We start from the raw sequence: 57,671 nt of genomic DNA on the forward strand, positions 1-57,671 counted from the left end.
TAGAAAAAGGGCTTTCGCCCTTATATCGTGTAATCGGCCAATCCAAAGCTTATCTGGATGCATTCATCCACTCTCTTCATAAGCTCATCGGATAGATGTCCAATCCTCTCCTTTAATCTTTTCTTATCTATTGTTCTTATCTGTTCTAAAAGAATAACAGAATCTTTAGTAAGGCCATATTCTTCCGCGCTGATTTCAATGTGAGTAGGCAGTTTTGCCTTGTTAATCTGCGAAGTAATAGCAGCAACAATGATAGTAGGACTATATTTGTTGCCTATATCATTCTGAATAACAAGTACAGGTCTGACTCCTCCCTGCTCAGAACCAACAACGGGGCTTAAATCTGCATAAAAAATGTCGCCTCTTTTTACAATCACATTATTCACACTCCGCAAGCCTTGATTCATACCTGCATATAGTCTCATAATCAGCAGTAAGCCCAACCTCTGCTAGTGTAATATTTATCTCAGTCATCTCCAGATAACCTTTTTTCATGCTTTCTATAAAATTCATCCTTTTCATTTCGCTCAAATAAAATTTCATTGCTTTTCTCACGAACTCGCTTCTATTACATTGTTCAGTACAAATTATGTTGTCAACTTCCTTTAAAAGGCTATCAGGCAAACTGACGACTATTCTTTTACATTCAGCCACACTAGCACCTCCAGGTTTATCTATCGTCTTATCCAATATGTATGAAAATAATAATAAAAATATTCGTCCTCAAGACAACAGTGTTCTGAATTTATGCTAACCATATGTAGACTATTATATACCAACTTTTACATTTAAGCTATATATAATATTTACCAACATGCTGTCTTTTAAGGTTTTAATCTCCATAGGGGGAAATTTGATTTACTATGTTTACTATTTTCCCATCTTTTACATATACTCTCGGAATCCTCTTGCCAATCATGCAAACAATTTCATAATTAATAGTCCCAAGCTTTTCCGCTATTTCATCTATAGAAATAAAGGAATTTTTTTGTTTGCCAAATAATACGACTTCATCCCCTACTTTTACATCCTCAATACCTGTAACGTCTATCATGCATTGATCCATGCATATCCTGCCTATTACCGGCACCCTGATGCCATTCACCAAGGCTTGAGCCTTTCCTGTCAGCATTCGGGTATAACCGTCCGCATAGCCCAATGGCAATGATGCAATTTTGGTTTTTTGGGAAGCTATAAATTTTCTTCCGTAGCTGACGCTCTCTCCGGCATCGATCTCCTTTACATGGGTAATCTTAGCCTTTAGAGACATAACCTGTTTCAGGTTTATTCCGTCCAATTCCACATCCTTTGATGGCGCCAAGCCGTAAAGTATTATGCCAGCCCTGACCATATCCAGGTGCATTTGGGGAAGGTCTATTATAGCCGCACTGTTTCCGCAGTGCTTCAGCCTAATAAATATTCCTTCCTTCTCCAGTTTATCAGCAACTCGAATAAATTTGTCAAACTGTCCTTCAGTATAGCTTTTATCCTTTTCATCCGCAATAGCAAAGTGAGTGAACATGCCTTCTATTATCAAATTAGGAAGATTATATATATCTTTTATTTGGGTTACTGCAGTCTCGTCAGCCTTAAACCCTATTCTCCCCATGCCTGTGTCAAGCTTTATGTGAACCTTTGCTGTCTTGTTTTGCCTCTTTGCCTCCATTGAAAGGCTCCTGGCCAATTCATAAGAATACACCGCTTGCTCAATATCATTGCCAACAATAGCCTTAGCCCTCTCAGGCTGAGTATAGCCTAAAATCAAAATTGGTTCCTTTATGCCGGATTTTCTTAATTCCAGAGCTTCATCCAATCCTGATACGGCAAATCTGTCCGCCCCGTTTTCCAACAAAGTTTGAGCAATATATTTTGCTCCGTGCCCGTATCCGTCAGCTTTGATGACAGCTGTTACTTGGGCACTATCCTTCGCCAGCCTTCTGATCTCCCTCATGTTATCGGCTAAGTTGTCTAAATTTATTTCCGCCCAGGCAGGCCTTATAAGATCAATATTGTACATCCATAAACCCTCCTTTGCATTTTCAATAATATTATAGCACTTGTATGTATATCTTTATCAAAATATTAAGAAAATTTTTGTTCTTCTATGTCGAATAGTGAATCGTCTGTTTCAGTACCGTATAAAAAGGTTTTATACTCTACTTCTAATGTCTTTGAATCATCTTCAGCAAATACGTTTAAGAGCAATGGCTGAGCATTCTTCGGATTTACATACAGCAAGGCTTTTTTAAAATAGGGATTATTGCCTGCAACGCTGCATTGAAAAACATAATAATCTCTGCCATCTTTCTCTTCCACAGTCCATTTTGCATCCGGTGCATTTCTATAATTTTCAAGAAAAGCAGATAGAAAAGAGTTGTGTTCCTTAGTCCCTGCAAAGGTATCGGATTTGAAAGGCTTATCAATACCGACATGAAAAATGCCGCATTGCCCGTTATTGTAGATCATTATTTGCTTCATCACCAGATTGTCATCATAAAACTCTATTCGGAATTTATCCGGTTTTTTATAATACTGCTTAAGATTGTAGTAAAATACGCTTCTGTTATTTTTAACAGCCATCCTTGCTTCGCTGCTGTAGCCGGGTGCATCTTCCATTTTTTTTAATACTTTTTCAGCGCTGGGTGCGGAAAACATGCATCCTCCAAGCAGCAAAGACACTATAACAATTATGGATAAAACCTTCTGCCGCATTAGAGACCTCCTCTACTTTCCCCCTATATCCATAATTGTATGCGGTATATATTTGATTATGTCAGAGGCAACCATTCCCCACTGTCCGTATTTCTCCGCTGCCCTGTCACCGGCGGCACCATGTATATATGCACCGCATGAAGCCGCTTCCATGGGGCTCATTCCCTGGGCCAAAAAGCTTGCTATTATGCCTCCGAGCACATCTCCGGAGCCTGCTGTGCCCATGCCCGGATTGCCGGTGGGGTTGATCCTGGTCTCTCCCCAGGGAGATGCAATGATCGTGCGATATCCCTTCAGCACCACGATCACCCTGTACTTCTTCGCAAAGCTCTCCGCTGCCTCCAGTCTGTTTCCTTGAACCTCGCCTGTGCTGATACCCATAAGCCTTGCCATTTCTGCCGGATGAGGGGTTATTATGGTCGATTCCGGCCTTTGCAGCAAAATAGCCGGTTCTTCAGATATCACATTTAATGCATCCGCATCAAAGATAGCAGGTTTATTGCAACTTATCGCCGCATCAAAAACGGCCTCTTTAACCTGAGAAGATGTTCTCAGCCCGGGTCCCATGAGAAAAACTGAGGCGTTGCGGAGTGCCAACATGATTTCTCCGCTGCTTTTTGAAGCCAGGCATCCCTCTCCATCATCCGTCAGCCCCCGGGTTATCACCACAGGTATCACACCCCGAACCGCATCAAATGAGCACAAAGGTACTGCCAGTTCTACAATTCCTGCTCCGCTCCGCAAGGCTGCCTTGGCGGCTAAAAGCCCTGCCCCTTCCATTCCTTTAGAACCTGCCGCTATCAATATTCTCCCGTAGGTCCCCTTATATCCATGAGCCTTTCTGGGCTTGATGCAGCCGCTGACATAATCTCTGTCCGTCAAGTATCTGCTGATCCCTACTCTATCATAAGCCTGCTCAGGAATTGATAATCCGCATACCGCAAGCTCTCCGCAATAATAAGGGCCATCATTTATAACAAGCCCTATTTTAGGCAGCCCTAAAGCAACCGTTTTATTTGCTTTGATGCAACTGCCTTCTGCAAAGCCGGTATCACAATTCAGGCCGGTAGGGCTATCTATGGAAAGCACATATTTACGCTGCTTGTTTATTTTATCTACTATTGTCTCATAATTGCCCTTAAGCCTTCCTTTAAAACCGGTTCCCAGCATGGCATCGATAATCATATGGCTTCTGCCGAACATGATATCCAGGGCTTCTATATTTGAATCCTCCATGCTGAGAATAGGAATGCCAAGCTTCTTTATTATATTTAAGTTTGCCAAAGCATCCCCGGTTATTTTTTTCTCGTCACCGCATATAAACACCACTGCTCTCCATCCCTTGGATGCGAGATGCCTGGCTGCCGCAAAGCCGTCGCCGCCGTTATTTCCGGTTCCGCAGATCAAAGAAGCCTCCCCCTCTTTAGGCAGGCGTCCTCCCTCAATCTCTTTTTCTATTTCTTTTACAATCCCTAAAGCAGCATTCTCCATTAAAACAATGCCGGATATGCTGAATTCTTTAATTGATACTTCGTCCGCGCATCTCATTTGCTCCGACAAGCATGCTCTCAATATCCATCCACCTCTTTTCAATAGAAATCTCAGCCACAGCTGTTGCGGTAGCATAATTCCTGCTGTGAGATATAGTTATGTGAATATCGCCTATATAGTTGCCATCAGCATAGTCTTTCACTTTTCCGTTCAATCTTACAAAGGGCTTTCCTTTGACATCCCGGATTATCTCGATCTCCTTCCATTTGAAATTGCGAAGGCCGGTCCCTATGGATTTCAACACCGCTTCTTTAGCCGAGAAGCCTCCTGCAACATGTTGTGGGCTTAAAGCCTTGCCTTCCAAATATGCCAGCTCATCAGCAGTAAAAAGCCTGTCAACGAACCCCGGATATCTCTCCATGGCTTTCTTTATCCTATCTATTTCAATTATATCTGTTCCTATTCCATATATGATCATTTTAATTCCTCCGATGCCTTAAGTCGTTAGAAATAATATTCTACATATAGTTAAAATTATCCTCCTAAAAAAACATTACAGGGAGTCTATACTAAAGCAGAATTATACTTTTCTATGAATCATAAAATTTTTGATAATATAGAGAACAGCGGCTTTGATTTTCTCAAAACCGCTGTCCCACAGGTAATACAACTTTTATGGCATAGCTACTACCCACCGAGCAACATTTTTTTCTATTTTATTGTAATTTATTTACCGGAATATACATTTCAGTAAGATACTCGTTTTGAGACTGTTTTTCATCGTTCAAATAATGGTAATAGATGCCTCCGTTTGCCACAAAACTATTTTCAGATATCCATTTCATCAGTTCATCTAACGTAGCATCCTGCTTTTCGTAGGGACCACGATCTATGGTTGTTGCAATGATGCGGGAAGGAAGTATGTGCGCTGTTACATCCCCTCTCGGTTCAACAGGAAGAGCAATCTCATATCCTACTTCCACATCAAGCGTTTCAAGCTCAATGTTATGAAAACATACAATGGGGCCGCTACTGGGCAGAGTTTTCTTTTCTTCAATAAGCGCAAGAATATCTCTACCCGCATTTGCCATGAAATCAGGATACTCTCTAAAGAAATTAATTGTCTTGCGAATAGACAAAACGTTCATTTCTGGTAGTTGCTTCAAGGTGATTTTGGATATTCTGGACATACTGACTCTCCATTTCTATATTTATTTTAGGCTTCATCCGCAGTGCAAGCAGTTTCATAATATCTAAAACCGTATTGAAATTTTGCACATCCAGCATAAGCCATTTTTCGCCCTGACCGACTCTGGTTTCCCTAAATACTTTCTGGGCATATTCTGACAAAAAGGGAATTAAAAACTCGGCTTCGGGCATTTCTTTTCTTCCGATGACTACAAGGACAATAAAGTACCCTTCCATAGGATAAAGCGTACAGAGAGATTTGCCGTTTTTACTATATTTTACGTTCCATCCGGGTTGCATAGAGCAATTGCTGTAATTGTATTTTGGTTCAGTCATGTAAATCTGATGAAGATGATTATTTAGGGTTTCCCACAAACTGCTTCGGACAAAATTAATAATTTGTTGTTGGTTTGGCTTATTATCCGCACCGTATTTACAACTCCATTCCATCATATTCCTCCTCGTATGATTCAATCGATATCGGGACAAGCCAAGTTTCCATATATGCTGATGTTTCTTTGATAGGATAATAAAGTTCAACAGCAAAATCTGTTGCTGCTAAATCATGCTTATGCATCCAGCGTTCCATAAAAGTCTGTGCTTTATATACCGTTGAAGTGACAAGCTCTTCAAATGATTCTGCCTCAAAACCGCAAACAATGTATTCCATTTCCGGCATAGTAAAAATGGTAAAATCTTCTGATACGGTTTCAATTTCTACGCTGGCTTCAGCTCCTGCAAGATACATACAATATCCCTTTTTGGCATTACCTGCATAGACAACACCACATTCTTTGCCATCTGGCAGCAAACCGTAAATAGACGACTTTTGAGAATGAAAATCTTCCCACATAGTTCCGGTTACGGAAATACCACTGTCTTGTCCGCCCATAATATCCGTAAGGGGAATCTCCTTAGCAATGCCGATAATAGGTTTTGGAACATCCAGCTTTTTACGTGTTACTTCTAACACAATCCCATCTGCAATTAAAGGAACATTTTCATCAATCATTACATAGTTCAGCAAAAGATTAGGCTTTACATACTGATTCAACATAGTTCTAACATGGCGCATTTGTTCAGGTGTTATCTCAAAAATACTTTTGAAAGCTCGTGTAAAGTTAGAATGGCCGGAGAAGCAAAATTCCTCGGCAATATCTATCACTGTTCGGTTTGTATCTCTAAGCAATTCACACGCTTTTGATAAACGCCGCATCTTTGTATACTCGCGTACCGGCAGTTTTACAAGTCGATGAAACAGCCTTTGAAAGTAAAAAGGCGATAATGCGGCTACCTGCGCAAGTTCTTCAATCGACAAGTCCTTTGTTAGGTTTTCTTCAATATAATCAATAGCCTGTTGAATAGACTCCCAAGCGTGCATATCAACACCTCCTATCTATAATTTACCACAATAAGTCAATCCTTGCTTATCACACGATGCTCTTTTTGACGCTAATATCATCTAAAATGCCCTTTCCTACATAGCGGATATGGTAAAAGAATAACATTGATATAAACAAAACGACCTCCCATTAAGGAGGTCTGTAAATTCGGCAGGCTCCATCCGTAGACTGGAGTTCCAGAAGCTATGTCACATGGACTATACAGCTTCTTTGAAATCCAGCATCAAATAAATTATTATATCCCGCTATATTATATGGTATAATTTAGTAGGCGTTACAAGCAGGAAATCTAGGAGGAATGGAATGAACAAGAAAATATGTTTTGTTTCTAATTTGTGTTTGCTATTGTGGTTTTTTTTAGATATGGTTGGAATGAGTATTAATAGCCATATTTTAGTTACCAGGTCTTATAGAGATGATGCCATATTTTTTGTTATATTTTTAGTGTTATTTATTTGGTTTATTTTTAAGGATAAAATCGAGAAATATTTACTTACGGCATGGTTGTTTATGTGGTTTTTAACCCAGTTTTTAGCACATTGGTATTTTACTATTTTGGGCCCTTCACAAGAAAAGATGAATTATTTTGCTGATACAATAAAATTGATATCATCTTCTCATATTTATATACCTGACCTATATCATATAATACTTCATACATTAATCTTTGTTTCCTTAATAAATATGATAATCTATTGTGTTACTTCAACAAAAACAAATATGACCAAAGCAAAATAGTAGAATTATTAGGAGAAAAATGATGGAAAAATCACTTTTTTCAATGCTTGAAGTATCAAGCACAATGCTTATCACACTATATGCAAGAGCGCTTGAAAGCATAAGCTGTAATCCGATCATTCACGATCCCAAGGCTGTGGAAATGATCGGAATTATAAAAAAAGAAGTCGCCGGTTCAGATAATCCAATTCACAGAAAAATTGTGAATGGGAAGTATAATCCTAAGCTAGCGGTTACTATGGCTCTCCGCAGCCGTCGATTTGACAGGTATGTTTATGATTTTTTAAAAAACAATCCCATGGGTACGGTGATTAACCTGGGATGCGGCTTGGATACGAGGTTTGACCGGGTCGACAATGGAAAAGTAATATGGTTTGATATTGATTTTCCGGAAGTGATTGAACTGAGACGCCGGTTTATGAAGGAAAATGCAAGGCGCCAATTTATAGAAGGCTCGATTCTGGATAATACTTGGACAAAAATTGTTAAAACAGGCGGGCCGTATCTTGTCCTTGCCGAAGGTGTTTTTATGTATCTTACAGAGCCCGATGTTAAAGATCTTCTGGCTATGATTTATCACGAGCTGGGCTCTGCTGACATCGCCTGCGAGGTCACTAACCGCTATTGGGTAGACAAAATGAAAAACCGTTATATGCAATGGAAATTGAGACATCAATTGGGGATTACCGGCGGAGCTGTATTTACATTCGGTATACCTGACAGCCTCTATTTTGAAGAGTGGAATCCGAATTATAAATTTCTTGATGAGTGGACGTATTTTGATGATAATGAAAAAAAGTTAGGGTGGTTTAACCTGTTTTCTTTTATTGAAGTGTTGAGAAAGGTTCAGTGGACTGTCCATTATAAGATCGGGGATTAAAACAGCCGGTGCAAAATCTGCACCGGCCATAAAATTTTATTTAACCACTATATTGATCAATCTTCCTTTTACAACTATAACCTTGACTATCTGTTTGCCTAAAACAGCCTCCTTGACCTCCTCATCAGCCATTGCTATCGCTTCAATCTCTTTTTGATCGCCGCTGGAAGGCACCATCACCCTGGATTTTACTTTGCCGTTGATCTGGACCGCTATCTCAATCTCATCCTTTATGAGAGCCTTTGGATCCCATTTAGGCCATGCCTGGTTGAAGATCGAGTATTCATAACCAAGCTGCTCCCAAACTTCCTCTGAAAAATGAGGTGCAAAGGGAGCTAATATTCTTAACAAGTCAGCCAAAGCCGCTTCAAAGAATTCAACATTTTTATTTTCTACCTCCTGGTCATACTTATATAAAGCGTTTAAAAACTCCATCATCCTTGCTATGGAGGTATTGAAATGGAATTCCTCCGTATCAGCTTCCACTTCCTTTATTGCTCTATGTCTTTCATAATTTAATTCCTTCTCAGCGGCTGCCATTTCGGTACTGCTATTAGTACCCCTCAGTTCGAGCACTCTCTCAGCTATTCTTTCGACTCTGCTCAAGAATCTTGCAATGGCCTTTATAGCTCCGTCGCTCCAAGGTCCTCCTTCTTCGTAAGCAAAGCCAAACATGAGGTATAATCTGAATACATCTGAACCATATTCATTTATATAACTATCCGGGGAAATAACATTACCCTTGGATTTACTCATTTTGTTACCATCAGGGCCGAGTATTACGCCCTGGTGCCTTAAAGATGTAAAGGGCTCGTCAAACTTCAAATATCCCAAATCCCTCAATGCCTTAGTAAAGAATCTGGCATACAAAAGATGCATTGCTGCGTGCTCTGCACCGCCCACATATTTATCCACAGGCAGCATCTTGTCTATCCATTCCTTGTTCCATGCCTCGTCAGCATTTTTATTATCCGGATACCTTAAATAGTACCAAGAGGAGCAAACAAAGGTATCCAATGTATCCGCATCTCTCTTAGCCGGCCCTCCGCATTTGGGGCAGGTGGTGTTTATAAACTCCTCACACTTTTTGAGCGGTGATTCTCCATCGGGAGTAAATTCCACATCATATGGAAGCAGCACAGGCAGATCCTTTTCCGGTACCGGCACTGTCCCGCAATGCTCACAGTAAACTACAGGAATAGGAGAGCCCCAATATCTTTGTCTGGATACCAGCCAATCTCTCAATCTGTAGTTTATCTTTATTTCACCTTTGTTCTCTCTGGCCAGTTTATCTACAATCTTCATTCTGGCATCTGCAGATGTCATTCCGTCAAACTCACCGCTGTTGACCAATACTCCATATTCTACATAAGGCAGTGGAGCATCGCTGCCGTCAGCGCTTTCAATAACTCTCTTGATATGAAGATCAAACTTTTGTGCAAACTCATAATCTCTTTCGTCATGTGCCGGCACCGCCATTACACATCCGGTGCCATAGGTAGCCAGTACATAATCGGCAATCCATATCGGCAATCTTTCGCCGGTTATGGGATGAATGCTGTAGGCTCCTGTGAACACACCCGTTTTCTCTCTTGTAGTGGATAATCTGTCTATCTCGCTCTGCTTCTTCGCCCATTCTCTATATTCTTCTACGGAATTGCAGCAATCTCCGGACACAATCTTATCCACTATTGGGCTTTCGGGAGCCAGCACCACATAGGTTACTCCGCATAATGTATCGGCTCTGGTGGTAAAGACTTTGAAAGCTATATCGGAATTTTCAACTTTAAACTCTATTTCAGCGCCCTCTGATTTGCCTATCCAATTCTTTTGTATCTTCTTTGTCTTATCCGGCCAATCAAGCTCCTCCAATTTTTGCAAAAGCTCTTCTGCATAGGCTGTTATTTTAAAGAACCACTGAGTAAGATTCTTCTTAGTAACTTCCGAATCACATCTCTCGCAATGGCTGTCTATTACCTGCTCATTGGCTAAAACTGTCTGGCAGCTGGGGCACCAGTTTACAGGCGCTTCTTTTCTATAGGCAAGGCCTGCATGGTAAAGCTGCAGGAATATCCATTGGGTCCATTTATAGTATTCGGGCAAACAGGTAACCACTTCATAATCCCAGTCAAACATCGCTCCCATTTCTTTGAGCTGCTTTTCCATTGTCTGAATGTTTTTCATAGTAGAATCATGAGGGTGTATCCCTGTTTTTATTGCATAGTTTTCTGCCGGCAAGCCAAAAGCATCAAAACCCATAGGTTGAAATATCTCATAGCCCTGGAGCCTCTTGAATCTTGCCCAGGAGTCTGTAGGTCCGAAATTATACCAATGTCCTACATGAAGGTTTGCACCGGATGGGTAGGAAAACATCTCAAGGCAATAAAGCTTCTTATCCACTCTATCAGGATTGAACTTATACAGCTTGGTTTCCTCCCATTTTTTTTGCCATTTCCTATCGACTTCTACGTTATACATGCTTATCACTCCATCCATATTGATAAAAAAATAAACCCCGTCTCCTGCAAAGAGACGGAGCAAACCGCGGTACCACTCTAATTGATCATCATTTAATAATCCACTTGAAGCCCTATAACGGCGGGCGCCGTCTTGCCCTACTATTTTCAGGCAGCAGCTCCTGGGCGAGTTTGAAGATTGAACGCCGCCATTTTCCACCGTTTCATGGCTCTCTATAAGCTTCGTATTCCTCTACTATTCCCATTCTTCACTTTTATAATATTGTATGTGATTTTATCGCAAAATTTCATCTTTGTCAATATTATATGGTGCATCAAGAAAAAAATGTGGTGCAAAACACCACATTTATAGCTCCGCCCAATTTGCAGGATATGTGACATAAATAAACCGTGCATGATCGGGGGCTGAGAATTCAATGGAACTGTTCCTGGGTATAAAAATAACATCGCCGGCATTACCCTTTATCCTTTTCCCATTAATGATGATCTCCAGAGTGCCTTCTATCACATAGTCTATTTCGTCATATTTAAGGGTCCAGGGGAAGGAGCTCTTTTTCATCTCCATGAAGCCGCATCCCAGACGGGGGCTTTCCTCCAGAGCTACTATATCCTTGAGAAAAACCTGATCGCCGGGCTTTCCTGTATCAAAGGCTTCGCATTTTACAGTCGAGCCCTTGATGCTGATTATGCCGCTTTTATCTATTTCCCTCATCATTTCTGCTTTAGAAGGCTGCATTTTTTCCATCACTATTTTTGCTATAGCATCTATTAAGGCTGTGTTATCAATATTAGGCAGCATGGCTTTTACCCTTTTTTATGCTTATGCCGCTCTTAGGTGCGATAAAGGATGCAAGAGCTATAGCAGTTACACCGGCTACGAGCTTGCCTACTATCATGGGGAATATCATTTCCCGGTTTACACCGGCGGTAAAGCCCAAATGATCTCCAAATACAAAGGCTGCGCTTACAGCAAAAGCAACATTCAGTACCTTGCCTCTTTCATCCATATCCTTCATCAGTCCGAACATGGGGATATTGTTAGCCAGGGTAGCCACCATGCCTGCCGCTGCCACATCATTCATCCCCAATACCTTGCCCATGCTCATGAGGGGCTTTTTAAAGACTTTGGTAATGAAATGCACCATTGGGAAGGCGCCTGCCAGCATTATAGCTATGGAGCCTACTATTTGTATGCCTTCGCTTATAGGTGCCATGCCCGGAATCACAACTATACCGGTAAGCGTCTCAATGATTATAGCAGCCGTGCCTATGGTTATGACCCATACCACGCCTTTGCCGAAAACATTAAAGCCTCTGATCATCTTATCCGGAATCTTCCATAGGCCCAATGCGATCAGCAAAGCGACAATGATTATCGGTACAAGATTCATCGTGATCATACCAATGCTGTAGCCTGCTACAAGGCCGCCGACGAAGCAGCCTATGGGAATGGTGATCATACCGGCCAAAATGCCTGTGGCCAGATATTTATGATCTTCTTTTTGTATTATCCCCAATGCTACAGGGATTGTAAATACTATAGTAGGCCCCATCATGGAGCCCAGAATCAAACCGGCAAACAGCCCTGCTTCTTCAGTCTGAGCAAGCTGCAATGCCAGCGGATATCCTCCCATATCACAGGCAAGGAGAGTTGTAGCAAACATAGCTGGGTCAGCACCCAATGCCGTATATACGGGGACGATGACAGGCTTCAGTATGGTTGCCAGGACGGGGGCCAGGGATACGACTCCTACCATGGCGATGGCTAAAGAACCCATAGCCATAAAGCCTTCATCAAACTTCTCCCCCAGGCCGAATTTGTTTCCTATTATCTTGTCAATAGCACCCAAAACCATGAAAACTACCATGATATAGACAATAATCTCATTGATGCTCATTTAATTTCCCCCTTTACAAATTTTTATAGCAAACTCATAAATAATTCTTCCGATGGGTTAGAAATTACTGCTTTATTGATAAGGGTTCCTTCTTCTATGGATTCTCTGGCCGCGGACTCAACCGCTTCCGTTACGGCGCTCACGTCTCCGGACAGCACCACAAAGGATTTGCCGCCAATGCTTATACCCAGCCTTATATCAAGCAGACTCACTTGTGCTGCCTTTACCGCGTTATCTGCAGCTTTTACCGAGGCTGCAATATTAAAAAATTCCATTACACCTATGGCATTCACTTTTTCTATGGGGCTTGCTCCGTTGAAGGCATTCAATACCTGAGCACTGACATTAGGTATTATGAAATTTTCTACTGCAAACTGGCCTGCTCTGTCCAGTCCTGCAGCTATAGATGCCTTTACGGCACCCACATCTCCGCTTATCATTATAATGAATTTTCCGGGGCATACAGGCTTTGAAAATACCAGCCCCACTTCGGCTGCTTTCATCATGACATCAGCAGTTTCAACAGCCCTGGCAATGCTGTTCAATTCAATCATTCCAATAGATTTCAACATGGCATCACCCCATTGCTGGTTTTCTGTATGATTATAAAATCATCAATTTTCATCACGGTCCCATCTATGCTTCCATGTATATTGGCACCAACATCCTCAAAATCCACAGAAGCTATAAGCTGTCCCGCATAAACTCTATCTCCCGCATTTACCAGCGGAGACGCAGCTTTCCCGATATGCTGCTTCAACGAAATAGAAACAGTATCGGTATCTACCCGCTTCAGCTCCAAAGGCCTTTTTACATCGTATTTGTTCATATCAATCCTGGAAAACATCCTCGCTGCCGGAATTTTTCTATGTTCTCTGAGGCTTAAATCCTTAATGCCGCTGCCGTTGTCTTGGAATCTGATTCCCTTTTCCCTGAGCTTTTTCTTCACATATACATTTACCAGCCGCGGGGATATTCCCATGGGGCAGGCATATAGCTCGCAGATACCGCATTCGCAGCATATCAGTGAGTCAATAAAGCTCTCGTCTATCTCTTCACTATATCCTATCTTTCTCATTATCTTATGGGGCCTCAAAGGATGTCCGATCAGGTATCTCGGGCACATATCAGTGCAATAGCTGCATTGAATGCAGGCCGATCTGGTTTGATTTATCATATGCCGGAGGCTGAGGGCGTTCTTGCGGATCAGATGATGGTCCGACGGTACGACTATTATTCCTCCATCGGTTTTGGTGATGCCCCTTTTGTCAATTTCTTCCGCCGCAATGATCTTTCCCATAACAGGGCCTCCGAGGATCACGTGAAAGCTGTCCAGCTTGCTGCCCCCTGCAGCGGATATGCATTCCCTCACGCTGATGCCTATAGGTACATCAAGGATTACAGGATCATTGACTTCTCCCAATACGGACACATACTTTCTTATGACAGGCTTATCCTCCATGGCATAATAGATGTTGAGCAGTGTGCCCACATTGCTCACTACCGCTCCAACCTGCATGGGTATTCCGCCAGGCGGTACCGTGCGGCCTGTAACCTCAAATACCAATATTTGTTCATCACCGGCGGGATATATGCTGTCCATAAAGAAGAATTCCATATTCATATTCAGCTTTTCTGCAGCTTTTTTGAGGTGGTATGTTTCATCCGAATATTTCTTTTTAAGAGCAAATACGATCCTGTCAGCCTGAACCAGCCCAGCGGCCTTCTCAATTCCCAGCATGAGCTCGTCAGCCTTTTCCCTCATTATATGCTTATCTGTCTGCAGCAGCGGTTCACATTCTGCTCCGTTGATGATGAAGTATTCCACCCTGGTGCTGAGTTTCTTGTGGGTGGGAAAACCGGCACCGCCTGCACCCACTACGCCTGCATTGTAGATTTTTCTTAATTCTTCCATCATATCACCTCACAGGCCTATTCCGGATATGCCTTCTCTACCTCTACCATATCGATGATACCAACTATAGCGGCATCAATAGGTATGCCATCCTTTCCAAGGACCTTCCTTGCCGAGCTTCCCTTTGTCACGAGAACAGTCTCCCCTATTCCTGCACCTACTATGTCTGCCGCTATAAATGTGGGAGCGTCTCCTTCCTTGCAATAATCCATGGGCTTCACTGCAAGGAACTTAAGGCCGTTTAAAGCGTCATCCTTCCTTGTTGCCCATACATTACCTATTACTTTTGCCATTATCATATCCTTATATCTCCTTTGCATAGGCATTATTCTTTAAATAAGGACATATTGTTTGTTTTCATAAAGTCTCTGGCAAGCGGGGTCACAATGCTTCCTTTGCTTATCTGTATTGTTTTATGCCCTTGCTGTGCCAGCCTTCTGAGATCCTGCTCAGTTATAAGCTTCTTATCCAATCTGCACTGATCCCTTGATTTGCAATCATCCCGGGAACTTTCTTCATTCTTTGAGTTATCATTTACGCCATTGTCATTGATATCCTTAATTATTTCTTGTGCCTTAAGCATTTTTATTCCATAACTTTTTAAGCAATCTTCATAGTGCTCCAGCTGTTTTTCCAAGCCCCTGTCAATGGTTGACTCATATTTTTTATATTCCATGCTGTCCTTTTCAACATAAATCTTTTTGCCTGTCAATCTCCCTTTAAGAATCAGCTTTGAGACATTAGTGCCCGGCACCAGCAGGGCAGAGCTCACCAGTTCAAATATCGACATCCCCCGGATGATTATAAAATCGTAATCATCTATGGGCATATCATCTGAATAGCCTTCACAGCATGTATGGCATATGGCTGCTCTACCCAGTTCTTCTCCGGCAAGCTCACCTTTCCCTATGAGCATTATTTTGGGGGAGCTTGATTCTATTCTTTTTATGACCTCCTTGACGACTCTATCAATTAAGATATTCGTATCCAAACTATCACTCCCTTTAATAACAACTAAGCGCAATACCGACAGGTGTAACCAGCAGCGGATTGTATGGCTTGACGGTTTTGATCCCTGTTTCTCTTTCGATGATGTCCTCTATGCCGGTCAAACAGGATGTGCCCCCGACAAGATATATATCCCTTACCTTGAAGCCTCTTATATGGCAATTGATGATGGAGGCCATTTTTTGAACCACGGGAAGCACCAGAGGGGTTATTTCCTTATGCCTTGCTTTGTCCCTTTTTATATCATCCGCTTCTTCAAATCTGATCTTATAATTCCCTGCAATTACCAAAGACAGGTGTGTTCCTCCCGTCGGCTCGTCGGCCGTATATACGACTCGGCCGCCCTCAATAATTGATAATCCTGTGGTTCCACCTCCAATATCAACGACAGCACCATCTTTGATGCATAGCACCTTATTGGCAGCCGTAGGTTCATCCACTACGGATACCACTTCTATTCCCGCCGCTTCTACCACATAGCGGTGGGTGTCGCTGTCCCTTTTTCCTGTTCCCGGAGGTACTGCTATAGCTGCCTTGGAAATATCAGCGCTTATTCTTTGCTCTATTTCCCTCTTCAAGCTTTTGACGATGCTGACTGCTCCCGAGTAATCCACAACAAGACCGTCACGGACGACCTTTGCCGATTCCATGGCGCATGCAACAGGTTTCCCCTTCCAATCCAGCACAGTTAGTGTTACATGTGAGGTCCCTAAATCCACCCCCACCTTTGGCTCTCCTTCTCTTTCAAAAGCACATTCTCCGGTCAGGGTCTGTTCAACCTCCATGATCAAAGAATCAGCCTTGCTCAAATCCTCCATCATAAACCTCCCGGTATTTATATAATTTCTCCCATTGCACCTTCGACAAAGCCGCAGGCATTGGCTTCATCGTGATCTATATGGATAGCCAGCCGGCTCTTTTCTGTAATCCTTATTATCACATCCTCAAATACCAATGGCCTAACGCTGTGCACCCTTACCCTCACGATTTGTTTATCCGAAAGCCCATATCTAATGCCGTCTTCCGGAGTCATATGAATATGCCTTTTGGCAACTATGGTGCTGCTTCCGGCTTCAATAACCTTTCTGCAGCAGCTGATAAACAATGTTTCGCTATCCTCCAGATCTCCGGAAAGCCTCAAGGGAGCATTTACTCCCAATGCGATACTATCGGTGCGCGAAATCTCTACTTGAGTGCTTCCCCTTACGGGTCCAAGTATGGCAACATTCCTCAGCACGCTTTTCGGCCCGATTATATCCAATCTTTCCTTGCAGAGATATTCACCCGGCTGGGACAATTCTCTGATCTTCTCAAGCTCATAACCTTTTCCGAAGAGGCTGTCTACGTGCTCTTGAGAGAGGTGCACATGTCTTGCAGAGGCTTCAATGGGGATGTATTTGGCTTCCTCAATCTTCCTCAACACTTTCTCAACTATAAGCTCCAGGGTATCCACCATATTACCTCTCTTCCTTGTAATATCCGGTAATCTGTCTCAGCATCATGATGTAAATGCAGCTGCTCAACCTGTTCAAGGCTCTTATTATGTCAACCCGGTCCACGCCTTCTTCGGTTTTAAAGGCTTTAACCGCTGCGATCTCGACTTCGCGCATAGCGCTTCTGATGCTGTTCAGCAATATAGCCGTCTCGCCCATCTCCCAGGAGGGGAGTATATGCTTTGTGTTAAAATATTTCTGCGGATTATGGGACATCTCTCTCAGCTTTTTCTCATCCAGATCCAATATCTCCACCTCCGGCAGGGCTTCATTCAATACCTCTGCTCTCATGATGCTGCGGCACAAAGTCAATGCCTCTTCCAGATCCTTTACTATACCCATATATTTCTGCTTTGAGGCGGATACTTGCACTTCCATGATCTTGCTTTGAAGGCTGTCCAGCTTCCCCCTCATAGCGATGCGAGGATGATCTTTAAGCACCAGTTTATTGCCGTGGAGCTGGGTCATGTATTCGGGTTTATCTGTGAAATAGCCTCCCCCAAACACCGCAGAATACTTGGGCGTGATGCATTCTTTCTGCTCCTTTTCCGTTTTGTCTTCCGCGGCTTTGGCTGACTCTCTGCCTCTTACGACTAATTCTATTTCCCTCTCCTTTAAATACTGTCTGGCTGAAGGCGTGATCTTTACATCAGGTTCCACAAAGTATTGGCTTACTTTTTTATTCCTCAGTTCGACTCTAAGTGAAGTCTCCGTCAATACACTCATATCTTCACATCCTTCTATGAATAAATGAGGCAGGGGGCACCAGTCCCCCTGATTTATACTGGTTTATTAGCCTTCTAATTTAGGCAGGATCATCTCCACTTCACTGTGAGGCCTCGGAATGACATGTACTGATATCAGTTCTCCTACTCTCTCAGCAGCTGCTGCACCGGCGTCAGTTGCGGCCTTGACTGCACCTACATCTCCTCTTACCATAACGGATACAAGGCCTCCTCCTACAAGGACCTTTCCTATAAGGGTTACATTTGCAGCCTTTACCATGGCATCTGCCGCTTCTATTGCTCCTACCAGACCTTTGGTTTCGATCATTCCCAATGCGTTTGTATTAGACATTCATATTCCTCCTCTTTAATCATGATTTTCTTTGCTTAATCTCTCCAATACCAGCTTTACAATGTTGTCTATGTTTAAGCCGTCCTCTTTGCCGCCGCGCAAGTCTTCGGCCTCCAGCACCCCATAAGTTACTCTCCTTATGTTTATGAGGTTCATAGGACCCACGTTATCCGATGTGGCACTTCCCCCGGCGGCGCCGCAGCCCAATGTGAGGGACGGCAGAAGATTTGTTGTCGCACCTATTGCACCTTGTGAAGAGGGTGTATTTATCAGCATTCTGGATACGGGCTTTTTTAGTGCAAACTCCCTGATCACATTCTCATCCCGTGAATGTATCACGAGGGAGTGCCCTAATCCGCCGTGCTTCAAAAGCTCTATACATCTTTCACAAGCTTTATGCCAGTCCTCCTCGGAGTAAAATGCCAATATGGGTGACAGCTTTTCTATTGAGAAAGGATAATCCCTTCCTACTCCTGCTTGTTCGCATACAAGGACTTTGGTGTCTTTGGGCACATCAATGCCGGCCATGGCAGCAATCCGCTCTGCAGGCTGCCCCACTATCCTGGGATTTAGTCCGCCGTTTGGCTTTATTATCAGTTGTGCAAGCTTTTCCAGGTCATCCCCGTATACAAAATGGGCTCCTTGCCTCACCAGCTCTTTTTTGACATCTTTCTTTATGCAATCCTCCGTAACTATTGCCTGCTCGGATGCACATATGGTGCCGTTATCAAAGGTTTTGCTGTCCAATATCCTTTTTATCGCCTTGGGAATATCGGCGCTTCTCTCGATAAAAGCAGGTACATTTCCGGGGCCTACACCCAAAGCCGGAGTTCCGGAGCTATATGCCGCCTTCACCATGGCATAGCCTCCCGTAGCCAATATGAGGGAAGAAAGTCTCATCAGTTCGGCAGTTCCTTCAGCAGTGGGGAAGCTCATGCAGCTTATCAAGCCCTCCGGCGCTCCCAGCTTTTCGGCCATATCCTTCATAATATTTACAGCTTCCATTATGCAGCCCTTTGCAGAGGGATGAGGGCTTAAGATTATCGCATTTCCCGATTTTACTGCAATCAAAGCTTTGAAGATCGCCGTTGAAGTGGGATTCGTAGAAGGCACAAGCCCGGCGATCACACCTACAGGAGTTCCTATCTCAATTATTTTTCTGTCCTTATCTTCATTTATTACACCGATGGTTTTCATATCCTTAATGCTTTCGTACAGCTTCCTGCTTGCAAATCGGTTCTTTATTACCTTATCTTCATATTTGCCGAAGCCCGTTTCCTTTACGGCCAGATCTGCAAGGTATTCTGCATTTGACCAGCTCACTTCAGCTATACATCTCACTATTTCATTGATTTCCGCTTGATCAAAGGATGCAAACTCCTGCTGGGCGATCCTTGCTTTTTGAACCAGAGTTCTCACTTCTTGAATTGACTTCAGGTCTCCATCAACTATCTCCATCTGCTCTTCCCTCCTTTCCCAAGCAATCCAGTATAGCATTTATCAGCTCTTGCTTTTTGCCGAAGTTTATCTGGTTCTTATCCAAAGAAATGTTTTCCAGCGACCTGGCAATCATCCTGAGCTTTGCCACGTTCATCTTAGATAATTTGTTTATGTCAGGATATGAATCATCGTTATTTGATTTCCTGCCATCATCTCTGTCATTTTTCAGCGTTTTCACAGCAGAGTTGTCTGCTTTATCATCTCTTGGCTTTGTATGAATGAGCTTTTGAACATCCGGTGACGGCCTGGGTATGACATGAGTAACTGCTTTCAGCCCAAGCATTTCTACGGCAGCTTTGGCGGCATCAATGGCAGCTTTTACTGCCCCCACATCTCCCATGACCTTTATGAGCATATATCCGCCCTTTACTCTTTCAGAGCCTATCAATCTTACATTGGCAGCTTTTAAACATGCATCTGCAGCCTCTATATGTGCTATATAGCCATAGGTTTCCACCATGCCCAGTGCGGTTTGATCATTAAGGCTTTCCATTTTGAATCACTTACTAATATTTGGTCGGGTTTTCCGCTACGAACTGAACTGCAGCTGCAAAAGCGTCACAGGCGGCCTTGCAGGCTGATTGGCTGCCTGTCAGCAGCCCGCCGCCGAAGTTTGTTTCTGATGGTGGTCCATAGAAGGCTGCCATTTTTACGTCTGCAGATTTCAGGGCTGCGTCAAGGGCATACATGGCTTCTAAAGGAGGAGCTATGAGATATGCTATTGCAGCTCCTTCCTCCACACCTGCTACCTTAGATAAGAATGACCCTGTTCTGGATATGCAGTGTGCATAATATGGTATGGTATTGTCATCATTGGCACTGTAAAAGCATGCGTCATTCTGGATGAATTCAACGGCCGCATTTAAGCCGCTCCTAACTTCCGCAGGATTTGGGCCTGCAATGATGCCTATGAATTCTCCCGCTAATTTTGTGCTGGCATTGGCTGAACCTGCATAAAAGGATTTTGCATAGACCACCTGAACATCCGCCTTTTTGGTAGCCTCATCCAAAGCTGTATAGGACACGTCATCTATATCAGTCGTAAGCATGCCCAAGCTGCGCTGATGGGGCTCCAGTTTGAATTCTGCAGCCATGTCCGGGTCCACATTGGATATGATCTTTACGCTCAGCACCGTCGCTTTAATAGGATCATTTTTCATCTATCATCCCTCCAACTTCATAGATTTGACCTTTCATATCTTAAGGTCCAAGCCGCTGGCTTTTTTATCAAGCATCAGCTTTATAAGATCCGCTATATGGGCTCCGGCCTCTACTGCCGGAGTTCCGCCCCTGTGAATATTGGAAACCACGTTTCTTCTGGCCTCAGGCATCCCTACCTTTGCTCTATATGCTATGTATGCGCTCATGCTTTCTGCCGTGACAAGCCCCGGCCTCTCGCCTATCAAAACACAGGTTACTTCTGCTCCCAGAACCTCTGAAACATGGTCCATGGCAGGCACTCTTCCATATTTTAAGAAAAACGGAGTTCCCACCGATATCCCATAGTTTTTCAGCCCCTGGATTATGACCGGCAAAATATCTGATGCATTGGCTTCTATCGCAGTAGAGCTTAAACCATCGGAAACATAGATTTGAACTTGCGGTGCTTTAGTGCACTTGCTCTTTAGAGCCTCCACGGCTTCATCATCAAGAATCCTTCCTAAATCAGGACGGGTCAGGTAATGATCCTTATCCTTGCATTTAGTCTTTACTGCGAACAAATTCATCTTGCTTATCAAGGCTTCCGATACATCCGTAAAAACCGCATCCTGAGCTGCAGCATGGTCTGCCCTGAATCTCAGCATGGTTTCTGTTTTGTATCTCGGTCCTGCTCTCCATACCCCAATCCTTGCAGGAGTGCTCTCCTTCATCTTCAACAGGCCCTGGAGATTTTCCGGCTCTGGCACCAGTACCTGTTTTCTAAGCTCTATTTTTGCTATATCATTTATATTCTCATCTGCGGCATCCTGAGAAGCATCTAAATTGCAGCAGCTTTCCGAGCTGTCATTTGATTCCTTTGCCGGAGCAGCGCTTCCGATTTCCGCTATTACCTGTTCGATTATTTTTCTCAATTCAATTTCAGATATCATTCACTTCACCCCTCTGGATTATTTTAAAAAGATCGATGCGTCGCCGGCACTTCCTGTCAGCTGACCATCCTTCCATATGCCCATGGATTCCATCCATGCCTCAAATTCTTTAGAGGGCCTTAATTTAAGCAGCTGCCTGAGCGAAGCAGCATCATGATACCCTGTGCACTGATAGTTGAGCATGACATCATCTCCATGAGGTATGCCCATGAAATAATTGCAGCCTGCAGAGGTAAGCAGTACAGCCAGGTTTTCTATATCATTTTGATCGGCCTTCATATGATTCGTATAGCAGGCATCAACCCCCATGGATATTCCCGTGAGTTTTCCCATGAAGTGATCTTCCAGACCGGCCCTTATCACTTCTTTGCTGTTATATAGATACTCAGGCCCGATAAATCCTACAACTGTGTTCAGCATAAAGGGATTGTATCTTTTTGCCAGTCCATAGCACCTCGCTTCCATAGTGACCTGATCCGCACCATGATGGGCATCAGAGGACAGCTCCGAACCCTGGCCCGTTTCAAAATACATGACATTGGGGCCTGCCGAGGTTCCGCATTTTGTAACCAGATCATGTGCTTCATCCAGCAATGCAACAGATATGCCGAAGGCTTCATTACCCTTTTGAGATCCTGCTATGCTCTGGAAAAAGAGATCGCTGGGAGCACCCTTTCTCACGGCTTCCATCTGCGTTGTCACATGAGCCAAAACGCAGCTCTGCGTGGGGATCTTCCACTTTTCTTTTATTTCGGCAAACAAATTGAGAACTGCCGTAACGTTGTCAACAGTATCCTCAACAGGGTTAAGGCCGATAACCGCATCTCCCACGCCATAGCTCAAGCCTTCATACACGGATAATTCTACTCCTTTAATATTGTCTGTAGGATGATTGGGCTGAAGCCTGAAGGATATAGTCCCGGTCAGGCCTATGGTGGTATTGCAGTGGGCAGTTACTCTGATCTTGCTTGCTCCATATATTAAATCAAGATTGCTCATCAGCTTTGCAACCGCTGCGACCATTTCACTGGTCAAGCCCCTGCTTATTCTCCTGATCTGCTCAGCAGTCGTCTCGTTTGAAAGGAGCCATTCCCTAAGCTCAGATACAGACCAATTTTTTATTTCACCATATATGCTCTCATTGACAGCATCCTGAATGACCCTTGTGACCTCGTCTTCTTCATAGGGAACTACAGGATTGTTTCTCAGATCGGACAAGGTAAGATGGCTCAGAACATCCTTTGCGGCTATTCTCTCTGCCATGCTTTCTGCACATACACCGGCCAATTTGTCACCGGATCTTTCCTCATTTGCTTTTCCCAAAACCTCTTTAACATCTTTAAACTGATATACATGTCCGAAAAGCTTTGTTTTTAGTCTCATCTAATCACCTCTTTACTAAAAATTAAAGATTAGGGTCTTAATGACTACAGGTACGACTCTCCCATCGCCCAAAGGTTTACCGATGTCAATGTAATCTCCGTTTTCAACGCTGATGCCGTCAATGCATACTACATGCTTTTCGCCGCGCAGCTTAGAGTACAGTGTTTGGCCGAGAGCCTTGGCCATATCATTTTCCACCACTATTATTAAATACTCCTGAGTTCCCAGATGCTTTCCCATTCCCCGGATTATACTCTCTGCTATGGTTACCAGCTGTGAGAATGCAGGATTCTTCACCCCCTTCAAAGCTAATGCAACTTGCTGGCCTCCCGATTGTAAATCATATAGCTCCAGCTTTTGAGATATGCTTTCAGCAAGCCTTTCTGTGATTTCTGGTCCATCCTCATGGGATGCTTTCAGAATGGGTATATTCTTAAGCGGAAAGCATTTTTTTGTATAGGTTATAGTGCTGCCGCTTATCTCCACCGTATGAGCACCCGCTCCCACCACTGTAGCCCTGATGGTTTCATAAGGCTTCTTCATCTTGATCCTCTGCGGGATCGATGATTTCCGTATAGCTTTTCCAAGCAAAATACCGATATCGTCGAATTTAAATATTTCCCCATCCCCGGGATTATAAATATGATCCGCTACGCCTCCGGAAAAGGTTATGTAATCAATGGCATAGCTTCTTCGCAGATCCCTGCCCGTCAGCATCATTTCCAGGGCTTTTGATTTTGGGGCTAAGCCCAGAACCTCTTCCAAGGTTTTGGTCATTTCCGCGCAAACAGCTTCAGCCGTTCCTACTGTGACGCTTTGATTTTCCCTTATACTTATTCTGGCGCCTTCTGCCAATTTTTTTATCTTTGGCGCTATATATTCAACAACTTGCGTATTTTTACTCAACCTGAGCAATCTTCCTCCGATATCAAGACATGCGGTATCAATAACCTCTCCATCTTTAAATACAGCGACATTTGTTGTTCCTCCGCCTATATCCAGATTCGCTGCCACACATCCTTCATCTCTGGAGAGGCGCTCCGTTCCGGCACCCTTTCCCGCTATTATTGCTTCCAAGTCCGGTCCTGCAGTAGCGACAACAAATTCTCCTGCCAGCCCTGCAAGGCTTTCCAGCACTGAAGAAGCATTTTCCTTCCTCGCTGTTTCACCGGTGATTATGACTGCGCCTGTGCTTATTTGTCCCGGTGAAAGCCCCGCCTTCTCATACTCATTCTCAATTATTGCTCTAACCCTTGCTGCATCAATGGTTTCATAATTTATCAGAGGAGTGAAATATATCTTGCTTTCGTAGATTATTTTCTTTTCTTTGATCTCTATCCTTGGCACTGAAAAATCCGAGGCTGTGTTTTCGATCAAAATACTGCTGAACACCAATTGTGTAGTTGATGTCCCGATATCAATTCCCACGCTTAATATCTCTTCTTTCAATATTCATCCCCCTTTAAAAAAGGTCGCTGTATGCAAAGAAGCCAAAAGGATATATTATATCCTTTTGGCTTCTTTGCCCTACATAGAGTACTCCGATGTACTCCTATTCATTTTTAAAATCAAATTCTATCCTGGTGCCGTAGGCAGAAGAATCGATGTTCAGGTTTCCGTTAAGCTTATCTCTTACAATGCTCTTTACTATATTAAGGCCCAGGCTTCCCGGCCTTATGGATTTGACACTAAAGCCCACACCGTCATCTACGATGGAGATGTTCGAATACATTATGCCTTTTTGAATATTCACCTTTATGCGGCCTCTGCTCCGGCCGATGAAGGCATACTGCAGGGAATTCTGCAAAAGCTCATTTACCACCAAAGCAATGGAAGTAGCCTTATCGGAATCTATCATTATTATATCTCCCGCGACCTCAAGGCTTATATCCTTATTAGGCACCATTCCGTAGCTTATAATATAGTCCTTGAGCTTCTCAATGATGGTCTTTATATCTACATCGTCAACTCCGTTTTGAGCAAGTATTTCATGTGTTACTGCTATGCTCAATATCCGGTTTATGCTCTCGCTGAAAAATTTTTTGGCCTGTTCGTTGTCTATCCGGCGTGACTGCAGTCTTAGAATGCTCGCTATAGTCTGCAGGTTATTCTTGACTCTATGGTGTATTTCCCTTATCGCAAAGGATTTGAGTATCAGCTCCTTTTCCTTTTCTTTTACTTCTGTGATATCTTTGATCAGCATCGTTAGGCCTTTGATCTTGTCCTTATTATTAGTTACTGCATATTTGACCTGCAAAGCCAGCTTTCCTACATTTATATCAAATATTTTGCAGCTTCTTTCCAATACAACGGAATTAAATGTGCTGCCGTCCAAAACCAGATTGTTAAAATGCATGCCTATTATATCATCCTTATAGCCCAGCTTTCTATACAGCTCGTTTGCAACGGGGTTTGCATATGTAGTGATACCTTTTTCGTCAAATATTACAATAGCATCATTAAGATGATAGGTAATGCTGTTCTCTCCATCTGCATCCTTAAAGGAAAGCAAGGTTTCAGTCAGCTGCTGAGCCGTTTCAGCTAATATTTCCATATGCCTGTTGTGATTGAGGTCCTCTGTGATATCCTGTTCCATTATGAGAACGGCTATTGTTTTGCCGCCCTTGTCTTTTATGGGCACTACGCTTTGCTTTACCACGGCATTCTCCTGAGTTATCGCCTTCAAATCCCTGGTGACCATGCCGGTTTCCAGGGTCCTCAATGCAGCGGGCTCGTTCTCTCTTAAAGCCAATTCCCCTACCACAGAATATTTGTACATGGAAGGGTACATGGATGGTTTTGCTTCTGCCACTACAATAGCTACATTTGGGTCTCTCGTCAGGCAATCTATGAAGACATCCGCCTTAACCAGATCAGCGATTATCGGCAGGATTTCTGCCATCTTTTCCAGCTTGCCGATATCATCCGGCTTAAGATCCGTGTGTATTTCACATAACTCATTGAGTATTTCTTTTATAACCATTTATAAGGCTTCCCTTTCATTGACCAATATCGTTTCTGCAATTTGCTTCATGGGACAGCGCTTATCCATGCTGAGCTTTCTCATGTGGTTATAGGCTTCGTCTTCATTTAAGCCATACTTTTTCATCATCAGTCCTTTAGCGATATCAATGACCTTTCTGTTTTCAAGGCTTTCCTTCATCCTATTGTAATCTTGCTTTATTCTTTTCAGCTCTTCTCCCTTTGAAACAGCTATTTCTATAGAAGTCAGCAAAGTCTTTTCATCCACAGGCTTTATGAGATAACCCATTACTCCGGCCTCCTTCGCCTGCTCAACAAACTCGTTTCCGCTGTATGCGGAAAGCAGTATCACCGACAGGGCCAGGTTCTCATTTACAATGACCTTTGCCGCCTTAATGCCATCCAAAAAAGGCATTTTTACATCCATTAAAACTAAATCAGGTTTCTTTTTTCTGCACATTTCTACCGCATCAAAACCGTCTGAAGCTTCACCTGCAACCAAGTACCCATTTTCCTGCAGTATTTCACATAGGTCCATTCTAGTAATAGGCTCATCATCGGCTATTACTATCCTTCTCATAATAGTACCCCCTTTGCACATTGGTTTAACTTTGCCCCTTTGCACAGCAGCCATTATGTCCCTCTTCTGATTTATATATATGTTTCACTATAAATATTCCAAATATTTTTTTAGTTCATATAATCCTTCTTCGGTGTAGGAACTGATCATAAATATCCTGTCCGCTCCTGCGCTTGTCAGGCATTTCATTGCACTTTCAATATTTCCTTCATAGCGGTCTATCTTTGTTATGACTCCGATGGTATGCTTATTAAACATCGTTGCAAAACCCGGCGGATAAAAGCATACCTCATCGCAAGGGTCCTGAAGCAGCAAAATCGCATCACATTCTATGGATGATACCAATAATGCCTTGTAATAGCTTTTGTTCTCCAGATACTCTCCCGGGGTATCAATCATGCTCGAGAAAAATTCCAAGGACTGGGTCTTTCTATTTTCTGAAGGCTGGTTTAGCAGCTTTTGAATCAATGTGGTTTTGCCGGCGCCGCTTTTACCGATGAGTATGACGCTTTTCATTCGATTCACCTAAGACTTCGTTATGTTTGCGGTATTGAAGAAAAGCTGTCCTTGAAGGAGCTCTATTATAGAATTCATAGCAGCTTCAATGCTTGCGATGTCCCCTGTTATCACCAGGGAACCGCTGAATCTGTCTAAGAATCCGATTTCTACTGAGGCTGCTTTTGTTGCAATATCGGCAGCGATAATGGCCGCTTCACTGGGGGTTATGGTGAGTATGCCAAGGGCTGCCTGCTTGTCTTCGCTTATCCCAAGCTTTTTATAAATCGTATGCTGCGGGCTGGCAATGATATGGGCAAGGGTGATCTGTTTGCCCGGAACGTATTCTTGTATTATTCTTTGTTTATTCTCTACCCCATTTTTATCATCCCCTCTTACACCAAACATAAAAGCTTCCCTATCAAGACATAGTCTTGCAGCGGAAGCTTCATCGCTCTATATTGTACACCGTCGTACAATATTATATATATTCAATTGTAATAGCATTTATATATAACGTGAAAAAGATTTTATAGCAATAATGTTATCAGTCAGCATAACAGCTATGTAGAATATTTAATGCGTTATATATAGTAATTCTGCTTTTATTCCAGTATCATTTATATTTGTCCGTCAAGCCTTCAGCAAGCTTTCATCCAATTTATCCATTTCGTCTACGCCCACAATGCCGTGCAAATATGAATAAAGCCTGTTAACCCGCTCATCCATATCCACTTTTTTTTGAATCAGTTCCATCAGGGCTTCTCTGATCCTGCTTATATCCTGCTGCATCTCATCGGCTTCCTGTTTGCTTTCATTGATAAGCTCATAGGTTCTCTTCACAGTTTCTTTCAATAGTATGGCATTTTCTTGGTCTATTGCAGAAGGCAATGCCTCAAGCTCTTCCAATATCAATGGTATCCTTTGGTTTATGTGCAGGATCTCTTTTTGGGATTCTTTCAGCGGTCCTAAAAAGGCTTCATTATTATTTTCATTGAGCTCGTTTGAAAGATGGAGTATTTTATTCATCGAAATCTTTTTTCTTTTTTCCAGTTCCTTAAGCTCCTGCTCCAGATTTTTTTCCTTTGCGAGAAGCTCTTCCAGCTTTGCTATCGATTTCTGCATGCTTCTTGATTTAAAATTAGAAAACAGTTGTATCCATTCAGGGGTATAAATTAAAATAGGAATTTTATTTTTTCTTATCGTTGCACCATCTATATCAGGTTCTTTCAAAATCATCACCCCTGCTTCCTAATGATCCCCAAATCCTTTATTAATACTAATGATAGCACAAGAGCAAATTTGAGTATATAGTAGCATATACTCAAAAAGGAAGTCCAAAAGGACTCCCTAATATCAATGGCAAACTCCATAAGCAATAGCATCCATGTATAGTCACGTATAGTATATAAAAATTGATGACACTAATTCACTGAGCCTAAGAAAATCCTAACGCTTTCCAAAGGTCATCCGTGACCTGGGAAGCTTGCTCGGCGTCCGTGCCTCACATACGGCTTTTCTAAGGCTCAGCTCATAAGGGTCATTGACAATTTTTATATAAGCATACTTAGTCTATACATGGATGCTATTTTACTGCAGCGAAATATATAAAAGTTACGAGTTACGAGAGCTAGCGGGGTCATAGAGGAATACATGCATCCTGAGTTCTAAAACTCGTGCCCAGATATACATACCATTCTACTTATCGGTGCTGTATCAAAAAACTTAAGGAAGTCCAAAAAGACTTCCTTGCGATGGAAATTTATTTTATATATGTGTAAATTAAGTCGGGATCTGCTCCCACCAAAGACCTTACATAATTAACTAGTTTATCTGATTGTACATATGCATTGCAGCCCCAGAATATAGGAACAATAGGCAGCTCATCTAAAAGTATTTTTTCGGCTTCAAATAATTTTTCGCCCCGCAGCTTTAGATCCGGCGTAGACTTAGCCGCCTTAACCATATCATCAAAAGCTGTATTGCTGAATCTGCCTCTATTTACCCCATTTCCGGTTAAGTATACATCGATATAGGTCATAGCATCATCATAATCAGGGAACCAGTTGCCATAGGCGATATCAAAATCGCCATCATCAAGCAATTGGAAATATTGCTTTTTGGGTACCTGAACTATCTCAGTTTTTACGCCTAAAGTCTTTGAAAGCATATCCTGTACTGCTTCCATGTGAGTTCTTCTTATTGCATCATCTCTTGTTAGAAGCTTAAATGTAGGCAATTTTTCTACTGTCGTATTCAGTTCTTTCAAAGCCAGCCCTAAATACTCTTTTGCCTTTGCCTCATCAGCCTTAAGGGGAAGTGGATCATAAGGCGATTCAGCTGTATACTTATCACTAGCACCTGCAATTATCGGAGGAACATATCTGGTCGCCGGCAGTGCTCCATTTTTGGCTACTGATTTTGCAAAATCCTCTCTATTTATAGCGTATGATATCGCTTTCCTGAAATTTTTATTATTAAGAATCCCGAACATATTTTTATCCTTGTTATTAAAGTTAAAGGATAGATAATAAGCGCCTCCATTAGGCATAAACTTTGCTTCACCCTTTTGTATATAAATCTCACTCATATCACTTGGTATTGATGCAGAAAGCAACTCTCCGGTGTCATATAGGCTAATAGCCGTTTTGGGATCAGGTATGATTACAAGATCTATTAAGTCTGCTTTAACTTTATCTTTATCCCAGTAATTTTCATTTTTAGCAAGAACAATTTTCTCCTCATGCTTCCATTCTTGAACAACAAAGGGACCATTGTAAACCATCTTGTCTGATCCTGAAGAAAACTCCTCCCCGTATTTTTCAACTATGTCTTTGCGTGATGGCCAATAAGGTAAAAATCCGAGAACTCTCAGGAAATATCCTGTAGGAGCCTCCAATTGTATTTCAAGAGTTTTTTCATCTATAGCCTTTACTCCTACTTCCGCTTTGTCAACTTCATTTTTATAGAATTTTTCTCCGTTTTTAATTAAGAAACCCATTATTTCAGAGTAAGCTCCAGCAGTATTAGGATCAAGTAGCCTTATTATTGAATATTCAAAGTCTTGGGCTTTTACAACAGCACCATCACTCCACTTTGCATCTCTTAAATGGAAAGTATAAGTTATACCGTCAGAGGAAACCTCCCAGCTTTCTGCCATACCTGGTTGTATTTTTCCATCATACACTCTGGTCAAGCCTTCTAAAGTATGTCCTAAAACAAAAATCGATGTCAAATCACTGCCTTTTTGAGGGTCCATTTGAGGTGGCTCAGCATCCAAAGATAGATTAAGAACCATTTTCTCATCTGTTGATCCTTGGCCTTCTGCCTGCGCATTATCTGTAGTAGAGGCTTTAGGACTACATGCTGTAAAAACTAAGCTGATAATAAGCAACATGGAAACAACAAGCAACAAAGTTTTTCTTTTCATCATATTTCCCCCTCTTAATTTTATTGGCTTATATATTACGTGAATATATAACAGATAGAAAAAATGTTTAATAAAAATCCAGTAGAAAATAAAGACTATTTTCTACTGGATTTTGAACACTTGGAATTGTATCCAAAGCAGCAGTGCATAGATAATAATTTTTTATTCAACTATCAAAATGCATTGCGTAATATTCAGAATATTATGTGTTATTTATATATTCTATGTGATTTTAAATATACCTTCTCACTTTAATAAAAATTCTATATAACCTACAGATAGTTCGAATCGGCTACAGAATACGCCAATGTCCTCAGGACAGAGAATACTTTAAAAGCTTGAATATAGTCGTCGCACTCATAGGTCGTGACGCGCTCGCTTACTCTGATTACACCGGGCACATAGGTGGCCTTGTGAGCCATAGCAGGTGTATTCCATACCAGTTCTATTTTAATAGGAGGCTTAGATTTGTATAAATATCCATATTTTTCTATATCCTCCACCACTCTTCTGGAAGCTTCCCGAAGCTCACTTCTTACAGTCTCCACAGGCCTGCATAATGCAGAGAATCTTCCAAGGGCTTTCTTGGTCTCCACGGTTTCAATGGTCGGGAAGAACTGTTTTGCCTGTGCTACAGTGGTGTCGTCGCCTGAAAGCATCAATACAGGCACATTGAAATAGCCTGCTACCTCAGCATTTATTTCCGCTTCGCCTACTTCCTTTCCGTTTATCTTGAAGCTGTATAATATAGACGGGCTATATGTGTGATCCATTATCGCAAATGGAGTTCCGAATCTTCCATGATACCCTATAAAAATTACTCCGTCAAAAGTATCATCGATGCTATCCATCATTGAAAGAGTCTTATCGGAACCGCAGGCGAGTAAGAAATCTCCCTTCAGCATTCCGATAGGTATATTGAGCATATCGCCGTGAGAATCCCCAATAACTGCAATGCCGCCGCCTTCGTTTATGCCCTTTATGACTGCATTGGCCTCTTCAGCCATAAGCTGCCGGCCTTCCCTATATAAATCATTGTTTTCTACTCCTACCTGATTTGGACTGACAATGCCTCCGATACCTTCCATGTCAACAGATACATAAATTTTTTTCACATATACCACCCTTTCATATAAATAATAAATAATTTATGCCTTATCTCCCAAATACAGTTCCCACTCCATTTATCATTTTGTGCAAATCTTCCCTATAATCATCACTTCCCGGATTGATGCTGTTTATCAATACCCTTCCTTCCCGGCCGGTAGAGTGAATATAATTTCCTTCACCTATATACATGGCCACATGGCCCGGGAAAAACATCAGATCTGCCGGTTTTATATGTTCCAATGAAATGGATTTCATGTATTCTTCTTTCAAATTGGCATCCCTATATATTATTATACCATTTAGCATATATGACATGGATACAAATCCTGAACAATCTATACCCATAGGGCTCTTGCCTCCCCATCTGTACTGGGTTCCCATGTAGGCAAAAGCTGTGTCTATGATGCTCTTTCTTGCCGCCTCTTCATCCCGCTTCAAATCAAAACAAGGCATCTTCCTGAATACTTCTTTGCGAATCCAGCCCCTTCTTTTATCTATAAGCTCAACTTCACCCCATCTTTCTTCTTCTCTGCCTGTCATATGGACAAATGCTCCCATTGTCAGTGTTTCCAGCTGATAGCTGGCATATTTCGGTTCGGCCAATACATCGACTATCCTACCGGATATATAGCAGTCTGCATTTTCCTGCCACTCAATTGCCCTATTGCTATCGATTAAAATATTGCTTTCGTGGACATAGCCCTCATAATCGTAATGTGCTTTAACTCTGTACCATCCGTCATCAAGGGCCTCTACCAGCTCCAGCACCATGCCGTATAAGCTCTCATCCGCAATTTCGCTGTCAAAGGAAGGCTTCAATTTCAAAGGTATGACATTCTTTCTGGTAATGGCAAGCTTATTATTCATCAAAGGCACCTCCGTCAAAATCAATGTTTTTTATGCCAAGTCCTGCTCCATCACTGAGTATTAATTTGTTTTTCGAGAGCTCTACTCCACCTGAAATAGGCTCCTTTTCTATCAAGTCAACAGCATCCAAATCAGCTCTGGTAATATTCAATTTGCCCCCTGCAAAATGAGCTGCTGCAGCTATGCCCACCTTGCTTTCGATCATGCAGCCTATCATGCACTCTACCCCGCAGCTTTCCGCCATAGCGTTTATCTTCTGCGCATTGTGAAGGCCGCCGCATTTCATAAGCTTTATATTCAGTATATCGGCAGCTCTCTCTTTGAGCAAAATAAAGCAATCATGGGGAGAAAACAAAGCCTCATCTGCCATAATGGGGGTTTCAACATTGCTGGTAATATATTTCAGCCCTTCTATATCAATAGCCTTCACAGGCTGCTCCACCAACTCAATATCAAAGCCTTGATCCTCCATAGCCCTTATGGTTTTTATAGCTTCCTTCGGTGTCCATCCCTGGTTGGCATCAAGCCTTAACTGTACATCAGGCCCCACAGCGTCTCTGATGGCCTTAACCCTCCTGATATCCAGCTTGCCATCTACCCCTACCTTAGTCTTCAATGTCTTATATCCATTTTTGACATAGTTTATCGCATCCGCAGCCATCTCCTCAGGTGAGTTAACGCTTATGGTTATATCTGACTCGATCTCTTTCCGCGCACCTCCGAATAACCTGTACAAGGGTATATTGAATCTTTTGGCGAAAAGGTCATAAAGCGCTATATCCACTGCAGCCTTAGCGCTCGTATTATGAACTGCCGAGGATTCAACCTTTCTCATTATGGCTTCCAGCTCTTCGATATCCATTCCTACTACCGAAGGTGCTATATAGTTCTTAATTGCACCTTCTATTGATTCATTGGTATCACCTGTAATTACGGCTGTGGGAGAAGCGCTGCCATAGCCTATGTCTCCTGTATCTGCGGTAAGCTTTACTATTAAAGCATCTGCAACAGATACCTGCCTCAGTGCCGTCTTGAACGGTTTTTTTAATTTCATGGAAATCAGCTCCGTCTCAACGGAAACAATTCTCATTGGGCCACCTCCTAAATTTTCGCGCAAAAATGCTCATACACTGTTTCAGAAACCTTGCCTATGATATGCTTTGCCAATACATTGCTTTCTGCCTCGGTAACAAATACTCCCAGCAGATAAACTGCATCCGGCAGATAAAAAATACCTATATCATGATTAAGATTTTCCAAGTCTCCCGATTTATGTGCTACTACAATATCCTCAGCAATATATCTTTTAAGCAAATCCTTATGCTTTTGCCTCTTCAAAATGTTCAATGCCAGATCGCACATATTTCTGTCAAGTATCCTTCCTTTATAAAGGGCTTCCATCATATAAGCCATATCCCGGGCAGTAGTCAGGTTCTGCCTTCCCTGCCTTGCAGCTTCAAAATCCATCATCTTCCTGTTCAAAGCCGTACCTTTAAGCTGCATCCGCTCTGCTTGAGCATTGATATTGTCATAGCCTAAAATATCTATAAGTACATTGGTAGCAGTGTTATCGCTTATGATGATCATAAGGGTTATGAGATCCCGTATACTGTAGCAGGCCACATCCAGCTCCGATATTATGCTGAAATCAACCTTTTCAGAAGGTTTGATGAAGACCATCTCCTCAAGGGAAAGCCTGCTCTCCATAACTTGTTTCAACGCTTCGATCATTATAAGGATTTTTATGGTGCTGGCAGAAGGAACCACCCTTGCTGCGTCCAATTCAAGCACCGCTTCTTCTTTAAGCAAATCCTTCAGCACTATGGAAACCTTTGCACTCATCCCGTCAAAGCAGCTTAATATATCATCTTTAAGCATCAAATCCCTCCTAGGCTTTATTTATAAACAAAAAATTCGGAAGAAAAAGCTATGATAACTCTTTCTGCCGAACTTCATTTACGATAATAAATGCTGCGACATAAATACGATCAGAAAAGTCAATGGCATTACTGCCATTGAGGCTATCCCAACCTTAAAATATATATTCTATATATTTTGAAAAATTCCTCTTACATTAATAGTATTTTTATGATAGCTTATATAAAGAGGAGGGATTAAATTTGAAATATACTACTGATACTACTTATATAGTAGGAAATTCCAAATCTCAGCAAAACAACCCCATAACTCATGTATACGGGGCATTCTTTATGGGCTTCGTCGTCAACAGCCAGACCGAAGAAATAATCGATGTGGAATGCAATTCCATACTTCCTCTTACAAATGAGTTCATAAAAACCATATTCATCGGAAAAAGCATCAGGCATGATTATGAGCAAATAAGAGCTGAAGTAGAAAAAAGATATCTGGGTTCATCCCAAAGAGCTGTTCTCGTCGCCTTCAAAGATGCTCAGAAGAAGTATGTTGATTTTAAATCAGGGAAAGAGGTTCAGCTATAATCCGTACTTCTTTCCCTGCCAGCTATCCCTTTCAACAAGCTTATCATCTATTGCATTCAGCACTTCCCATTTATTGAGGCTCCACCAGGGGCCTATAAGGGTAGCCCGCGGTCCGTCTCCGGTAAGCCTGTGTATCACCATATCCGGCGGAAGCTTTTCGAGACAGTCCGCTACCAAACCCACATATTCATCCCTTTCCATCAGCTTAAGCGTGCCTTCTTCGTATAGTTTCACCATAGGTGTATCTTTCATGAGATGGAGAAGGTGGAGCTTGATTCCCTGAGTTTTTGTACCCGCAACAAAATTGACGGTTTCAAGCATATCGACGTTAGTCTCGCCGGGCAATCCCAATATGCAGTGGGTGACGACATCAATATTTCTCTTTTTTAATTCTTCAACCGCGCTTACATAGGTCTCCATAGCATATCCCCGGTTGATCAGCCTGGCTGTATCTTCATGAATGGTCTGCAGCCCTAATTCCACCCACAAATATGTACGGCTGTTCAATTCCTCCAGCAATTCAAGGATGTCGGTCGGCAAACAATCAGGCCTTGTTGCAATGGCCAGACCGATTACATTCTCCTTCTCAAGTATGGTATTATATTTTTCTCTCAAAACATCAACAGGCGCATAAGTATTTGTATAAGCTTGAAAATATCCTATGTATTTTCCGCTCCTCCATTTTTTTTGCATCATAGCCTTGGCTTCCTCAAATTGAAGTGACAGATCTTTGTTTTTCATGGTGAAGTCCCCGGAGCCTCTGGGGCTGCAAAATATGCACCCGTTTTTGGATACCCTTCCATCCCTGTTGGGACAGGTAAAACCGCCGTCTAAGGATATTTTAAATATCTTTTCTCCGAATTTCTGCCTCAAAAAATAGTTGAGGCTATAATATCTTTTGTTACCCCATTCCATAGACATAAACAACTCTCCCGAATCAATTGTATATAAGTTGCAATAAAATTCTACATAGCTGTTATGCTGACTGATAACGATTGCGAAAGCTCCGGGACAAAGACTTTGTAAGCTTGCATAGGGTTGCGTCAAAACTAACAAACTCTAAGCCCCTTCACGATGCACTCTTATATCAGTCAGGATAACATTATTGCTGTAAAATCTTTTTAACGTTATATATAGCTTAAAAGTTACTATATTATTATAATATATTTTCCGGTTTATTGCCGCATAATATATTTTACATAGCCCTCCATTTATTATAGAATAGGTTTGATATACATATGAAAGGAAGATTTTGCATGAACACTAATCCAATTGTAACAATCGAAATGGAAAATGGAAAAACTATAAAAATCGAGCTGTATCCGGATGTAGCTCCGAATACTGTAAAAAGCTTCATATCACTTGTGAACAGGGGCTTCTATGATGGGCTCATATTCCATAGGGTCATCCCCGGCTTTATGATTCAGGGCGGATGCCCTCAAGGATCAGGTACAGGCGGCCCCGGCTATTCTATAAAAGGAGAGTTTTCATCCAACGGATTCAAAAATGATTTAAAGCATGACAGGGGTGTCATCTCCATGGCCCGTTCCATGCATCCCGACTCGGCAGGCTCCCAATTCTTCATCATGGTAGAAGCAGCACCGCATTTAGATGGTGCTTATGCTGCATTCGGCAAAGTAACAGAAGGAATTGAGGCCGCAGATGAGATCGTAGATTCTCCGACAGATTTCAGAGATAGGCCTATGAATGACCAAAGGATGAAAAAGGTCACCGCAGAGACCTTCGGCGTCAGCTATGATGAGCCGGAAAAGCTGTAAGGGTGGGCGCTGAGGCGCCCCCTACAACAGCGCTATCTTATGCGCTTCGCAGATGCTTATCATTTCCTGGGGCCATATGGAAGCCTGTATCTCCCCTATATGCGCCTTTCTGAGGAAAAACATGCATATCCTTGACTGGCCTATGCCTCCTCCAATGGTCAAGGGAAGCTTATCCTCCATCAGCATTTGATGATACTCAAGCTTAAGCCGGTCTTCGCAATCGGACAATTTGAGCTGTCTGAGCAAAGCATCCTTGTCCACCCTGATTCCCATAGAAGATAATTCCAATGCCATATCCAAAACAGGATACCAGAAAAGTATGTCTCCGTTCAGCATCCAATCATCATAATCGGGAGATCTTCCGTCATGTCTTTTACCGGATTTCAGCTTACCGCCAATACCTGTAATAAATACCGCACCTTTTTCTTTTGCAATGGCATTCTCTCTCTCCTTGGGGCTTTTATCCGGGTACATATCCTCAAGCTCCTGAGAAGTTATAAAAGTTATTTCATCCGGAAGTATTTCTTCATAGTCTTTGTAAATGCCTTGCATACATCTCTCCGTATTCTTAAAGGCCTTGTAAATCTTTCTTACACAGTCTTTGAGAAAATCAATGTTTCTGTCTTCCTTCATTATTATCTTTTCCCAATCCCATTGGTCCACATAGATGGAATGAATATTGTCAAGATCTTCATCCCTTCTAATTGCATTCATATCCGTGTATAAACCCTCATAAGGCTTGAAGCCGTATTTGTAAAGCGCCATTCTCTTCCACTTGGCCAGAGATTGCACTATTTCTATCCTCTTCCCCTCTATGGATTTGACATCAAAAGACACAGGCCTTTCCACGCCGTTTAAGTAGTCATTCAGCCCTGTATCTGTAGTAACAAACAAAGGCGCCGAGACCCTTGTAAGATTCAGCTGCTCCGACAGGCTTTTTTCAAAATAATCCTTAATCCTCTTGATAGCTATTTGTGTCTCCAGAACATCATGCATAGACCTATAACCCTTAGGTCTTATAAAAGTAACCTTTCCCATTTTTTTGCCCTCCAATATTGAAAAATTAAATAAAAAAACCCTTCATCCCTGAAATAAAGGGACGAAAGGCATTGCTTCCGCGGTACCACCCTGATTAACACATGGTTCACTCTGCCGATACGGAATAACCTGTATTCGATATCGCCCAGGTATAACGTCCTGGCTGCGTCTAAGTCTACTATCCTAAGATTTCGGTTAGAAATTCCGGGATGTTCTTCAAATGGGTTATCGTATCGGCCTCTCACCATCGCCGACTCGCTATGACTACCTTCCCAAATTACTCTTCCCATCATAATCTTTATACTGCTATGCATTTTTATACAGTATAATCTAATTTAAATTTGGTGTCAATATTTTTTTAATAAACGGTGAATATTGTTTTGAATTTTCATTCATGTTATACTTTATACAGCAATATTGACCTACAAATATTGTATTGGAGGGTGTTATATGAATTTAATTGAGTTCTTAAAGAGGCAAAATATTATCCCTGAAAAGAAATCCGAGAAATTCATTAAGATACTAGAACAATATTCCGAAAACGATGTGCTATACCCTGATGTGGTCAAGGAGCTTGACCTTACAGTCACTGAACACGAAAGACTGTTTAATGAATTGGAAAAAAGAGATTATATATCTGCAATATATATAATACAATGCCCATACTGTAATGAATTGGGCAACACATATGTAGATGAAAATGATATACCTTTTATGGACCATTGCAGATTCTGTGAAGCTGAGTTCAACCATCAGGAAAATCATATGCAGGCATACAGGCTGTATTTCAACTATGATGAGGAAGTCGATGTTATCGAGGAATTAAACGATAAAATTGCAGCAAATCAAGACAGGATCATGGAAATAACAGATGAAATCCGCTCTCTGGAGAATGCCCGCAAAACTCTCCAGCTTGAAAATATTAATTTCATAACGACAAAAAATGAATTGATAAAGAATAAAAATGAGAGCAAAGCATACTCTAAAATGGTCGCAAGGGGCTCCAATGTAAAATTTCTCGGAAAGTATCTTGATAATAAAAAACTGAATTTGAAATGCTTCCGCTGCGGAGATGATATGGAATTTTTCGATGTAAACGGCAAAATAATGGGCGCTTGCCCTGGATGCGACAACGAGGTCGAAATGGAATTCCACTAGATGATGATATATTTGATATGAAATAAGCTGCCCGGTGGGCAGCTTATTGATTTCCGATTATTTATTTAGGAGCAAAGGTTGCACAATCTGTTTCTTCAGTGTTCTTAGCATTTCTTGGCTGAATTTCAATGCTTGAAGCTGTGCAGTGATCATCTGAAGCATGATAGTGGCATGTATCGACTACACATTTTACTCCGGGAAGATGACTATCTGTATGACCTACTCTACCTTGCATTTTTATATCTACCTCCATTAATATTTTCAATATTATTATCTAATTCTGCAATCGATGTTATGCTGAGATTATATTCCAATTATCTTGATCGCCTGGGATATCGTTATCTCGTTCTCCTTCACAATGGAATCATATGCCAAGACCTTCACGCCTTTATCCGAGCAGCGTTTAAGCTCCTCTGAGAAATCAGGGTCCATGACAAAGTTTGGAGAAAAAGCTTCCACACCTTTCATCTGAATCAAAAAAATCACATAACCTTCATAACCCTGGGAAACAGCATGGCTCATCTCAGCCAAATGTTTCCTCCCCCGCTCGGTAGGAGCATCTGGAAACATTGCCAACCCGCCATCTTCAAGGGTCACGCCCTTGACCTCAATAAAGCCCCTGCTGTCTTCCTTTTCAAAGTACATATCGAACCTTGAATTACCATAAGTCACTTCTCTCTTCAAGTATTTTACACCAGAAATCAATGGAATCTTGCCTTGTTTCACACCCTCAAATACGACGGCATTGGGTATTTGAGAATCGATATTTATGAGCGTATCCCCCTTGTAGGCTGCTATCAGAGAGTAAGCAGTCTTTCGGTTGGGATTCTTTGATGCTTCCAATATCACCTTTGTCCCTTCCATCAGGATTTCTTTGCATCTTCCCGTGTTTCTTACATGTACTATTTCTTCTTTTCCGTCAAGCAAGACATGGGCGATAAATCTATTTGGCCTTTTTATAAACAGAGCTTCTTTCGTATCTTTATATTGCATGTTAAACCTCTTCAAATACATCAAAATATTAATCGTTTGCTGCAATCAATCTAAAATATCAAAAGCTTAAAGCGTCGGCTTCCCTGCCTCCCAGTTTACGGGGCACGGCTTCTGAGTTTGATGCGCAGCAAGAACCCTAAGTATCTCATTAACGTTTCTTCCTATGGACAAATCATGAACCGAGGCATACCTTATCACTCCGTCAGGGTCTATTATGAATGTGCCTCTATAGGCTATGCCTGTTTCCTCATCCAGGACATCATAGCTCCTTGACAAACTTTTTGTGTAATCCGATAAAATCGGGTAATCTACTTCTCCTATGGATTCCAACCATGCTTTGTGGCTATATACACTGTCAGGGTTTGCTCCTATGACTTGAGCATTGAACTTTTCAAAATCCTTTAACCTACGGTTAAACTCCGGCACCTCGCTTCCTCAAATAGGAGTGAAGTCAAGGGGATAGAAAAATAATACGACCCACTTTCCTGCATAATCTTTCATTGAGACTTTGCCTTTTGTGCTGTCCAAAGTAAAATCAGGCGCTTTTGTTCCTATTTTTATCAAGTTCATTCCTCCTCGGTTAATTAATCATATATGGTTAATATTCTATCCCATCATGCCAAAATTATTAAGCGTCAAGCTTGCCGTTAATTTATATTATAACTTAAAAGATAAATTTTGGAGCCTTCCATACCTTCATATTTTCTTCATAATATTTATATATAATGAATTCAGTAAAAAATTAGAGGAGGTTTTTAAATGAAAAGGACACTGCTTATAATAACCATTGTTTCCATCTTGGCTATAGCTTTGTCATCAATAGTTCTTGCTGCCGAAGATAAAACACCGCAATGGTTCAAGGATATGATGGATTGGAGAGCCGATCAGATAGACCAGGCCCAAAAGGATGGTGCCATATCTCAAAAGGAAGCTGAAGGTTATAAACAGGGCCTTGAGCAGATGAAAAAATGGCATGAAGAAAACGGATTCGGATATGGAATGATGGGAAGAGGCGGATGCCATGGCTCTGGCATGCCTTATTGGAACAGCCCTTCAAATAATTAAAGCCGAAAGCTAATAAGCTGTATGGGGACTTCCCATACAGCTTATTATAACGGATTATATGCTATTTAATATTTTATTTAATGCATCCAGAGCATAAATTATTTCTTTCTCCGTATTGAAGTGGCTGAAAGAAAAACGGACAGTTCCCTGGGGGAAGGTATCCAGAGTCTTATGAGCCGAAGGTGCACAATGAAGCCCGCATCGGGTCATTATGCCAAAGTCCTTATCCAGCAAATAGGATACCTCTGCATTATCCTTTCCTTCGCAATCTATTGATACGACAGCTGTTCTGCCTTCAATTCCGTCTAATCCTGCAAGCCTTACCCCTTCTAAAGCTTTAATGCCGTTAATGAATAAACCAGTAAGCTCCATTTCTGCCTTCCTGATATTCTCTATACCTTCTTTTTCAATGTATTTCAAAGCCTCGTTCAATCCGAAAATACCAGGTATATTTATAGTACCGCATTCAAATTTATCCGGCATGAAGGGCGGAATTTCTTCAGAGTCCGACATGCTTCCGGTCCCTCCCGATATCAAGGGTTCCATTAGGTCCGCCATTTCATCGGTGATGATAAAGCCGCCTATGCCCTGAGGCCCTAGAAGTCCCTTATGGCCAGTAAAAGCCAGGGCATCAATATTCATTTTCTTCATATCTATTTCAACTGCCCCTGCGGTTTGTGCAGAATCCACAATAAATTTGATGCTGTTTTGCCTGCACAGCTCTCCCACTTCAGATATGGGCATGATCGTACCGCACACATTTGAAGCATGAGTCATTATCACTGCCTTTGTATTATCCTTTATGCATTCCAGTATATCATTGGGGTTCAATTTCCCCTGAATGTCACATTTAACCTTCGTATATTCTACACCCTTTTTATGCAGCTGCATCACAGGCCTCATGACTGCATTGTGCTCCATAGAAGTAACAATACAATGGTCTCCGGGCTTCAGAAGGCCTTTAATTATGAAATTTAAGCTTTGAGTTATATTCTGAGTAAATATTACATTTTTACTGTTTGAATAACCAAAAAGACTGCATAGCCTTTCCCTTGCATCCAAGACTACTTCGGCTGTCGAGTAGGCACTTTTATAGCCGCCTCTGTTTATATTGCTGCCTATATTTTCTATGTAATTTATCATAGCATGAGCTACACCTGGCGCCTTAGGATATGATGTAGCTCCATTATCCAAATATACTCGCTCCACGCAGATCCCTCCTATATTTTATATTACTACAAATCCATCCTATTATCTACAAAATCATGCATTGATAGTTTCTATAGTCCCATATCGGATTATAGATATATTGAATGACAATTATTTAACGATTTGTAATATACTTAATTTGCAATACTTTATAGGAGGTATGAAAATTGAAAGAAAATAAAGGAATTATTTTTACCGGGGCCGTAGTCGGTATTATAGCTGTGTTATTAGTCAAGTTGGGCAACCCCGGCAACATGGGTTTTTGCATAGCTTGCTTTATCAGGGACATTGCAGGCGCCTTAGGACTTCACAGAGCAGAAGTGGTGCAATATGTACGTCCTGAGATAATAGGCCTTGTCATCGGCGCTTTTTTAATGGCCATTGCCGGCAAAGAGTTCAGTGTGCGCGGCGGATCTGCACCCTTCTCCAGATTTATATTGGGCTTCATAGTGATGGTCGGTGCTTTAATGTTCTTAGGCTGTCCCTTAAGAATGATACTGAGACTTGCAGGCGGCGATCTAAATGCTATAGTAGGACTGGCAGGCTTCACAGCCGGGATATTCCTTGGCATAGTTTTTCTTAACAAGGGCTTTAGCTTGAAAAGAACATATAGTCTCCCAACCTTTGAGGGATTACTTTTCCCCGGTGTTATAGCCGCATTATTCGTTATATTGCTTGCTGTTCCGTCCCTTCTCATCTTCAGCGAAAAAGGACCGGGAGCGGCTCATGCACCTATCATAGCAGCTTTGGCTGCCGGACTTATAGTAGGAGCATTGGCTCAGAAAACCAGATTATGCACGGTAGGCGGCATAAGAGACCTGATATTATTTAAGGACTGGCATCTTATTTCCGGCTTCATCGCCATATTAGCTGCAGCATTAATTGGCAGCATAATCCTGGGACAATTCAAGCTTGGCTTTGCAGCTCAACCTATAGCCCATACGGATGGATTATGGAATTTCCTTGGCATGGCTTTAGCCGGCTTTGGCTCAGTCTTGCTGGGAGGATGCCCGTTAAGACAGCTGATACTGGCCTCCGAAGGTAATATAGATTCAGTGATAACTATAATGGGGCTTACCTTTGGTGCCGCCTTTGCTCATAATTTCAAGCTGGCCTCATCTGCCAATGGCCCTACACCAAATGGACAAATAGCGGTAGTTCTTGGTTTTATTGTGGTATTCGCTATTGCGTATTTCAATATTGAGAAGTCTGCTGACTTAAAAATGAAGGAGGATGTGCAAATTGAAGCATAGTACAATAGATGCAAGAGGAAGATCTTGTCCAGAACCTGTTCTAATGACAAAAAAAGCACTTTTAAAAAGTCCCGAAGGTCTGGAAGTGCTGGTTGACAATACGACAGCAAAAGAAAATATAAGCCGCTTTGCTGGAAACTCCGGATATAAAGTGGAGGTTGCACAAAAGGGCAGCGATTATATCCTCATCCTGACCAAGTAGGACCACCATGGAGTATATCGTGACTTTTTTTACACATTTCGGCGCAATAAAATACAGCAGATTTTTATCAGGGAAGGGCATACCTTCAGAAACCATGCCGGTTCCAAGAAAGCTCAGCTCCAGCTGCGGTGTATGTGTTAAATTCAGAGCCTCCGAAGAGATTTCGTCAATGGTCAGCGATGATATTGAGAGAATATTTTTGCTGGAAGGCTCTGAAGCTAAACTTATATATGACAATAAATAGGGGTAAAGAGCAACTTTGCTCTTTACCCATTTAATCATTGCTTCACTGCTTCATTTAATTTCTCCAGTAATGACTCTACATTAAAACCGTGAACCATGGCTGCCTCTTCCAGAGTTTCCGCTTGTGCCGACGGTCAGCCTACACAGCCCATTCCGAAGCTCATAAGAATCTCAATGGCTTCCGGATATTTTCTTACTATTTCTCCTATGGTCATATCTTTATTTATTGACATCCATACACCTCCTAAATTCTTTTCTATCTTATTATTCCTCATATCGCTTAAATAAACCGGCCTTGAAGTATCATCAAACAAAATTGCCGGCATATGATTTAATTTCATACGTTATACCTTAAATTTTGAAACCATCTCCACAAGCTTATCGGCATGTTCTTTGGTATATCGCATCTGCTGTATAACATCAGCTGATCTTTCCATCACTTCACTTGATTTTTTAGCTATATTTGTTGTTCCTTCCGCTCCTTCATTAGTTGCCAGGCTTACCTCGTCTATAGCTTTTACCATTCCTTGCACGGTTGACTTCAGCATAGAGAAGGAAGAGGTGAAATCTCCTACCAGTTCTTCGAAATATATAGCATCCTTGCTGTATTGTTCGCAGGTATTGACCAAGATTCCATAGTCCTTTATTGCCTTTTTATCTACAAAATCCAGAAGCTCATTGGAGCTGTCAACCAGTTTATCTACAGATTCCAATACGCCCTGAGTTACTTCTTGAATCTTCGTAACAGCATTCTTTGAGTCTTCTGCAAGCTTTCGTATCTCATCAGCTACAACAGCAAAGCCTCTGCCTGCCTCTCCTGCCCTGGCAGCCTCTATTGCTGCATTTAAGGCCAATAAATTGGTTTGAGAAGTAATCGATAATATAGAGTCCGACAAAATCCTTATCTCGTTTATTGTCTTTGATTCCTCAATAGCACTCCTTAGCTTATCATTTGTCTTAGAAAATACTTTATATGCGCTCTCCTTGGACTGCAATGCATCCTCCTTCAAGCCCAGGGCACGGCTGTTTATATCCTTTGCAGAAGATACACCGGCGCTGGCCTTTTCCCATATTCCATCCAAAACCTGCTCTATTTCGTGAGAATTCGCATTCATCTCTTCCATTGCTGCTGCCGTTTCCTCCATCCCGGCAGATATTTCTTCGGTAGTTGCCGATACTTCTTCAACACTCTCATTCCATTTTCTGATATTGCTCTCCGTATTGTTCACCGCATCAGTGATGTTTTCTGAGGTGTCTATAACACTGCTTATTATCCTTTGCTGAGCCTCTGCCATTTGATTTATAGCCGAAGCGATCTCTCCTATCTCATCATTTGTCTTTATATCTGCCCTAACGGTTAGATTTCCTTGAGAAATCGCACGAATGTTGCTGAGCAGGGGAGGAATAGGTTTCAAGGTTGCTTTTGTGATCATGAATAATACCAAGCCTATTATGATCAAGCTTATTAAGCTTACGACAATATTTTGCTTGGTCGATTTATAAACCTCTGACATGACCTTGTTCTTTTCAACGGTAACTCCTATAGACCAGCCATTTGATTTGATCGGCGCATAAGCAATTATTTTTTTAGATGAATCCAGATCATAGGTTCCATACCCGCTCTCCCCGGCAATCATCCTCGATCCTATGGCACCTATATCGCCCTCAAGCTCAGGCAATACTTCGCTCAATACTTTTTCCTGATCCGGATGATATAGAACCATGCCTTCGTTGTCCAGCAAGAAGGTATATCCGTCATTTTCTATCTCATACTGTCCGATGATCGCCGGCAAGCTGTCTATTGCAAGATCCGCACCGATGGCGCCCAGCATTTCTCCCCCATCATAAACTGGTGCCGCTATGGTAATCACCATTTTGCCGGTGATCGCATCTACATAAGCTCCGCTATATATCAACCCATTTTTTTCAACGACCCTTTTATACCATACCCTCTCCTTTAAAGAAAAATCATCCAGACCTACCCATCCGTCCTGGGCTAATATAGTATCGGCCTTTTTGGGCCCCACATATATGGAAAGAATGTTGGAATCCAGTTCTTTTATTGCATTGAGCTCCTTAATAACTGCGTCGTAGCCTTCAAAGGCACTGAGAGTCTCCCTGTTGTCGGCTATCTTCATATACTCTTTAAAAATTCCGTTTTTTACAGCTTGCTCTAATATAATACCGTTCTTGTAAAAAAATTTGTCTATTGATTCGGCTATGAGCTTTGAATCAGATATAATATTTTCAGCAACATAGCCTTCCAAGGTTTTCTGGTTGGTATTAAGATTGAAATAGCAAATAGCTGTAAAAATTAATAGCACCATAAGTAAACTGCTAAATAGTATCTTCCCGACTATACTTTTTTTTGCCTGCATTTTATTACCTCGCTCTCATAAATAATTTTACAGGTCATGTTTAATAGCAATAACTTAGTGGCAAAACTATATATCCGTGTTAATTCTATTTTATCTATTATTCAGAATTTTTCAAATACTCCCCGCATATTTTGCATAAATATGTGAGATGTTGTAGTATTTTGGTGCAATTGATAATTTTGCACAAGCATAATTTAATATGGATTGTGGCAATTGATAATAGTTATTGTATATGTTATTATCAAATTAGTGGCCTTTAGCCATCGAATAAAGCTAAAATACTTGGATGACTTTAGCGTTGATAAAATTTTTGATTATATAAGGAGGAGTAACATGGGATTTAAAATTACAGAAAAAGTAACATGGGTCGGTAAAACGGATTGGGGATTAAGGACTTTTCACGGAGGAGAATACTCCACTCATAGGGGCTCATCCTACAATGCCTATTTGGTGCGTGACAAAAAAACAGTGCTGATCGACACCGTATGGCAGCCCTTTGCTAAAGAATTTATCGATGAGCTGAAAAAAGAAATCGATTTGAATGAAATAGACTACATAGTTGCCAATCACGGAGAGATCGATCACAGCGGTGCTTTGCCGGAGCTGATGAAGCTGATTCCAAACACACCGATCTACTGCACTGCAAATGGAGTGAAATCCTTAAAGGGACATTATCATCAAGACTGGAATTTTGTAACCGTAAAAACAGGCGATGTGCTGGACATAGGAGAGAGCAAATTGACCTTCATAGAAGCAAGGATGCTTCACTGGCCTGATACCATGTTTACCTACATGTCCGGCGAGAATATCCTATTCAGCAATGATGGTTTCGGACAGCATTTAGCCGCTGAACCAATGTTTAATGATTTGGTGGACCAGGCAGAATTATTCCAGGAAACCATGAAATATTATGCAAATATCTTGACGCCCTTCAGCACCTTTGTGGCAAAGAAAGTTGAAGAAGTTTTGAGCTTAAATCTTCCTTTGGATATGATATGTCCAAGTCATGGTATAATATGGAGAAAAGATCCGGCACAGATAGTAAAAAAATATCTTGAATGGGCAAATAATTATCAGGAGAATCAAATCACCATCATATATGACAGCATGTGGCACGGAACCAGAAGAATGGCTGAATATATATTGGAGGGCATAAAAGAAGCAGATAAGGATGTCACCGTTAAAATATATAATGCAGATCATACCGACAAAAACGACATATTGACAGAGGTATTCAAATCCAAAGCCGTATTGGTGGGCTCTCCTACCATAAACAAGGGACTATCCTATGCCGTCATGGGATTATTGGAGATGATGCGGGGCTTGTCGTTTAAGAATAAAAAGGGTGCAGGCTTTGGAGCCTATGGCTGGAGCGGAGAATCCGCTAAAATCATCAGTGATGAACTGGCCAGAGCGGGCTTTACAGTGGTAAGCGAACCTATCAAGGAATTGTGGAACCCTGATGAAGAAGCACTAAACAGATGCAAAGAATTCGGAAAGAATTTTGTTGAAAAGATAAAGTAAGCAAAAAGAATAAGCAGCGATGACTGCTTATTCTTTTGCTTTTTTCCCCGTAATATGTTCAATGTCTATCCTTACTACTTTTATCTTGTTAAAATCATTTGATATGTACTTTTTGCCGCTTTCCGTATAATCAGGCGCATATTTCTCGATCAGCGCAAAAAGAGCGGCCTTCTTTTCATTGTCGTCCGTTACTATATTAGCCCTGCCGAATACTATGACGCTCTCGTACTTTGTGCTGAACTTTTCCGGTATCACCTTAGCATCACCGACTACGCAAAAGGAAACCTTGCTGTTTTTCTCTATATTGTCAAGCTTGTGGCCTTCCGTCGCGCAGTGGAAGTAAAGAGCATCATCCTTGCATGCATAGTTCAAAGGCACTCCATAAGGATAGCCGTCACTGCCTATAGTTGATAAAGTGCCGTACTCGCATTTATGTAATAATTCTATAGCTGCTTCATGAGTAATAGCCTTATTGTCTCTTCTCATCTCTCTGAACATGATAAATCCCCCTTTTTTAATATTGACCTCCGGATGAAACTTACAACCCATCGGATTGAATATATATTTGAAATATAACATATGTAAAATTCTACATCAATCAGTAATTTGACCTGTACATTTTGTTTGAGCAATATGAATCAAAGATTCCTTCTTGTTTAATCCGGGTTCTTCAATAACACAGTTCAAAAGCTCATTTAGGATTTCGCCCATCTGCACCCCCGGCTTAAACCCTATATGCTTTAGATCATCACCGTTGATTGCCAGATCCTCAATATTTACAGGCTCATTTTTAATGATTATATCCCTCACCGTGCTTTCCATCTCTGCTGCTGCAGCTATAAGCTTCTGCTTTTTTTTACACATCGCATCGGCTTTTTGGAGGCTTAATAAATCGAATATATTTTCTTTTCCTATCTCGCCTATCAATCTCTTCAGCTTGCTTCTTTCATTGCTTCTATAATGTCGCATGTGGTAGTCCACCAATAATGCAACCTGCTTTATTATTTTGTTGGAGCACCTCAAACGTTTAAGCGCCTTGACAGCAATTTCTGCCCCCTTTTCATTGTGCCCGTAGAAATGCCCTATCCCTTCATCGTCCAATGTATAGGAGTACGGCTTTCCTGCGTCATGGAAAAGCGCCGCCAGGCGGATGTGAAGAGTATCAGGGGTTTGCTCCAGAACACACAGGGTATGCTCAAATACATCTTTATCATGGTGAGGGTTGTTTTGTTCAAACCCTACAGTAGCCAGTATTTCAGGCAGCACAAATTTAATCAGCCCTGCTTCCAGCATAGTTTTTATCCCATAAGACGGATTGGGTCCTATAAGAATTTTGAAAAGCTCTTCTCTCACCCTTTCGGCGCTTATCATGCCGATCATCCCTGCAAGCTGCTCTACTGCTGTAAGCGTAAGCTTATCGATGCTGAAGCCAAGGTTTGCCGCAAATCTTACAGCCCTGATCATTCTTAAGCCATCTTCCCGGAATCTGTCTTCAGGATTGCCCACAGTGCGTATCAGTCCCTGACCGATGTCCTTGATCCCTCCGAATGGGTCTATCAGGCCTTCGCCCTGGTTCCAGGCTATAGAGTTGATAGTAAAGTCTCTTCTGCTCAAATCTTCTTCTATGGACTTCTCAAAGCGGACCCAATCCGGGTGCCTGCCGTCACTATAGGCACCTTCGCTTCTAAAGGTCGTGACTTCAGCCTTTCCCTCTTGGTATATCACCGTCACAGTGCCGTATCTCTCACCGGTAGCGACAACTCTTTTATCATAAAACGCTTTCAAAACTTCGTCAGGCATGGCTGAAGTAGTGATGTCCCAGTCCTTCGGAGATCTTCCCATCAATATATCTCTGATGCATCCGCCTACAAGATAAGCCTCATACCCGTTGTCAGATAATCTTTGCAATATATTTTCTACAAAGCCGGGGATATCAATTATCATGGATTCATCTCCTCAATCGAATGATTTCAGCAGCGGCATAATTTGACATAATATGCGTTTTCCCGGGAAATATGTATGAATGTCGCATAGTAAAAAGCAGCAGGCTTAAAGCCTGGCTGCCCGGAAATAGTCCTTTTCTTGTAAATATTGTACCATATTTGCCTAATTATTCAAGGGTCGTTAATTCCTTAACTTGATCATATCCTTATATTTATTTAGCTGTCTCGCTGTCTCAATATACTTGTTATTTAACTTATTTTTTTCCTCCTCATCCAAACCTCCATCCAATCTGCCCCCCATATAAGCCAGCTCGCATTCCAAAAGGTTGATGGTTTCCTTGATCTTCGCATAATTTACAGGGCTTTCATCTATTGCTTTTTCCTCTCTGGACTTTTCCAGATAATGCTCATAATCGCCCTCATATATCTTTAATTTTCGATTTTCTATTTTGATTATTTTGTTTGAAATTTTGCTTATAAAATACCTGTCGTGCGACACCAGCAAAATACTTCCGCAATAATCCTCCAGCACTTCTTCTATTTTTTCCCTGGATTCGATATCCATGTAATTGGTTGGTTCGTCCAATATCAGCAGGCTGGCTCCTGAGATGATCAGCTTTGCAAATGCAACCCTGCACTTCTCTCCCATGCTCAAAATTCCTGCTTTCTTAAACACTTCATCGCCTTTAAACAAGAGACATGCCAGCAGGAGCCTTGCTTCGGCTTCGCTTGCACCTTCCATAATTATATTTTCCAGTACGGTTTTGTCATAATCCAGGCCATTAAGCTCTTGTGCAAAGTAGCCAATTTTTGTTGAAGGGCTCACGACCACCGATCCTTCATATTCATGGTCATCATCATTAATTATTTTCAATAAGGTTGTCTTGCCTGCTCCATTTTCCCCTATAAGAGCTATTTTATCCATTCGCGTCACATTGAAGGAGGCCGAATCCAAAATATTTTTATCGCCGAAGGATTTGCTCAGGTTTCTAACTTGTATCAAATAAGGCGGCAGTTTCTTATTTACTATGTTCTTATTAATGATATCAAAGGCGGGGGTTGCAACTTTTTTTGGTTTTTCAACCTTCTCTTGCTCTACCCTTTCCAATTCCTTTTCTTTTGCCTTCAGAACATTCATATGCTTTTTGGCCTTGGCCCGATAAAAGTCACTTTGCCCTGCTGCTTTATGTGCCCTCTCAAACCATTGCCGCCTTTCGCCTATTGCCCTTCTCAGATGCTCCATCTTTACTTGCTGTTTTTCATACTCCTTCTCTACATTTTTCAACTCGATATCCTTTTGATTTTTATATGAAGTGTAGTTGCCTTCATAAGCCTTGATGCCTCCTGAGGTCATCTCCCATATTTTATTTGCCGCTTTATCAAGAAAATACCTGTCATGTGATATGATGAGCATAGGCTTTTCGATATTATTAAGCATCTCCTCTATCCACCGGAGGCCTTCCATATCAAGATAGTTGGTAGGCTCATCAAGAACAAGCAGATCATAATCTGCCAGCATTGCCTTGCAGAGCACCACTTTTGTCTTCTCGCCCCCACTTAGCTCTGAGATATCTTGGCCCCACAGATCTTCTTTTATGCCCGAGGCGTTCAAAGCCTTATTTATTATATATTCGGCACCCATATGCTTATTCGATTCCGTCAGTATTTTGGAAAGCTCTTTAAATGCTGTCGCCCCTGATTCAAATACAGGATGCTGGTCGATATAAAAAACCTTCATGTTTGTAGGAGAGCAGGTGATCCTGCCCGAATCAGGGGTATCATTGCGGGATAGTATTTTAGCCAGAGTGGTTTTACCGATGCCATTTGCACCGATAAGCCCAATTTTATCGTTTTGGCTGATGCGTCCGGATACATTTATCAATATTTCCCTTTCTCCAAAGGATTTGCTTATGTTTTCAAAATTCAGATTCAAAATATCATCTCCCTTAATGTTTGTAGAGAGAGGATGGAAAAACAAAAACTGCAGCAAAACACTTAGTGCTCGGCTGCAGCATTAAACTTGCAAAATGCAATTATACAAACAACAGTAACTTCAGTATATGATAAGTGTTTTAACCATCATCTCTCAACGATGCCTGTGAAAGCGCACAATTCATCTGCGGGCATCGGTTCAAGAAATATTCGATTAATAATAGTTAAAACACGTTCCTCATTTCACACCTCAAAAATTCTAGTTATTTGCTATTAATTTTAGCATCATACTCAATATTATTCAATGTTTTAAAAGTTTATTACGGCAAAAACTTTTCATTCTTGATCAAATCGCCCTGATAGCTCTTTACCTTATCAGTCAGCTTAAAACCATCTTTTTTTATAGCTTCATAGTATGCCTTCAGCACCTGAGCCAGATTGCTGTCCTGTGCAACGGCCTTTTCATATGCAGCCTTAGCATCAGCATTCATCTTTTTATTTTCATAGGCAAAAAGCGGAGTGTTATTTAAGCCGTATGCCGCAAAGGTCACATATTTTTTATATAAGTCTTTCACTTCTTCGTACTTTGCCGAATCCTTATGCTGTGACAAAAACTTCTCTTGTTTGAAGGCTCTGTCAAACAATTCATCCCAGCTTATTACCAATGCTGCATCCTTTGCAGGCACCTTGTCAGACTCTGCTGTCATAAGGGTTATATAGTCCTTGATATCGACAGCTGCATAGGAAGAATATTTTTCATAGAAGCTGTAATCAATGATCGGGAAAAACATGCCTTCCGCTGTCTCTATCTTATAGCCTAGTTTTATGGTCTCTTCGAGGACCTTTTTTACCTCTTCGTCCTTAACATCAGCCGCATCAATGCTTGACAAGTCATATTCAGGCTTGTACAGTTCTTCAAGGGTGCTTTGAATATTACCGGTAGTATAGTATTTATCTTCCAGATTAGGCAGATAATCCTTTTGTATTCCTTCCAGCTTGATTATTAGCTTAGAAGCATTCTCCGGCGATAAAGCGCTGATATTCTTATCTGCGAAGGAAATATATTCGGAAATATTGTTTTCTTTAGCAATAATGGTTTCATATTCCTTCATGATGCTCTCTTGCCTGGCTTCGTCAAAGCCAGAACCATTTTGGCTTTTATCCGGTTCAGTGATATTTGTACCTCCCGGTGCCGCCGGTTTATCAACATTAGCGCAGCCTGTATTGATTGATACGCTCATAGCCAATACTGCTGCTATCAATAGCTTTTTATTTATCACGAAAAATCCTCCTTTAATGTAAAATCAACAGATTTAATATCTTAGACGCAAAAACATCAACATTTTCTTTGCAAAAACACATGAATTTTTTGGCATTGCCGTTTATGAAAAGAAATATCTTTTCTGCAAATAATATATTTAAGCATTTTATTCGATAGTTAATCTCTGAAAGGTGGCAAATATAAAAATGACTATTCATATAAAAAAACCGGCACGTGCTGTTATCATAGCCTTACTTATCATGCTTATTGCATGCAGCTGCAACAGTACCGGCAAAATCAATGCAAATGCTGTTGAGACCAAAGTACCGGAGGCCAAAGAAGTCAAGGAAACCAAAGAAGTTAAAGAAAATAAGGAAGATAAGGAAATCATCGAGGACAATAAATCTGCTCAAGGTGAAATTAAATTTCCGTTTAAACCGACCCCAAGTCAAATCAATAAAAATATATTGATATTAGGAATAGATGCCAGAAAGAACGAACCGGCCAGAGCCGACACAATTATTTTGGTGAATATAAGAAATGAGAGAGTCAATTTTATTTCCATACCCAGGGATACTTTGATAAAGCTAAAAGGGAAAGGCACCCACAAGATCAATGCATCCTATGCTTTCGGCGGCATTGGACTATGTAAATCTACTGTAGAAAATCTTCTTGACACAAAGATTGACAATTACCTCGTATTTAATTTCAGAGCTATACAAAAAGGTGTGGACGCTCTGGGCGGATTCACTGTGACAATTCCCCAGACAATAAAGATAAGGGACCGGGAGCTTAATAAATGCTTTACGCTAAAAAAAGGCAGCATCAAGCTCAATGGGATACAGACTCTCGAATATTTGAGATATAGAAGCGATGGCAAAGGAGACATAGGCAGGGTTTACAGGCAGCAGGAGTTCATAAAGGATCTGCAGAGCAGCTTCTTAAAACTGGAGAATGTACCTCTGATACCCAAAGCTTACTTGGCTATCCGCGATGAGATCAAAACAGATATGGATGCTTCCCATATGGCGTCCTATTTTATCAGCGGTTATAAGCTGAGAAATAATTTTGAGTATCACACATTAAAAGGTTACAGCAAATTTATAGATAAGGTTTCTTATTATATACTCTATCAAAGCAGCATAAAAAGCATCAAAGATGTATTAAAATAAATCGCTCATACAGCAAAGGCATCCGCTTGAGGTAAAGCGAATGCCTTTTTCATTGTTGTCAGAGTGATATAATGGAACCTTCATGATAGATAGTTATCTTTTATAAGCTTTATATCAGCATATGCATTTTGCATTTTTAATAATGTGGCTTTATCTATTTTTCATGGCCTCTTCAACGGCAACCGCAACTGCGACGGTGGCGCCAACCATTGGGTTATTGCCCATTCCTATGAAACCCATCATTTCAACATGAGCCGGGACAGAGGATGAACCAGCGAACTGGGCATCAGAATGCATTCTTCCCATTGTATCCGTCATGCCATAGGATGCATTCTTCCCATTGTATCCGTCATGCCATAGGATGCAGGGCCTGCTGCCATATTATCAGGATGGAGGGTCCTCCCGGTGCCTCCTCCCGATGCTACTGAAAAGTATTTCTTGCCTGACTCATAACATTCCTTCTTATAAGTGCCTGCGACAGGATGCTGAAATCTTGTAGCAGAAATGCAAAGCATTTTGTTTCTTCTTTTAACAGCATTGCACCAAGATTGCCATGTCCGATACCCACTTTTCTTTGATCTGCAACAGAATCCGGTATGCAGAATGCTTGAAGGCCTTCCCCGATGGCCTCTGCAGCACCAACTGCCTCTTTGTACTCCTTCTTAATAGCTATAGCTGCACCAGCCATATAAGCCCAGCATGCATTTTCGAAGCATATAGGCTGGATGGATTTAACTATGCCATATACATCGATTCCTTGTTCATCACATATTCTTTTTGCATGTTCTATAGAATCAATACCATATTTATTTAAAACATCATTGATTTTATTGATTCTTCTTTCATAACCTTCAAATAATTCCATATTTCTGCTGACCTCCTACAATCATTCTTTCCTGGGATCTATAACTTTTACCGCTTCACCATATCTTCCGTAAGCACCTTTTGCTTTCGCCAATGCTTCATTTGCGTCGACCCCGTTTTTTACCATATCCATCATTTTACCAAAATGCACAAATTCATAACCGATTATCTCATCGTTTTCATCCAACCCAATGCTTGTAATATAGCCTTCTGCCAGCTCCAGATATCTAGGGCCCTTAGCAGCAGTACCATACATTGTGCCTACCTGGCTTCGAAGCCCTTTGCCTAAATCCTCAAGGCTTGCTCCTACAGGAAGCCCTCCTTCAGAAAAAGCTGTTTGGCTTCTACCATATACGATCTGCAAAAATAGCTCTCTCATAGCGGTATTGATCGCATCACATACAAGATCTGTGTTCAAAGCTTCAAGAATAGTTTTACCAGGCAATATCTCCGCCGCCATAGCCGATGAATGGGTCATACCGGAGCATCCCAGAACTTCAATCAGTGCTTCCTCTATCATCCCATCTTTTATATTAAGAGTAAGCTTGCAGGCTCCTTGCTGAGGTGCGCACCAACCAACGCCATGGGTTAAACCTGAAATATCTTTTATTTCCTTCGCTTTTGTCCAATTCCCTTCTTGGGGAATAGGAGCAGAACCATGACCAGCTGCTCTTGCTACACAGTACATGTTTTTAACTTCACAATTAAAATCCAATTGAGATCTCTCCCTTTCTTTTATATGTTAATGTATTTATTAAAAAATTACTTTGCAATCCTATTCACATGAAAAAACTCCTATTTTAGTAAAGAAACACTAAAATAGGAGCCATCAGCCTAAAGCATTTACAGTGAGCCCCATCACTGCCTAATATTTTATCATATATTCTATTGAAATAGTATAAATATTTATAGATTCTTATGCGATCAAAAATTAAGATAACGGAAGAGAATCCCTGCATGAAAACATTGCAGGGATTCTCTTCCGTTACAGCTTTCAGTGCCTTACAAACACGACATTTATAGCCTTTACCAATGCATCGACCTTATCGCCTTTTTGAAAACCAACCTCATCTAAGCTTTCCTTCGTCATCACGGACGTAAATCTTAATGCATCGCCGGCTCATGTGCCGCGCATTTTTATTTCTGCCATAATGCCGTCCGCCTTGATTTCTTCAATTTCGCCCGATATTTTGTTTCTTACTCCTGCATTCAAAATCCATACCTCCATAATATTTTTTTGTAACGCAATAATATTATTTGTAAAAATTTTTTTTAAAATACATGATTTCAAGCCTTCAGCATATCCTTGGCAGCATATTCCCTTCCAAGGATGCCAGTATCCTTTTTCCTCCAAAAAAATTTTCTATATAAACATTTGTGTTTTCAGCATCTTCAACGCAACCAATTATCTGGGCCTCCTTGCCATCATCAAGGACTCTGATTCGAGCGAGTATTTCAGTTGATTCCGCCTTATCAGCTACAATTACGGCCCTTCCTTCGCAGGCTAAATATAAAGGGTCTATTCCTAATAGTTCATTTAAGGCCTGTACTTCTTTTCTTATGGGGATGTTCTCCTCGAATATGTGTATGCTTTTTCCGGCGTGTTCTGCAATTTCATTTAGAGCAGTGGCAATTCCGCCTCTTGTAGGATCTTTCATCAGCTTTATGCTCTCCATATACCCATGGAGAGCTTTAATGATATGGTTTATTGGCGCGCAATCACTCATAAAGCTTCCATCTACCTTTAAGCCATAGCGATCCCTGGATATCGCTGTGCCATGCTCTGCTATCGTGCCTGTTACGATGATATCATCGCCCGGCATAATTTTTTTGGTCACATAGCTTTTATCCAATATTCCAACACCTGAGGTATTGATAAAAATTCCGTCGGCACAGCCTTTCTCAACGACCTTCGTATCACCCGTAATAATTTTGACTCCCGATGCATCAGCAGTGCGGGCCATAGATTCAGCAATCCGATCCAAAGCTCCTATTGGAAAGCCTTCTTCTATTATCAATCCGCAGCTCAGATATAAAGGCTTTGCCCCCGCTACCGCCAAGTCATTCACGGTGCCGCATACAGCAAGCTTGCCTATATCCCCTCCGGAAAAAAATATAGGCTTTACTACAAAAGAATCAGTTGTAAAAGCGAATCTGCCTGATTGTGCTTCAAACACTGCAGAATCCAGTCCGTCGATGAGCTTCTGATTATTGAAATGCCTATAAAAGATATCTTTTATTAAATTTCTTGTGCTAATGCCTCCGCTGCCGTGGGCCAAAGTAATTTTATCTTCGTTCAAATACATCACCTTCTATATCTGTAATATACAGAACAAGAACCTTCTGTCGATACCATACAAGGGCCATAAGGGTTTGCCGGGCTGCATGCGGAATCAAACAAGCGGCATTCCCCGGGGCTCCTTTTTCCCATGAGTATATCACCGCAGCTGCATTCCATTGCGGCTTCATGGTCCCGCGGGCT

The 57,671-nt window shown here is 41.6% G+C and carries 62 protein-coding genes, 1 pseudogene, 1 riboswitch and 2 other annotated features (1 of these 66 running past the window's edge); of the genes and pseudogenes, 11 read left to right on the forward strand and 52 right to left on the reverse strand.

What is annotated here, in order from left to right:
* Positions 1–20: 20 nt before the first annotated feature.
* The 9 genes from LJD61_RS08230 to LJD61_RS08270 form a co-directional block, all read right to left on the reverse strand.
* Positions 21–377 (reverse strand): type II toxin-antitoxin system PemK/MazF family toxin, encoded by a 357-nt coding sequence (locus LJD61_RS08230; protein WP_255227057.1) that lies wholly within the window; start codon positions 375–377, stop codon positions 21–23.
* A 1-nt stretch (position 378) separates the two neighbouring features.
* Positions 379–654: a CopG family ribbon-helix-helix protein gene (locus tag LJD61_RS08235; RefSeq protein ID WP_255227058.1), complete on the reverse strand. Its 276-nt coding sequence runs from the start codon at positions 652–654 to the stop codon at positions 379–381.
* Between the two features lie 178 nt (positions 655–832).
* On the reverse strand, positions 833–2,017 hold the full coding sequence (alr, locus tag LJD61_RS08240) for an alanine racemase (RefSeq protein ID WP_255227059.1): 1,185 nt from the start codon (positions 2,015–2,017) through the stop codon (positions 833–835).
* 65 nt (positions 2,018–2,082) lie between these two features.
* Positions 2,083–2,712, reverse strand: a complete 630-nt coding sequence (locus tag LJD61_RS08245) for a hypothetical protein (RefSeq protein WP_255227060.1) — start codon at positions 2,710–2,712, stop codon at positions 2,083–2,085.
* Between the two features lie 12 nt (positions 2,713–2,724).
* Positions 2,725–4,284: an NAD(P)H-hydrate dehydratase gene (locus tag LJD61_RS08250; RefSeq protein WP_255227061.1), complete on the reverse strand. Its 1,560-nt coding sequence runs from the start codon at positions 4,282–4,284 to the stop codon at positions 2,725–2,727.
* Positions 4,232–4,681 (reverse strand): holo-ACP synthase, encoded by a 450-nt coding sequence (gene acpS, locus LJD61_RS08255; RefSeq protein ID WP_303740713.1) that lies wholly within the window; start codon positions 4,679–4,681, stop codon positions 4,232–4,234. The genes LJD61_RS08250 and acpS overlap by 53 nt, the downstream gene beginning before the upstream one ends.
* 238 nt (positions 4,682–4,919) lie before the next feature.
* Entirely contained in the window at positions 4,920–5,393 is a 474-nt protein-coding gene (locus LJD61_RS08260; protein ID WP_255227062.1) for a GyrI-like domain-containing protein, read from the reverse strand.
* Positions 5,320–5,841 carry a DUF3788 domain-containing protein gene (locus LJD61_RS08265; protein ID WP_255227235.1) on the reverse strand — a complete coding sequence of 174 codons (522 nt, stop codon included), beginning with the start codon at positions 5,839–5,841 and terminating at the stop codon, positions 5,320–5,322. The genes LJD61_RS08260 and LJD61_RS08265 overlap by 74 nt, the downstream gene beginning before the upstream one ends.
* On the reverse strand, positions 5,825–6,772 hold the full coding sequence (locus LJD61_RS08270; protein ID WP_255227063.1) for an AraC family transcriptional regulator: 948 nt from the start codon (positions 6,770–6,772) through the stop codon (positions 5,825–5,827). Before LJD61_RS08270 ends, LJD61_RS08265 begins: the two co-directional genes overlap by 17 nt.
* A 325-nt stretch (positions 6,773–7,097) precedes the next feature.
* Between LJD61_RS08270 and LJD61_RS08275 the strand changes: the two genes are divergently transcribed.
* Both LJD61_RS08275 and LJD61_RS08280 read left to right on the forward strand, forming a co-directional pair.
* Positions 7,098–7,532, forward strand: coding sequence for a hypothetical protein (locus LJD61_RS08275; protein ID WP_255227064.1), 435 nt, complete (start codon positions 7,098–7,100; stop codon positions 7,530–7,532).
* Positions 7,533–7,554: 22 nt separating this feature from the next.
* Positions 7,555–8,412 (forward strand): class I SAM-dependent methyltransferase, encoded by an 858-nt coding sequence (locus LJD61_RS08280; protein ID WP_255227065.1) that lies wholly within the window; start codon positions 7,555–7,557, stop codon positions 8,410–8,412.
* A gap of 36 nt (positions 8,413–8,448) precedes the next feature.
* Here the strand turns inward: LJD61_RS08280 and leuS are convergent, their stop codons facing one another.
* The 27 genes from leuS to LJD61_RS08415 all read right to left on the reverse strand — a co-directional run bounded on the left by leuS (position 8,449) and on the right by LJD61_RS08415 (position 34,595).
* Positions 8,449–10,890, reverse strand: a complete 2,442-nt coding sequence (gene leuS / locus LJD61_RS08285; RefSeq protein WP_303740714.1) for a leucine--tRNA ligase — start codon at positions 10,888–10,890, stop codon at positions 8,449–8,451.
* 47 nt (positions 10,891–10,937) lie between these two features.
* Positions 10,938–11,147, reverse strand: a binding site (T-box leader).
* An 88-nt stretch (positions 11,148–11,235) separates the two neighbouring features.
* Entirely contained in the window at positions 11,236–11,688 is a 453-nt protein-coding gene (locus LJD61_RS08290) for a cupin domain-containing protein (RefSeq protein WP_255227066.1), read from the reverse strand.
* Entirely contained in the window at positions 11,678–12,787 is a 1,110-nt protein-coding gene (gene eutH, locus LJD61_RS08295) for an ethanolamine utilization protein EutH (protein WP_255227067.1), read from the reverse strand. The genes LJD61_RS08290 and eutH overlap by 11 nt, the downstream gene beginning before the upstream one ends.
* 23 nt (positions 12,788–12,810) lie before the next feature.
* Entirely contained in the window at positions 12,811–13,359 is a 549-nt protein-coding gene (locus LJD61_RS08300; RefSeq protein ID WP_255227068.1) for a BMC domain-containing protein, read from the reverse strand.
* Positions 13,353–14,702, reverse strand: a complete 1,350-nt coding sequence (locus LJD61_RS08305) for a 4Fe-4S dicluster domain-containing protein (RefSeq protein ID WP_255227069.1) — start codon at positions 14,700–14,702, stop codon at positions 13,353–13,355. Before LJD61_RS08305 ends, LJD61_RS08300 begins: the two co-directional genes overlap by 7 nt.
* Positions 14,703–14,719: 17 nt before the next feature.
* Positions 14,720–15,001 (reverse strand): EutN/CcmL family microcompartment protein, encoded by a 282-nt coding sequence (locus LJD61_RS08310; RefSeq protein ID WP_255227070.1) that lies wholly within the window; start codon positions 14,999–15,001, stop codon positions 14,720–14,722.
* Positions 15,002–15,027: 26 nt separating this feature from the next.
* On the reverse strand, positions 15,028–15,693 hold the full coding sequence (locus tag LJD61_RS08315) for a hypothetical protein (protein ID WP_255227071.1): 666 nt from the start codon (positions 15,691–15,693) through the stop codon (positions 15,028–15,030).
* 13 nt (positions 15,694–15,706) lie between these two features.
* The gene (gene eutJ / locus LJD61_RS08320) at positions 15,707–16,528 is read right to left on the reverse strand and encodes an ethanolamine utilization protein EutJ (RefSeq protein ID WP_255227072.1); all 822 of its coding nucleotides are present in this window, start codon (positions 16,526–16,528) and stop codon (positions 15,707–15,709) included.
* Positions 16,529–16,545: 17 nt separating this feature from the next.
* Positions 16,546–17,166, reverse strand: a complete 621-nt coding sequence (pduL, locus tag LJD61_RS08325; RefSeq protein ID WP_255227073.1) for a phosphate propanoyltransferase — start codon at positions 17,164–17,166, stop codon at positions 16,546–16,548.
* Between the two features lies 1 nt (position 17,167).
* Positions 17,168–17,929, reverse strand: coding sequence for a cobalamin adenosyltransferase (locus tag LJD61_RS08330; RefSeq protein WP_255227074.1), 762 nt, complete (start codon positions 17,927–17,929; stop codon positions 17,168–17,170).
* Between the two features lie 66 nt (positions 17,930–17,995).
* A complete protein-coding gene (locus LJD61_RS08335) occupies positions 17,996–18,280 on the reverse strand; it encodes a BMC domain-containing protein (RefSeq protein ID WP_255227075.1) in 285 nt (94 codons plus the stop codon).
* A 15-nt stretch (positions 18,281–18,295) separates the two neighbouring features.
* Positions 18,296–19,738, reverse strand: coding sequence for an acetaldehyde dehydrogenase (acetylating) (locus LJD61_RS08340; RefSeq protein WP_255227076.1), 1,443 nt, complete (start codon positions 19,736–19,738; stop codon positions 18,296–18,298).
* Positions 19,725–20,273: a BMC domain-containing protein gene (locus LJD61_RS20295; protein WP_303740715.1), complete on the reverse strand. Its 549-nt coding sequence runs from the start codon at positions 20,271–20,273 to the stop codon at positions 19,725–19,727. Before LJD61_RS20295 ends, LJD61_RS08340 begins: the two co-directional genes overlap by 14 nt.
* A gap of 13 nt (positions 20,274–20,286) precedes the next feature.
* A complete protein-coding gene (eutL, locus tag LJD61_RS08350) occupies positions 20,287–20,940 on the reverse strand; it encodes an ethanolamine utilization microcompartment protein EutL (protein ID WP_255227077.1) in 654 nt (217 codons plus the stop codon).
* 33 nt (positions 20,941–20,973) lie between these two features.
* On the reverse strand, positions 20,974–21,870 hold the full coding sequence (eutC, locus tag LJD61_RS08355) for an ethanolamine ammonia-lyase subunit EutC (protein ID WP_303740716.1): 897 nt from the start codon (positions 21,868–21,870) through the stop codon (positions 20,974–20,976).
* Between the two features lie 18 nt (positions 21,871–21,888).
* On the reverse strand, positions 21,889–23,253 hold the full coding sequence (locus LJD61_RS08360; RefSeq protein WP_255227078.1) for an ethanolamine ammonia-lyase subunit EutB: 1,365 nt from the start codon (positions 23,251–23,253) through the stop codon (positions 21,889–21,891).
* 15 nt (positions 23,254–23,268) lie between these two features.
* Positions 23,269–24,702 (reverse strand): ethanolamine ammonia-lyase reactivating factor EutA, encoded by a 1,434-nt coding sequence (gene eutA / locus LJD61_RS08365; RefSeq protein ID WP_255227079.1) that lies wholly within the window; start codon positions 24,700–24,702, stop codon positions 23,269–23,271.
* 103 nt (positions 24,703–24,805) lie between these two features.
* On the reverse strand, positions 24,806–26,236 hold the full coding sequence (locus LJD61_RS08370; protein WP_255227080.1) for a sensor histidine kinase: 1,431 nt from the start codon (positions 26,234–26,236) through the stop codon (positions 24,806–24,808).
* Positions 26,237–26,815 (reverse strand): ANTAR domain-containing response regulator, encoded by a 579-nt coding sequence (locus LJD61_RS08375; protein WP_303740717.1) that lies wholly within the window; start codon positions 26,813–26,815, stop codon positions 26,237–26,239.
* Between the two features lie 87 nt (positions 26,816–26,902).
* Positions 26,903–27,331, reverse strand: a complete 429-nt coding sequence (locus LJD61_RS08380) for a EutP/PduV family microcompartment system protein (protein WP_255227081.1) — start codon at positions 27,329–27,331, stop codon at positions 26,903–26,905.
* 9 nt (positions 27,332–27,340) lie between these two features.
* Positions 27,341–27,718, reverse strand: coding sequence for a BMC domain-containing protein (locus tag LJD61_RS08385; RefSeq protein ID WP_255227082.1), 378 nt, complete (start codon positions 27,716–27,718; stop codon positions 27,341–27,343).
* Positions 27,719–27,943: 225 nt separating this feature from the next.
* Positions 27,944–28,543 (reverse strand): restriction endonuclease subunit S domain-containing protein, encoded by a 600-nt coding sequence (locus LJD61_RS08390; protein WP_255227083.1) that lies wholly within the window; start codon positions 28,541–28,543, stop codon positions 27,944–27,946.
* Between the two features lie 529 nt (positions 28,544–29,072).
* Positions 29,073–30,740, reverse strand: a complete 1,668-nt coding sequence (locus LJD61_RS08395) for a peptide ABC transporter substrate-binding protein (RefSeq protein ID WP_255227084.1) — start codon at positions 30,738–30,740, stop codon at positions 29,073–29,075.
* Positions 30,741–31,012: 272 nt separating this feature from the next.
* A complete protein-coding gene (locus tag LJD61_RS08400) occupies positions 31,013–31,855 on the reverse strand; it encodes a M55 family metallopeptidase (protein ID WP_255227085.1) in 843 nt (280 codons plus the stop codon).
* A gap of 40 nt (positions 31,856–31,895) precedes the next feature.
* Positions 31,896–32,717, reverse strand: coding sequence for a C40 family peptidase (locus tag LJD61_RS08405; protein WP_255227086.1), 822 nt, complete (start codon positions 32,715–32,717; stop codon positions 31,896–31,898).
* A complete protein-coding gene (locus LJD61_RS08410; protein ID WP_255227087.1) occupies positions 32,710–33,807 on the reverse strand; it encodes a dipeptide epimerase in 1,098 nt (365 codons plus the stop codon). Before LJD61_RS08410 ends, LJD61_RS08405 begins: the two co-directional genes overlap by 8 nt.
* Positions 33,808–33,818: 11 nt before the next feature.
* Entirely contained in the window at positions 33,819–34,595 is a 777-nt protein-coding gene (locus tag LJD61_RS08415) for a serine hydrolase (protein WP_255227088.1), read from the reverse strand.
* 242 nt (positions 34,596–34,837) lie between these two features.
* On the opposite strand from LJD61_RS08415, the gene LJD61_RS08420 reads away from it, so the two are divergent.
* The gene (locus LJD61_RS08420; protein WP_255227089.1) at positions 34,838–35,176 is read left to right on the forward strand and encodes a DUF3870 domain-containing protein; all 339 of its coding nucleotides are present in this window, start codon (positions 34,838–34,840) and stop codon (positions 35,174–35,176) included.
* On the opposite strand, the gene LJD61_RS08425 is transcribed toward LJD61_RS08420, so the two are convergent.
* Positions 35,171–36,097, reverse strand: coding sequence for a TIGR01212 family radical SAM protein (locus tag LJD61_RS08425; protein WP_255227090.1), 927 nt, complete (start codon positions 36,095–36,097; stop codon positions 35,171–35,173). The genes LJD61_RS08420 and LJD61_RS08425 overlap by 6 nt on opposite strands.
* A 335-nt stretch (positions 36,098–36,432) precedes the next feature.
* Between LJD61_RS08425 and LJD61_RS08430 the strand changes: the two genes are divergently transcribed.
* Positions 36,433–36,954, forward strand: coding sequence for a peptidylprolyl isomerase (locus LJD61_RS08430; RefSeq protein ID WP_255227091.1), 522 nt, complete (start codon positions 36,433–36,435; stop codon positions 36,952–36,954).
* 21 nt (positions 36,955–36,975) lie between these two features.
* On the opposite strand, the gene asnA is transcribed toward LJD61_RS08430, so the two are convergent.
* The gene (asnA, locus tag LJD61_RS08435; protein ID WP_255227092.1) at positions 36,976–37,992 is read right to left on the reverse strand and encodes an aspartate--ammonia ligase; all 1,017 of its coding nucleotides are present in this window, start codon (positions 37,990–37,992) and stop codon (positions 36,976–36,978) included.
* 54 nt (positions 37,993–38,046) lie between these two features.
* Positions 38,047–38,294, reverse strand: a binding site (T-box leader).
* A gap of 148 nt (positions 38,295–38,442) precedes the next feature.
* On the opposite strand from asnA, the gene LJD61_RS08440 reads away from it, so the two are divergent.
* A complete protein-coding gene (locus LJD61_RS08440) occupies positions 38,443–39,150 on the forward strand; it encodes a hypothetical protein (RefSeq protein WP_255227093.1) in 708 nt (235 codons plus the stop codon).
* A gap of 61 nt (positions 39,151–39,211) precedes the next feature.
* Here the strand turns inward: LJD61_RS08440 and LJD61_RS08445 are convergent, their stop codons facing one another.
* From LJD61_RS08445 to LJD61_RS08455, 3 genes are all read right to left on the reverse strand, one after another.
* Positions 39,212–39,385, reverse strand: a complete 174-nt coding sequence (locus LJD61_RS08445; RefSeq protein ID WP_255227094.1) for a DUF1540 domain-containing protein — start codon at positions 39,383–39,385, stop codon at positions 39,212–39,214.
* Between the two features lie 68 nt (positions 39,386–39,453).
* Positions 39,454–40,143 carry a DNA/RNA nuclease SfsA gene (gene sfsA / locus LJD61_RS08450; RefSeq protein ID WP_255227095.1) on the reverse strand — a complete coding sequence of 230 codons (690 nt, stop codon included), beginning with the start codon at positions 40,141–40,143 and terminating at the stop codon, positions 39,454–39,456.
* Positions 40,144–40,209: 66 nt separating this feature from the next.
* A complete protein-coding gene (locus tag LJD61_RS08455; protein WP_255227096.1) occupies positions 40,210–40,713 on the reverse strand; it encodes a peroxiredoxin in 504 nt (167 codons plus the stop codon).
* A 189-nt stretch (positions 40,714–40,902) separates the two neighbouring features.
* Here LJD61_RS08455 and LJD61_RS08460 point away from each other — a divergent pair, with 189 nt between their 5' ends.
* Complete coding sequence (locus LJD61_RS08460) at positions 40,903–41,208, forward strand: hypothetical protein (protein ID WP_255227097.1); 306 nt, start codon at positions 40,903–40,905, stop codon at positions 41,206–41,208.
* Between the two features lie 54 nt (positions 41,209–41,262).
* On the opposite strand, the gene LJD61_RS08465 is transcribed toward LJD61_RS08460, so the two are convergent.
* Positions 41,263–42,417: an aminotransferase class V-fold PLP-dependent enzyme gene (locus LJD61_RS08465; RefSeq protein ID WP_255227098.1), complete on the reverse strand. Its 1,155-nt coding sequence runs from the start codon at positions 42,415–42,417 to the stop codon at positions 41,263–41,265.
* Between the two features lie 167 nt (positions 42,418–42,584).
* Between LJD61_RS08465 and yedE the strand changes: the two genes are divergently transcribed.
* Genes yedE through LJD61_RS08480 form a run of 3 tightly spaced genes read left to right on the forward strand, consistent with a single transcriptional unit; the run spans position 42,585 to position 44,116 of the window.
* The gene (gene yedE, locus LJD61_RS08470) at positions 42,585–43,670 is read left to right on the forward strand and encodes a YedE family putative selenium transporter (RefSeq protein WP_255227099.1); all 1,086 of its coding nucleotides are present in this window, start codon (positions 42,585–42,587) and stop codon (positions 43,668–43,670) included.
* Complete coding sequence (locus LJD61_RS08475; protein ID WP_408615094.1) at positions 43,651–43,872, forward strand: sulfurtransferase TusA family protein; 222 nt, start codon at positions 43,651–43,653, stop codon at positions 43,870–43,872. Before yedE ends, LJD61_RS08475 begins: the two co-directional genes overlap by 20 nt.
* A 19-nt stretch (positions 43,873–43,891) precedes the next feature.
* The gene (locus LJD61_RS08480) at positions 43,892–44,116 is read left to right on the forward strand and encodes a DUF3343 domain-containing protein (protein ID WP_255227101.1); all 225 of its coding nucleotides are present in this window, start codon (positions 43,892–43,894) and stop codon (positions 44,114–44,116) included.
* 34 nt (positions 44,117–44,150) lie between these two features.
* On the opposite strand, the gene LJD61_RS20730 is transcribed toward LJD61_RS08480, so the two are convergent.
* Complete coding sequence (locus LJD61_RS20730) at positions 44,151–44,348, reverse strand: DUF1858 domain-containing protein (protein ID WP_255227102.1); 198 nt, start codon at positions 44,346–44,348, stop codon at positions 44,151–44,153.
* Between the two features lie 111 nt (positions 44,349–44,459).
* On the reverse strand, positions 44,460–46,493 hold the full coding sequence (locus LJD61_RS08490; protein ID WP_255227103.1) for a methyl-accepting chemotaxis protein: 2,034 nt from the start codon (positions 46,491–46,493) through the stop codon (positions 44,460–44,462).
* 333 nt (positions 46,494–46,826) lie between these two features.
* Between LJD61_RS08490 and LJD61_RS08495 the strand changes: the two genes are divergently transcribed.
* Positions 46,827–48,017, forward strand: a complete 1,191-nt coding sequence (locus LJD61_RS08495; RefSeq protein ID WP_255227104.1) for an anaerobic nitric oxide reductase flavorubredoxin — start codon at positions 46,827–46,829, stop codon at positions 48,015–48,017.
* 27 nt (positions 48,018–48,044) lie between these two features.
* Here the strand turns inward: LJD61_RS08495 and LJD61_RS08500 are convergent, their stop codons facing one another.
* From LJD61_RS08500 to LJD61_RS08515, 4 genes are all read right to left on the reverse strand, one after another.
* Positions 48,045–48,515 (reverse strand): pyridoxamine 5'-phosphate oxidase family protein, encoded by a 471-nt coding sequence (locus LJD61_RS08500; RefSeq protein WP_255227105.1) that lies wholly within the window; start codon positions 48,513–48,515, stop codon positions 48,045–48,047.
* A gap of 96 nt (positions 48,516–48,611) precedes the next feature.
* On the reverse strand, positions 48,612–49,961 hold the full coding sequence (locus LJD61_RS08505; protein ID WP_255227106.1) for a CCA tRNA nucleotidyltransferase: 1,350 nt from the start codon (positions 49,959–49,961) through the stop codon (positions 48,612–48,614).
* A gap of 180 nt (positions 49,962–50,141) precedes the next feature.
* Positions 50,142–51,893, reverse strand: a complete 1,752-nt coding sequence (abc-f, locus tag LJD61_RS08510; RefSeq protein WP_255227107.1) for a ribosomal protection-like ABC-F family protein — start codon at positions 51,891–51,893, stop codon at positions 50,142–50,144.
* A 319-nt stretch (positions 51,894–52,212) separates the two neighbouring features.
* Positions 52,213–53,172, reverse strand: coding sequence for a hypothetical protein (locus LJD61_RS08515; RefSeq protein WP_255227108.1), 960 nt, complete (start codon positions 53,170–53,172; stop codon positions 52,213–52,215).
* 187 nt (positions 53,173–53,359) lie between these two features.
* Here LJD61_RS08515 and LJD61_RS08520 point away from each other — a divergent pair, with 187 nt between their 5' ends.
* Complete coding sequence (locus tag LJD61_RS08520) at positions 53,360–54,325, forward strand: LCP family protein (RefSeq protein WP_255227109.1); 966 nt, start codon at positions 53,360–53,362, stop codon at positions 54,323–54,325.
* A 150-nt stretch (positions 54,326–54,475) separates the two neighbouring features.
* Here the strand turns inward: LJD61_RS08520 and LJD61_RS20735 are convergent.
* The 4 genes and pseudogenes from LJD61_RS20735 to hypD form a co-directional block, all read right to left on the reverse strand.
* A pseudogene (locus LJD61_RS20735) lies at positions 54,476–55,190 on the reverse strand (GGGtGRT protein).
* A gap of 21 nt (positions 55,191–55,211) precedes the next feature.
* Positions 55,212–55,877, reverse strand: coding sequence for an iron-sulfur cluster assembly scaffold protein (locus LJD61_RS08530; RefSeq protein ID WP_408615142.1), 666 nt, complete (start codon positions 55,875–55,877; stop codon positions 55,212–55,214).
* A gap of 125 nt (positions 55,878–56,002) precedes the next feature.
* A riboswitch (Fluoride riboswitch) is annotated at positions 56,003–56,061 on the reverse strand.
* Positions 56,062–56,484: 423 nt separating this feature from the next.
* Positions 56,485–57,489 (reverse strand): hydrogenase expression/formation protein HypE, encoded by a 1,005-nt coding sequence (gene hypE, locus LJD61_RS08535; protein WP_255227111.1) that lies wholly within the window; start codon positions 57,487–57,489, stop codon positions 56,485–56,487.
* A 5-nt stretch (positions 57,490–57,494) separates the two neighbouring features.
* Positions 57,495–57,671, reverse strand: partial view of a hydrogenase formation protein HypD gene (gene hypD / locus LJD61_RS08540; RefSeq protein ID WP_255227112.1) — the final stretch only. It continues 894 nt past the right edge of the window; the window shows 177 of its 1,071 coding nt (coding positions 895–1,071); the start codon falls outside the window, past its right edge — the gene reads right to left on this strand; the stop codon is at positions 57,495–57,497.

Origin of the sequence: Lutispora saccharofermentans (assembly GCF_024363565.1) — a bacterium.
GTDB lineage: Bacteria > Bacillota > Clostridia > Lutisporales > Lutisporaceae > Lutispora > Lutispora saccharofermentans.

Bases quoted from the DNA above. Each gene is read 5' to 3' on its own strand.
- alr (WP_255227059.1), bottom strand. From the start codon at position 2,017: ATGTACAATATTGATCTTATAAGGCCTGCCTGGGCGGAAATAAATTTA.
- LJD61_RS08245 (WP_255227060.1), bottom strand. From the start codon at position 2,712: ATGCGGCAGAAGGTTTTATCCATAATTGTTATAGTGTCTTTGCTGCTT.
- acpS (WP_303740713.1), bottom strand. From the start codon at position 4,681: ATGATCATATATGGAATAGGAACAGATATAATTGAAATAGATAGGATA.
- LJD61_RS08260 (WP_255227062.1), bottom strand. From the start codon at position 5,393: ATGTCCAGAATATCCAAAATCACCTTGAAGCAACTACCAGAAATGAAC.
- LJD61_RS08265 (WP_255227235.1), bottom strand. From the start codon at position 5,841: ATGGAATGGAGTTGTAAATACGGTGCGGATAATAAGCCAAACCAACAA.
- LJD61_RS08270 (WP_255227063.1), bottom strand. From the start codon at position 6,772: ATGCACGCTTGGGAGTCTATTCAACAGGCTATTGATTATATTGAAGAA.
- LJD61_RS08275 (WP_255227064.1), top strand. From the start codon at position 7,098: ATGAACAAGAAAATATGTTTTGTTTCTAATTTGTGTTTGCTATTGTGG.
- LJD61_RS08280 (WP_255227065.1), top strand. From the start codon at position 7,555: ATGGAAAAATCACTTTTTTCAATGCTTGAAGTATCAAGCACAATGCTT.
- leuS (WP_303740714.1), bottom strand. From the start codon at position 10,890: ATGTATAACGTAGAAGTCGATAGGAAATGGCAAAAAAAATGGGAGGAA.
- LJD61_RS08290 (WP_255227066.1), bottom strand. From the start codon at position 11,688: ATGCTGCCTAATATTGATAACACAGCCTTAATAGATGCTATAGCAAAA.
- eutH (WP_255227067.1), bottom strand. From the start codon at position 12,787: ATGAGCATCAATGAGATTATTGTCTATATCATGGTAGTTTTCATGGTT.
- LJD61_RS08300 (WP_255227068.1), bottom strand. From the start codon at position 13,359: ATGTTGAAATCTATTGGAATGATTGAATTGAACAGCATTGCCAGGGCT.
- LJD61_RS08305 (WP_255227069.1), bottom strand. From the start codon at position 14,702: ATGGAAGAATTAAGAAAAATCTACAATGCAGGCGTAGTGGGTGCAGGC.
- LJD61_RS08310 (WP_255227070.1), bottom strand. From the start codon at position 15,001: ATGATAATGGCAAAAGTAATAGGTAATGTATGGGCAACAAGGAAGGAT.
- eutJ (WP_255227072.1), bottom strand. From the start codon at position 16,528: ATGGAGGATTTGAGCAAGGCTGATTCTTTGATCATGGAGGTTGAACAG.
- pduL (WP_255227073.1), bottom strand. From the start codon at position 17,166: ATGGTGGATACCCTGGAGCTTATAGTTGAGAAAGTGTTGAGGAAGATT.
- LJD61_RS08330 (WP_255227074.1), bottom strand. From the start codon at position 17,929: ATGAGTGTATTGACGGAGACTTCACTTAGAGTCGAACTGAGGAATAAA.
- LJD61_RS08335 (WP_255227075.1), bottom strand. From the start codon at position 18,280: ATGTCTAATACAAACGCATTGGGAATGATCGAAACCAAAGGTCTGGTA.
- LJD61_RS08340 (WP_255227076.1), bottom strand. From the start codon at position 19,738: ATGGAGATAGTTGATGGAGACCTGAAGTCAATTCAAGAAGTGAGAACT.
- LJD61_RS20295 (WP_303740715.1), bottom strand. From the start codon at position 20,273: ATGGAAAGCCTTAATGATCAAACCGCACTGGGCATGGTGGAAACCTAT.
- eutL (WP_255227077.1), bottom strand. From the start codon at position 20,940: ATGAAAAATGATCCTATTAAAGCGACGGTGCTGAGCGTAAAGATCATA.
- eutC (WP_303740716.1), bottom strand. From the start codon at position 21,870: ATGATATCTGAAATTGAATTGAGAAAAATAATCGAACAGGTAATAGCG.
- LJD61_RS08360 (WP_255227078.1), bottom strand. From the start codon at position 23,253: ATGAGACTAAAAACAAAGCTTTTCGGACATGTATATCAGTTTAAAGAT.
- LJD61_RS08370 (WP_255227080.1), bottom strand. From the start codon at position 26,236: ATGGTTATAAAAGAAATACTCAATGAGTTATGTGAAATACACACGGAT.
- LJD61_RS08375 (WP_303740717.1), bottom strand. From the start codon at position 26,815: ATGAGAAGGATAGTAATAGCCGATGATGAGCCTATTACTAGAATGGAC.
- LJD61_RS08380 (WP_255227081.1), bottom strand. From the start codon at position 27,331: ATGAAAAGCGTCATACTCATCGGTAAAAGCGGCGCCGGCAAAACCACA.
- LJD61_RS08385 (WP_255227082.1), bottom strand. From the start codon at position 27,718: ATGTTTGGTGTAAGAGGGGATGATAAAAATGGGGTAGAGAATAAACAA.
- LJD61_RS08395 (WP_255227084.1), bottom strand. From the start codon at position 30,740: ATGAAAAGAAAAACTTTGTTGCTTGTTGTTTCCATGTTGCTTATTATC.
- LJD61_RS08405 (WP_255227086.1), bottom strand. From the start codon at position 32,717: ATGAATAATAAGCTTGCCATTACCAGAAAGAATGTCATACCTTTGAAA.
- LJD61_RS08410 (WP_255227087.1), bottom strand. From the start codon at position 33,807: ATGAGAATTGTTTCCGTTGAGACGGAGCTGATTTCCATGAAATTAAAA.
- LJD61_RS08415 (WP_255227088.1), bottom strand. From the start codon at position 34,595: ATGCTTAAAGATGATATATTAAGCTGCTTTGACGGGATGAGTGCAAAG.
- LJD61_RS08425 (WP_255227090.1), bottom strand. From the start codon at position 36,097: ATGTCTATGGAATGGGGTAACAAAAGATATTATAGCCTCAACTATTTT.
- LJD61_RS08430 (WP_255227091.1), top strand. From the start codon at position 36,433: ATGAACACTAATCCAATTGTAACAATCGAAATGGAAAATGGAAAAACT.
- asnA (WP_255227092.1), bottom strand. From the start codon at position 37,992: ATGGGAAAGGTTACTTTTATAAGACCTAAGGGTTATAGGTCTATGCAT.
- LJD61_RS08440 (WP_255227093.1), top strand. From the start codon at position 38,443: ATGAATTTAATTGAGTTCTTAAAGAGGCAAAATATTATCCCTGAAAAG.
- LJD61_RS08445 (WP_255227094.1), bottom strand. From the start codon at position 39,385: ATGCAAGGTAGAGTAGGTCATACAGATAGTCATCTTCCCGGAGTAAAA.
- sfsA (WP_255227095.1), bottom strand. From the start codon at position 40,143: ATGCAATATAAAGATACGAAAGAAGCTCTGTTTATAAAAAGGCCAAAT.
- LJD61_RS08460 (WP_255227097.1), top strand. From the start codon at position 40,903: ATGAAAAGGACACTGCTTATAATAACCATTGTTTCCATCTTGGCTATA.
- LJD61_RS08475 (WP_408615094.1), top strand. From the start codon at position 43,651: ATGTGCAAATTGAAGCATAGTACAATAGATGCAAGAGGAAGATCTTGT.
- LJD61_RS08490 (WP_255227103.1), bottom strand. From the start codon at position 46,493: ATGCAGGCAAAAAAAAGTATAGTCGGGAAGATACTATTTAGCAGTTTA.
- LJD61_RS08495 (WP_255227104.1), top strand. From the start codon at position 46,827: ATGGGATTTAAAATTACAGAAAAAGTAACATGGGTCGGTAAAACGGAT.
- LJD61_RS08500 (WP_255227105.1), bottom strand. From the start codon at position 48,515: ATGTTCAGAGAGATGAGAAGAGACAATAAGGCTATTACTCATGAAGCA.
- LJD61_RS08505 (WP_255227106.1), bottom strand. From the start codon at position 49,961: ATGATAATTGATATCCCCGGCTTTGTAGAAAATATATTGCAAAGATTA.
- LJD61_RS08520 (WP_255227109.1), top strand. From the start codon at position 53,360: ATGACTATTCATATAAAAAAACCGGCACGTGCTGTTATCATAGCCTTA.
- LJD61_RS08530 (WP_408615142.1), bottom strand. From the start codon at position 55,877: ATGTACTGTGTAGCAAGAGCAGCTGGTCATGGTTCTGCTCCTATTCCC.